This is a genomic window from Plesiocystis pacifica SIR-1 (assembly GCF_000170895.1).
Lineage (GTDB): Bacteria > Myxococcota_A > Polyangia > Nannocystales > Nannocystaceae > Plesiocystis > Plesiocystis pacifica.
Genome location: NZ_ABCS01000029.1, coordinates 1 through 57,671, shown reverse-complemented (window position 1 = coordinate 57,671; position 57,671 = coordinate 1). Strand labels below are relative to the sequence as shown.

Genomic DNA, 57,671 nt, shown 5'->3' with positions numbered 1-57,671 from the left:
AGTCGGGCGCGACGCAGGTCTGGCCGGCGTTGAACAGCTTGCCCGTGAGCAGGCCGCCGAGGCCCGAGCGGATCGGGAAGTTGCGGCCGATGAAGGTCGGCGACTTGCCGCCGAGCTCGAGGGTCACGGGCACGAGGTTCTCGCTCGCGGCCCGCATGACGTGGCGGCCGATGGCCGTCGAGCCCGTGAACAGCAGGTGGTCGAATGGCAGGGAGGAGAAGGCCCGGGCGACGTCGGGGCCGCCGGTGGTCACGGACACCTCGGCGGCGTCGTAGGTCTTGGCGATCAGCTCGGCGATCAGGGCCGAGGTCTCGGGGGTCAGCTCCGAGGGCTTGATCATCGCCCGGTTGCCGGCGGCCAGGGCCCCGGTGAGCGGCCCGGTGGCGAGGTAGATCGGGTAGTTCCAGGGCGAGATGATGCCGATGACCCCGAGGGGCTGGAACTCGATGCGCGCCCGAGACGGCCAGGTCGCCCAGTGCGAGCGGCGACGATCGGGGCGCATCCAGCTTCGCAAGTGGCGGATGGTGTGGCGCACGGCCATCAGCGAGGGCAGCAGCTCGAGGCGCAGGGTCTCGCCGGCGGCTCGGTTGCCAAAGTCCGCGCTCACGGCCTCGACGAAGCGATCTTGGTTGTCGAAGAGCATCGCCGCGAGGGCCTCGAGCTTGGCCCGTCGCTCGCGGTAGCTCGGCGGTCCGTGCTCGAGGAAGGCGGCGCGCTGACGCTCGAGGGTCTGGCGCATTTGATCTTCGGAGAGCGAGGGGCTCGACTCGCGACGCAGAGCTTGGACGGACATGAAACCTCCACCGTTCGTGGCCCGGCCTCGGCCCGATGGACTCGGGATGCGAGCAGGCGAGAACGCCGTTTATGATAGGTCGGACCGGGGCGTTTGACCAGGCTCGGATGCGTCGGGATCCCCCGGGTTGGTGGACAGGGCGGCGAAGGCGGCGAGCAGCCCGGCGCCGGCAGCTGTCGACACCGCAGCACCAATGAACAGGGCCGCCCAGCCCCGCTCGGCGAGGCCCACGGCGAGCATGGGGGCGAACACCCGGGGCAGGTTGATCGCGGCCATGGCTGCGATGAAGGTCGTGGTCGGGAGCCGAGTCCGGGTAGCGAGGCCGAGGGCCAGGGCGTGGAGGGTGACGAGGACGGCAGGTTGGAGCAGGCCCTCGACCACGGCGAGGGCGACGACGGTGCCGGTGTGCAGCCACAGCGGGCGCGCGGCGAGGAAGGCGATCCAGCCCAGGCCGAGAAGCGCCGCCGCGAGCGCGCCGGCTCGTCGAGGACCCAGGCGCGCGCTCAGGGGGCCGGCCCCGGCGGCACCCAGCAGCCCGAGGACGGCACCAAGGGGCACGAGGATCTGCGAGTAGCGGGCGTAGTCCCAGCGCAGCTCGTTGAACAGCAGCTCCGCCGAGACGGCCTGGGTCAGGTTGGGCCCGGTCATGACCAGGGCGAAGGCGGCCAGGCCCGCGGCGAGGGCGAGCACCAAGGCGGCGCTCGGGGAGCTCGAGCGGGCAGGGGCCTCGGGGCGCTCGGGATCCGCCTCGGGATCCGCCTCGGGATCCGCCTCGGGATCCTCCTCGGGGGCGCGGGCGAGGGGCAAGGTCGCGGTCAGCCCCGCGATCGCCAGGCCGACGAGCACGATCATCGGGACGCTGCGGTGCAGGCCCGTGGCCATGCCCGAGGCGACCACGCTGGGCACCAGCAGCAGCGGCCCGAGCAGGCCAAAGCCGAGGGCGTGGCCGAGGCCCATGAGCGCGCCCAGGGTCGCCCGGCTCGCCCGGGCCGGGTCGGCGTCCACGGCGAGGTTGTCGACGAGCACGTCCTGGGTCGCGAGCAGGGCGTTGATGCCCACCCACAGCGGCGCGATGGCGGCGACGGCCGGCGCGTGGCTGCCCCCGGCGCTCGCCTGGGTCCACAGCCCGGCCAGGCGCAGGAACACCAGGGCGACGCCGAGGTTGAGGACCGCCAGCGCGAGGGCGCGGAGGCGAGGGCGCCAGCGCGGCCCCAGGTCGAAGCCGAGGGCGAGGCCAAACTTGAGCACCCAGGGGAGGGCGCCGCTGATCAACACGCCGACCTGCTCCTCCAGGGGCGTCCCGAGCTGGGCGAGGGCGCCGAGCATCAGCACGCCCATGGACGCGACCAGGCCCTGGACGAGGTAGGCCCCGCCGACCACGGTCGCCACGCGCCAGGGGATCGGGCGGGCGGCGGAGGTCTCGGCGGGCGTCGGGGTGGACACGTGCGCCTTGGTTGTATCAGGCCCGCCGGGCCCGGAGGCGCTCGGCCGTCACGCCCAGGCTCGCGCCCAGGCCGGCCAGGCCCGCGGCGAACAGCAGCGCGCGCAGGGGCGTCCACGGCCGCGGGCCTCTTGGCTCGGGATCTGTCGTCATCGATGGCGCGAGCACGAGCTGGATGGCGTCGGCGTCGAGCTCGGGGAGCAGCAGCTGGGCGACCGCTCCGAGCTCTCGGCGGAGCCCGTCCTCGTCCTGGGCACGACCGACGATCAACACCCGCGGCGCGCCGCCGAGCTCGACGTCGGCGTGGGCATCGGCCACGCCCAGGGTCCTCGCCGCGCGCTCGAGCTCGGCCGCGAGGGCCAGCTCCCGCCGGGCTCGCTCCCCATCTCGGGACGGGACCAGGGCGGGGTCGGCAAACAGCGCCCGCTTGTCCGCCGGCCGGTCCTCGAGCGCCGGGCGAGGGTCTTCGGATCCACACCCGAGCGCGACCAGCGAGAGGCCGAGGGCGAGGGGCAGGCGGGGGCGCATCGCCGGAGTGTCGAAGGGCTCGCCGCGGGGCGCAAGAAAGCGGCGATGCGGGGACTTGCGGGGGCCGAACACCGGTGCTAACCGAAGAGCATGACGACGGTCAGCCAGAGCCGGCGGTGGATCTCGTATCGCACCGCGCGTTCGTGCTGAGGCGTCACGCGACCCGCTGAGGTCGCCCCAAACATCCAGTTGGGTTCGGCGCCGCCTCGCGCGGGCGCGTAAAACGACAACTCTTTGGACGGAGCTCGAGCCTCGGCTCGGCTCCGAGTCGCTGTTTTCGCGCTGCCGCGTGGCTTGGGCCGCCGCGTGGCTGCATCGCCGTGCCCATGACATGACCCGTACACACACTCCTCTCCACCGCACCCGCAACATTGGCATCTCCGCGCACGTGGACGCTGGCAAGACCACGCTCAGCGAGCGCGTGCTGTTCTTCACCGGCCGCATCCACCAGATCGGTGAGGTCCACGACCGCCAGGGGCGGGGCGCGACCCTCGACAGCCACGCGGCCGAGAAGGCCCACGGCATCACCATTCGCTCGGCCGCGACGCGCGTCGACTGGCGCGAGCACGCGATCACGATCATCGACACCCCCGGACACGCGGACTTCACCGTCGAGGTGGAGCGCAGCTTGAGGGTCCTCGATGGCGCCGTGTTCGTGTTCTCCGCCGTCGAGGGCGTGCAGGCCCAGTCGATCACCGTGGATCGCCAGATGCGTCGCTACGGCGTGCCCCGCATCGCCTTCATCAACAAGATGGATCGGCGCGGGGCGGACCCCGAGCGGGTCGTCGCGGACATCCGCGCGACCTTGGGGCTCGAGGCCGTCGCGCTGCAGCTGCCCGTGGGTAGCGAGGCCGAGTTCGCCGGCGTCGTGGATCTGGTCGAGCGCCGCGTGCTTCGCTTTGAGGGCGAGCACGGCGAGACCGTCGTGGCGAGCGCCGTACCCGAGGCGCTCGGCGTGGCCGTCGAGCTGGCGCGAGAGCAGCTCGTCGACACCGTCGCGCTCCACGACGAGCAATTGCTCGAGCGCGCCCTCGAGGGCGAGGTCTCGGCGGAGCTCCTGCGGGCGGCGATCCGCCGGGCGACCCTGGCTCACGCCATCGTCCCGGTGCTGCTCGGCTCGGCCTTCCACAACCAGGGCGTGCAGCCGCTGCTCGACGCGGTCGTGGACTATCTGCCGCATCCCGGCGAGGTCCTCGATACGGCCGAGTCGGACGCGGGCGCCACGGTCGAGCTCGAGGCCGAGGACGACCTTCCCATGGTCGGCTTCGTGTTCAAGGTCGACGAGACGCGCTTTGGCAACCTCGCCTACCTGCGCATCTACCAGGGCAGCCTCGCCCGGGGGCAGCGGCTGAGCTCGCGGCGAAGGGGCAAGCGCCAGCGCGTGGGTCGTCTCCTGCGGCTCCACGCCGACGCGCCGACGCCCATCGAGGACGCCGGGGCAGGGGAGATCGTCGGGCTCTTTGGTCTGGCGGTCGAGTCTGGCGACACCCTCGTGGGCGACGACCCGGACACGGGTCGGGCCCTCGCGCTCACCGTGGCGGGCTTCGCCATCCCCGACCCGGTCGTCTCGCGGACCCTGCGTCCGCAGCGATCCGCGGACCTCGAGGCGCTCGGCAAGGCGCTCGCGCGCTACGCCCGAGAGGACCCCTCGCTCCGCGTGGGTCGGGACCCGGAGAGCGGCCTGCCGCTCATCGCCGGGACGGGCGCGCTCCAGCTCGAGCTCTACGCCGAGCGCCTCGGCGACGAGCACGGCCTCGACGTCGAGCTGGGCGCCCCTCGGGTCGCCTACCGCGAGACGATCTCGGAGGAGGTGACCTTCGAGTACGTCCTGCGCAAGCAAAGCGGCGGCGGCAGCGGTCAGTACGCTGGCGTCGCGGGCATCCTCCGGCCCCTGGTCGGGGGCGAGGCCTACCGCTTCCTCGAGCGCGTCCGCGGCGGGGCCATCCCGCGCGAGTACCTGGACAGCTGCGACCGCGGCTTCCAGGCGGCCCTGGGCGAGGGTCCGCTCACCCGAGCGCCCGTCGTGGGTGTGGAGGTCGAGCTCCTCGACGGCAAGACCCACTCGAAGGACTCGAGTGATCTGGCCTTCCGGATCGCGGCGCGAGACGCCCTCGTCGAGGCCATCGCCCGCGCCAAGCCGCAACTCCTCGAGCCCATCATGCGGGTCGAGGTCGACGCTCCGAGCAGCAGCTTCGGGGCGATCTCGGGCAGCCTGACTGCCCGCCGCGGGGCCATCGTCGACTCGCAGATCCAAGGCGAGCGCGTGGCCATCACCGCTCGGGTCCCGCTCGCGGAGATGTTCGACTACGCGACGCGGCTCGGCAGCCTCACCGGGGGTCGGGGCACCCACAGCATGAGCATGGACGGGTACGAACGCGTCCCCGATGCCATCCTCGATCACGTCGTCGCCCGCGCGGCGTCGTGAGACCCGAAGGGGCGAGCGCCAGTTGGCGTTCGTCCCTTTTTTCATGCTCCGCGCAGCGCCTGGCCGAGGCGCTCGAGCAGCCGCGAGTGCCGGCGCGACAGGGTCGCCGCGCTCACGCCCAGCTGCTCGGCGAGCTCGCGCCCGGTCTTGCCGTGGACGTAGAGGCCGACGATGAGCTCGCGGGACTCGGGCTCGAGGGCGGCGATGGCCGCCCGCAGCCGCTCGATCTGCCGGGCCTTGAGCACGCGCTGCTCCGGGTCCGTGTCCTCTGAGGGCGCGACCGCGAGCCCGCCGTGGGTGGCCTCGGCGATCAGGATGGCCAGGCCGGCGCGGTAGACCAGCTCGCGGGCGGCGTGGACCCGCTGCTCGAGGCTCTCGCGCCCGCCGCCGGCTCGCTTGGCCCCGCGGTCCTCGGCGGCCTGGCGCATCAGCAGCTGGGTAGCCTCGAGGCGCTGGATGGCCCGCTGTTTGCGTCGACGGCCAGGGCTGCGCTTGCGCACCGCGTCGATCATCGCGCCGCGGATGCGGTAGTGGGCGAAGGTCGAGAAGCTCGCCCCGGCCGAGGGGTCGAAGCGCATCGCCGCGACGACCAAGGCCTCGTTGCCGACGCTCTCGAGCTCCTCGACGCTCAGGGCGCGGAGCTGGCGGGAGAGCGCCCGGGCCAGGCGCTCGACCAGCTGGGTGTGGGCTTCGACGCGGGCCGCTTGGGCGTCGCTGAGCGGCGGGCTCATGGACGGACGGAGGGGGCTGGATTGGATGGGCGAGGGGAGGTCAGCCGCCCTGGGCGCGGCGGATGTGCTTGCGCAGGGCCCACTTTTGCTCGTCGGTGGCGTCGAAGCGCACGCCCATGTCGCGCTTGGACGCGCGCACGACCGTCCCGTCGACGGGCATGTTGGCCTCGGCGACGGGGAAGCTCAGCAACAGCTGGACCTTGGTGCCGACCCGCTCCCAGGCGGGGCCCTCGAAGCGGCAGCCGCCCACGGAGATGTCCCCGAGGGCGCGGTGGAGGACGACCTCGTCCCCGATCACGTCGGCGAAGGCTGCCAGGCGCAGCCGCGGGTGGACGCGGGCCTCGTTGCTCACCGGCGCAGCATACCCCGTGAGTGGCCAAACGCGCGCGTTCGAGGCGCCAGACTGCGACGGAGTGGCCTGCGAGGGCGGCAGCCGTGCCAGATTGTCAACCAAAGCGCACAGGGCGCGATAGGCAAGTCGCTGAAATTCAAAAAGATTGCGAGAAAATGAGGTGGGCGCTTGCTTGCAAGCTCGGACGGTGGCAGTTCGGCCCCTACGGTTTCCCCGCGAGCCAATCGTCCCGATGTCCTCGACCTTCAAGACCGCTCACCCCACCTCGCGCCTGCGGGCGCGTCTGTTCGCTGGTGCCCTGACCATCGGGGTCCTCGCCTCCATCGCCCCGACGACGGGCTGCAAGCCGCAGTCGACCATCGCCGGCACGGAGATCCCGGACACCGAAGACAACCGCCAGATCATCGCGGTGCTCGAGCGCTACCGGACCTCGCTGGTCAGCCGCGACGCCGCGGCCGTGCTGGCGACGGCGCACCCCACCTACTACGACCAGGCGGGCAGCGACGACCCCAGCGACGACACCACCTACGCGGAGCTCGGCAACCTGCTGCGCCGCCGCCTCGCGCAGCTCGACTCGATCCGCTTCACCATGGACTATGTCGAGATCATGGTGACCGGCGATCGTGCCGTCGCCCGGGTTTGGATCGACGCCAGCTTCCGCTTCAAGCCGATCCTCGACTCCTACGGCGAGCCCCGGCCGTCGGCGCCCTACCAGCGCGTCCAGGATCACTCGGAGTTCGAGCTGGTCCGCGAGGGCGACACCTGGATGATCGTCCGGGGCATTTAACGTGGCCGGGTGACAATTTGGGGCCACCATGGCTCCAGTGAATGAGAATCGCTGCACCGATCGGTGCAGCGATTTTTGTATGCGTACACACAGCGATGAAGAACAGCATTGACCTTGGGCCGAAATCGCATTTGGCGAGGCTCAAAGGACCGTCTGAGTCACGTCTTAGTTCGCACAAAAAGGTTTGTTTTGGTTGCTTTGGGCAGGTCAGGGTGACGCTCTCGGTCAATCCCTCTTGAAAACGCGCAGGTGCCGTGGAATGGGGTTTAATCGCACCTAGACCCGCGGTGGGGTGATCTTGGCGCCATGCTCGATATTGAAAATATGGTGAGCCAGCACAATGAGAATGCATTTGTTTGAGCGGAATTTTTCCGTTGAAACCGTTGACGGAATCATAGGCCTCTCCTACATTGCGCCCACATCAGCTCACCCGAGCTCATCTGTTCAGACTGAGGATATCGAACACCCCCCAGTTCGATTCCGAACACGTTCTAGAGCGCATTACCATGGCCAATCACGTTGCCTTGGCTGGGCGCGCGGGCATAGCCGCGGCCCCCAACTTCGATCCCATGTGCGTCGACATCGACGACGTCGTCGACCGGCTCATGCTGTGGGCCGGCTGCTTCCCCCACTTCAGCGAGGACCACGCGCGTTTTGGCGCCCGCCTGGCGCAGATCATCGTCGAGGGCATCGAGACCATCGCTGGTGAGATGATTGGGGGGCTGGGCTCGCCGGCGCAGCAGCTCATCGAGGACCTGGCCCTCGACATCGCGTGGATCTTCTGGATTGACGACTGCTTCGACCTCTACCCGGAGCTGTCCTCGGACGGGCTCCTCGAGCTCGGGGACTTCCACCTCCAGGGCAGCTGCGACGGCCGAGCCCTCGAGGTCTGGAGCGCGGGCCTGGTCGCCCAGAGCTTCCGCGTCGACGAGCGCCCCGAGGGGGCGTGGCAGCTGTGGCTGCAGTCGGCGGTGCAGATGATCCAGGCCTTCCAGCGCAACAAGCTCTCGTCCCGGGCCGAGGGTCGGCGCTGGACCTACGAGGACTACCTCGCCAACGGCGAGATCAGCTCGGCGGTGCCGCACTTCGTGGCCACGGTCTCGCTGCTCTACAACCTGGACCTGCACGAGCGCATGGACGAGCCCGAGGTCCGCGGGATGATCCGCGATCTGAGCCTGGCGATGCGGCTCGAGAACGACATCGTGTCGGCGGGCAACGAGCTCGAGGACGGTGACAACGCCAACTCGGTGCTGGTCATGCGCCACGACCTGGGCCTGCGCGGCGCCGTGGACTTCGTCGAGCGCGAGCGCGCCAGCCACGAGCGCGCGCTGTGCTCGGCCCTGGACAGCCTCGGGCCCGATCCCCTCGCGCAGATCTGCCGCCTCGTGCTCGAGGGCGCGCACTGGTTCCACGCCACCGAGCGCGAGCGCTACACCCCGCTGCGGCTGGCGTCGTAGACACGCCGAGGGCGAGACCCTCGCAGCTTGCGGCCGGGGTGGGCGACTGCTAGCGCCAATGATCGCCAGATCACTCCGACCGAAGACCTGCGGCCAGGGGGCCTGTGTGCCGCCATGGGCGAACCTGGAACTGAGGCGCTGCGCACGAACTCGAGCCGGACACCGGCCCGAGCACTCCGCGAACGCTGCTGCGCGGCCCTGGGAGGTACGCTTCGCGACGCCGCCGACGCCGCCGGATTTGCGCGCAGGACCTCCCCGCTCGAAGGGGCCGAGCTCGAGCGCTTCGTGCAGGCATTGCTGCATGGTTTTGGCGCGTGCTCGCCCCTCCCGGGCCGCCTACGCGACGCGGGAGCCCCACCCAAACCAGACTCGAGGACGGCTCGAGGGTTGTGACTCCCGAGGCACCCGGTTTATCGTGGTCATCCGAGATGGCTGGGTCGCAAAACTCCATCCACAAGGTCGACTATGTCGCCGGCGTCGTGGTGGCGTTCAGCACCACCGGCGTGATGTCGAAGGACGACTGGGACCAGACCCTCGAACAGCTGCGGACGCGGGAGCCCTTGCGCGGCTACCTCGGGACCAGCGTCGGCACCGTCGAGGTCTCGAGCGCCCAGCGGCGTGCCGCGGTCACGGTCATGACCGAGCGCGACCGCCCCACGGCGATCGTCACCAAGAGCCGCATGGTCATGGGCCTGGCCACGGCAGCCTCGTGGCTCGGGGCCAAGATCAAGGCCTTCAGCTGGGAACAGCGCGATCAGGCCGCTCGCTTTTTGTCCGTGCCCGAGGCCGACATCCCTGCGGTCCTCGCAGCCCTCGACGCCCTCGAGCGCGCGGCCACGGACGAGGAGCAAGCCCGGGCCAAGGCCCGCGCACAGGCCCGCGCCAAAGCCCGGGCTCAGCTCTAGTCAGCAGTCGCCCACCCCGGCCGCGCCGGGACCCATGATCCACGAAAGCGTCGTCTACGGACTCAGCTGGCGTTGAACCCGTGGGCGGCTGTCTTTCTCGGTAGGCGGTCGGGACCACGAACAGGGCAGGGCAGGCGTCCACGGGCGCAGTGTTGAGCACGGGTGCGACGGGCGGGCACGGCCGACAGCTCGGGCCCTGGCGGCGCGGGGTCGGGCGTTGATCCTCGGCGGGCGCCGGGCGGCGGCGGTCGACGAGCTCCAGGCCGAGTTCGGCGGCCTGCGGCACGGGCGTTCATCGCAGATCTGGCCGATCTCGCCGCGCGGGCAGGCTTCGCTCGAGTTGACCGGGGTCGGCTAGCCCTCGCTGACGACGAGGCTGTCGGGGTAGCTCAGGTCCAGGAACATGTCCTCGCCGAAGGCCGTGCGGTCAAAGCTGACCTCGGTGCCGTCGGGCCAGCGGACGAGGAGCTCGAGGTCTTCGCAGGGCAGCTCGCCGAGGCCAAAGTGGAGCACGCGGGTGTCCTCGGAGTTGTACATGCCGCGGCTGGACTTGGCCTCGCGGGTGCGCAGCTGCTCCCCAGACCGGACGGTGACCCGGGTGCCGAAGGCGTCGCGGGACACGGCCTGGCCGTCGCCGTGGACGCGCACGGCCAGCCAGCGGTTGTCCTGGCCCAGATCGTTGCGGAACAGGAAGTTGGGCCGGCCGCCGCCCTGGTCGCGGCCGCCGACGAGCAGGTCGAGGTCGCCGTCGTGGTCGATGTCCGACCAGGCGTGGTTTTGGGCGCCCTTCATGCGCCGCAGCACCTCCTCGGGGTCGTTGATGCCGCTGGTCACGCCGAGGCTCTCGAAGCTCCCGTCGGGCAGCTGGTGCATCAGCCCGAACCAGCCCTTTTGCTGTTCGTCGGTGTAGTTGCCCTCGTACTTGCGCTCTCGGGACAGGGAGATGTCGAGGAGGCCGTCGTTGTCGAAGTCGATCAGGGCCCCGTCGACGTCGCCCTCGTTGAAGGGCAGGCCCCGGGCCAGCCACTGGTTCTCGAAGCCGTAGCTGGCCCCGGCGCCGCCGTTGATCAGCAGCTGGCTGGGGTCGGACCACTTGCGGTTGTAGTCGGAGTCGACGGGGTGCGAGATGGTCGTGAGCAGCACGTCGAGGTCGCCGTCGTTGTCGACGTCGCCGCAGTCGATGCCGAAGCCGTTGCTGCCGCGGTACAGCCCGCTGGGCGGCTCGGGCTCGTCGTCTTGGCCCATGCCCGTGGTCGACAGCCAGTAGTTGCCGGTGCGCAGGTAGGCGAAGCCCCGGGCCTCGCCGAGCTCCTCGAACAGCCCCCCGCCCTGGTTCTCGAACAAGAGGTTGTGGCCGCCGTTGGTGCTCACCGAGTAGGTCGAGACGAAGATGTCGAGGTCGCCGTCCTCGTCGTAGTTGCAGGTCACCGAGCCGTTGCTGGGCCGGGCCTGGTTGCCCTGCAGCGCCGGCGTGACGTCCTCGAAGTGGCCGTCGCCCAGGCCGCGGTAGAGCTGGTCGGTGGTCACCGCCGAGGTCCCGCCCAGGCCGACGAAGAGGTCGACGACGCCGTCGCCGTTGAAGTCGGCGAACACCGCGTTGGCGTGGGCCGTGGGCGTGGACTCGACGCCCGCGTCGGGCAGCGCGGTGAAGTGGCCGGCGCCGTCGTTGAGGTAGATGGCGCTGCGGTGGGGCTCGTAGTTGGGCAGGTCGAGGCCGGCGAACACGTCCTGATCGCCGTCGTTGTCGACGTCGGCGAAGGCGAAGAAGCCGGCCTGCACGTCGCGCAGCCCCGAGGCGTCCGAGAAATCCTCAAAGCTCCCGTCGCCGCGGTTGCGGAACACCAGGTGCTCGAAGGGCACGCCGTTTTGAGGGTTGGGGAACAGGCTGTGGGCGACGATGTCGTCGTAGCCGTCGCCGTCGATGTCGGCGAAGGCCAGGCGGCTGTGGTCGTTGATCACCGTGCCCTCGGCGGGCGGGTCGTAGAAGTTGTCGACCCGGATCCCGCTCGCGTCGGACACGTCGGCGAAGAAGTCGGCGCCCGGGGCCACGGCGGGCCGGGCCTCGCAGGCCATCGGCTCGCCGCCGGCCTCGTCGGAGCTGGCGTCGGGGTTGGGGGCCTCGCTGCCCGTGCCGCCAGGGCACCCCGCGAGCACAAATACGGCTATGGAGGGGAGAACGACGCGAAGCGGGGCGAGCACCCGAGCATCATCGCGTCGCGCCGCGTCGGTTCGCAAGCGCGTTTCAGAGACTGTGAGTGACTCACAGTCTCTGTCTATTTTAGCCGTCGAGGACGAGCCACGCCCTCCCTGCCCCACGCCCTCGACTCAGAGACTGTGAGTGACTCACAGTCTCTGTCTATTTTAGCCGTCGAGGACGAGCCACGCCCTCCCTGCCCCACGCCCTCGACTCAGAGACTGTCACCGAATCCACGCCCCCGCTTGCGGGGGCGACCACGAGCCTTCTCCAAGGCACGAACTCCATTGCCCACCAAGCCAAAGCGGAGGAGCGGAGCGAGGAAGCGCCCCGGTCGCAGGCGTCTGTGGGGGCAAAGCAGCGCTCAGGCCCCGAGGATGAGCTCGGCGGCCGGCGCGACGAGGGTGCGCAGGGCGGTCGCGTGGACCTCGGCGCGCACGCTGGGGGACAGCACGCCAAAGGCGGCGCTCGAGCTCGGGGTCGCGACTTCGGCGAAGCTGCGCTCGGGGGCACGCTGACGCAGGGCGCGGGCGAGCTGGATGCGGGCCCGGCTGCGCAGCTCGGGGTGGCGCTCGCACAGCCACGCGAGGGTCTCCCAGCCCAGGCGGGCGTGGGCGAGCTCGTCGACGGCGACGCGGCCGTGGAAGGCCCGAGCCTCGGCGTCCTCGCAGTGGTCCGCGGCGATCTGGGCCTCGGCCGCGGCGAGGGTCTCGTTGACGCAGGCGTCGCGGATCAGCTCGTCGACGAAGCGCTCGGGGGACACGGCGAGGGGCACCTCGGCCAGGGGCAGGGCGCCGGGCTCGAGGGGGCGGCCGGCGAAGCGCTCGGCCAGGGCGAAGGCCAGGCGGGCGTGCTCGATCTCGTCGAGGGCCGCGGCCTGGACGGCGCGCAGCAGCCAAGGCGGCGCGCCGAGGGCCGTCAGCTGCATGCCCACGCGGGCGAAGGAGGCGACCGAGGCGTGCTCGAGCAGGGCGAGCTCGAGGTAGTGGGTGGTCAGCGTCGAGCGGGCCTCGGCCGGGCTCGGGTCGACCTCGGCGAGGCGCGCGAGCACGGGGGAGCCGCCCGCGTCGATGAGCGGGCGGCCGGGGACGATCGGGCAGTAGGCGCCCTCGCAGGTCCACGGGTTGTCGCCCCAGCCCGCCGCGCAGTACTCGTCCGCGCCGCAGTGGGCGTCGGCGTAGCACTCGTCCATGCCCATGTAGCAGCTGAGCATGGACCAGTCGTCGCAGTCCGAGCGGTTGACGGACACGCCACACATGCCGCTGGGGCAGTCGGCGTTGACCTTGCAGTCGTCGATGTTGTCGGTCGCGCACTGGGGGCCGTCGACGCCGTTGGTGATGCCGATGACGCCCTGGCAGATGCACGCGCCGTACTCTCCGCCGCAGTCGGCGTCGTTGGTGCACGGCTCGTAGCAGCCGCAGTTGTAGTCATTTTGGACGCACAGCCCCGACCCGCACTCGTCGTTGGACGAGCAGCCAAAGTTGTCGTTCGGGTCCACGCAGGGCTCGAAGTCGGCGACGATCGGCGCGCAGTCGAGCTGCTGGCTGCGGATCTTCGCCCCGTTCTCGCACAGCAGCCAGCCGGTGAAGTTGTCCTCGGCGTCGAAGATGGGCAGGGCCTCGTTGCAGCCCTCGGGCGGCGGCCCGGTGTCGGTCGACTCCTCGGTCGTGTCGGTCTCGGTCTCGGTCGACTCTTCGGTGGACTCGGTCGACTCCTCGGTCGTGTCGGTGCTGGACTCGGTGGACTCGGTCGACTCGGTGGACTCGGTCGACTCTTCGGTGGACTCGGTCGACTCTTCTTCGGTGGACTCGGTGCCCTCGCCGGAGCTGGACTCCGTGGTCTCCGTCGCCCCGACCTCATCGTCGGCGCTGGTCCCCGAGTCCCCCGAGTCGGTCTCGCCGACCCCTCCCGGGCCACACGCGGGGGTGGCGGTCAAGCTGGCGAGCAGGGACAGGCGCATCCATTCGAGTCGTCGTTGCATGGCAAGAGCGGCGGCAGGTGGAGTCCGCGTCTTGAGTCTGACACGATGCACCTGCCCGCGAGGGTCTAGACCCCGGCTGGGCTGCTTTTTCCGGGTCCGGGTGATCACGCCCTTGCCCTGGTGTTATCAACCGCCCATGGCCTCCGCCGAACTCGCCGCCATCTTCGCCAGCCTCGACCTCGAACTCCCGGACGTCGGAGCGGGGGAGGGGAGCTTGGCCTGCATCGACCCGTCGACGGGCGCGGCCCTGGCCCACCTGGCGCAGGATGATCTGGCCTCGGCCGAGGCCAAGACCGAGGCGGCGACGCGCTGCTTTGCGCGCCTGCGGCTGCACCCCGGGCCGGCTCGCGGGGCCCTCGTCCGCGAGATGGGCGAGCGGCTGCGCGCCCACGAGCAAGCCCTCGCGCAGCTCGTCTGCGCCGAGGTCGGCAAGGGCATCGAGGAGGCCCGCGGCGAGGTCCAGGAGATGATCGACATCTGCGACTTCGCCACGGGGCTGTCGCGCAGCCTCGGCGGGCGGACCATGCTGTCCGAGCGCCCCGACCATCGGATGTTCGAGCAGTGGCTGCCCCTGGGTCCGGTGCTGTGCATCTCGGCCTTCAACTTCCCCGTGGCGGTGTGGTCGTGGAACGCCGCCATCGCCCTGGTGTGCGGCGACCCGGTGGTGTGGAAGCCGAGCCTGGCCGCGCCGCTGTGCGCCCTCGCGGTCCACGGCCTGCTCCAGCCGGTGCTCGCCGAGGCTGGCTTTGGCGACGCGATGCAGCTGATCATCGGCCCCGACGATCCCGTGGCCCAGGCCCTCGTCGACGATCCGCGCTTTCCCCTGGTCAGCGCCACGGGCTCGTGCGCCATGGGTCGGGCCGTGGCCCCGCGGGTCGCCGCGCGCCTGGGTCGGACCCTGCTCGAGCTCGGGGGCAACAACGCGATCATCGTCGAGGCCAGCGCGGACCTGGACCTGGCGACGCGGGCCATCGCCTTCGGGGCGGCCGGGACCGCGGGCCAGCGCTGCACGACCACGCGCCGGCTGTTCGTCGAGGCCAGCGTGGCCGAGGCGCTCACGGCCAAGCTGACGGCGGCCTACGAGCAGATCGGCCAGCGCGTCGGCGACCCGCGGGACGCCACCAAGCTCGTCGGTCCGCTCATCGACGCCCAGGCCGTGGCCCGCTTCTCGGCGATGCTCGCCGAGATCCGCAACCAAGGCGGCGCGGTCTTGGCCGGCGGCGAGGTCCTCGACGGCCCCGGCCACTACGTCCAGCCCGCCCTCGTGCGCGTGCCCCCAGGCCTCGACCTCGACGCCACCTTTGGCCCCATGGAGGTCGAGACCTTCGCCCCCATCCTCTACCTGCGCAGCTACCCCGACGGCGAGCTCGAGCGCGCCCTGGCCTGGAACAACGGCGTCGAGCAGGGCCTGTCGAGCGCCCTGTTCACCGACAGCGTCCGCGCCGTCGAGCGCTTTTACAGCCCGGCGGGCAGCGACTGCGGCATCGCCAACGTCAACCTCGGGACCTCGGGGGCGGAGATCGGCGGGGCCTTCGGCGGCGAGAAGGCGACCGGGGGCGGGCGCGAGGCGGGCAGCGACGCGTGGAAGGCCTACATGCGCCGCCAGACCTGCACCGTCAACGGCGGGGCGGCGCTGCCCCTGGCTCAAGGGATTCGCTGGGACTGAGCTCTGTTCTGCCCCCACAGGGAGCTGGGGACCGGGGCGCTTCGTCGCTGTCCGCTCCTCCGCTTTGGCTTGGTGGGCAATGGAGTTCGTGCCTGTGAGAGGGCCCGTGGTCGCCCCCGCAAGCGGGGGCGTGGCAGTCATTGAGTCGTGGACGTGGGGCAGGGAGGGCGTGGCGTCGTCCACGACGGCTAAAGCAGACAGAGGGTTGGCCAAACTCGTTTTGGCCGACCCTCTGACGCGGCGCTCCGCGATCAGGGCGGCGCGTGCCAGGCCATCGCGGCCGCGACGTGCTCTGGGAGCTCGTCCGCGCGGGCGTCGAGCAGGCGCTGGCGCACGAACTTGCGAAAGGCCGTGATGCCCGCGTCGGCGCGGACGGGGCGGTCCTGACCGGGCGGGGCGACGTGCCGGGCGAAGGGGAGGTCCTCGTTGAGCTGGGCGTACTTCCCGGCCATCAGCGTGAAGCCCATGGCGGCGAGCTTGCCGACGACCGGGATCGTGATCGGCTGGTACATGCGGAGCATGCGGAAGGTCGTGTCCGCGTCGATCGGGCAGTCGTAGACGGTGACCATGCCGGTCTGGTCGACGTTGATGGCCTGCAAGCTCGGCGCGCGGTACTCGACGAGGAAGCGCCGCGTTCGGCCGCGCTCGCCGGGCAGGGGCTCGGCGTTCGCGCGGTAGTCGAGGCCGTCGGGGCGCAGCTCGACGGCGCTCTCCCCCACGAGGCTGCCGACGCGGACCATCGACACTTGCGAGCCGTGCACGTAGTTGAAGTGGTGGATGTCGAAGTTGTTCTCGAGCGAGTTCGTGAACGACAGCGGCCACTCGAGCTCCGAGTCGTGGCTGGTCCCGGCGTAGCCGACGGTCGCGCGCAGGTAAGGGAGCTCGGTGGCCTCGGCCAGGCCGTCCGCGCCCCAAAACATCCACACGATCCCGTCGCGCTCGCGGACCGGGAAGCGGTCGGTGCACATGCCGGCGGGGATGCGGGCGTCGGGGCCCTCGCAGGGCATGCGGACGCAGGCCCCGGCGTCGTCGAATTCGAAGCCGTGATAGCCGCACACGAGCCGCCCCGCGCGGACGAAGCCGAGGCTCAAGGGCACGCCGCGGTGCGGGCAGCGATCGCGCAGGCACACCAGCTCGCGGCGGGCGTTGCGAAACAGGACCAGGTCGACGCCGCCGCGGCGCAGCGCGACGGGGCGCTGGCGGACACGACGGCTGAACAGGATCGGATACCAGTAGTTCGGCAGCATGATTCTTTTGTTGGTCGACACTTACAATAAAGGGCGATCTTTTGTTAGTCAACACTTACAAAAAAAGCGCCTGTGCCGCCGTTTGTGTTGGAGGGCTATGCTGAGGACCGAGCGCCATGCCCAAGCGAATCGATGACGCCGCGGTCTTCGACGCGGCCATGCACGTCATGCTCGAGCGCGGCTACGCCGGGGCGACCATGAGCACCATCGCCGAGCTGGCTGAGGTCAGCGAGCTGACCTTGTTTCGCAAGTACGGCTCCAAAGCGCAGCTGCTCGCGTCGGCCATCGAGCACGGGCTGTCGCCCATGGCCGAGGCGAGCTTCGAGCCGAGCGGTCAGCTCGTCGAGGACCTGGACAGGGTCGTCCGCGTGTTCGTGGCCGCCAACGCGAGCCGCTCACGCCTGCTCGGTCTCGTGATGGTGGAGAGCCCGCGCCACCCCGAGCTGGTCAGCGTGTTGCGGACGCCAAACCGCATCATCGGGAAGGTCGCCGCCTTGGTGAGCCACTACCAGCGCGCGGGCGAGCTGGGCCTGGGAGAGGCGTTGGACCTGGTCCTCGCGCTCCTCGGACCCCTCGTGGTTCATTCGCAGCTGAGCCACGGCAACCCGGAGCTCGAGCTCGCGCCCCTCGATCTGCGCTGGCACGTCGAGCGCTTCATTCACGGGCACGGGGGGCAGCCATGAGCGCCCGCTCGAGCCTAGCCGTCGCGCTGGCGCTGCTCGTCTTCGGCGCGTGCACGGAGGGGCGCTCGAGCGTCGACGAGCAGGTCCCCGCCCCCGAGCTCGGCCGGTCGCCAGGCTCGCCCGAGCCGCCTCCTCCGCCCCCGCCCAAGCGCGACGACCCGCGCCCGAGCGAGGGCGGGGCGACGCTCGATCGGCCCGCCGATGTCCGCGGGCCGCTGCGCGAGCTCGACTACCGGACCTCGGGTTGCTACGGCCGTTGCCCCGTGCAGCGGCTCGTGCTCCGGCCCAGCGGCGAGTTTTTGTACATCGGGGAGCGCCACACCAAGCGCGCGGGGGTCTACGTGGGTCGGGCGGACGAGGAGCTCACGGCGCGCCTGTTCGCGGCGGCTGGCGAGCCCCCCTTCGACCGCGGGGCCGAGTATGCGAGCGAGTTCAGCGACCAGTCCGCGACGACCATCGGCTCCGTCGACGGCCGCGATCGGGTGGTCGTGTCCGACTACGGCTTCGTGGCCCCGGAGGCGGTAAAGGCCGTGGAGCAGGACTTCGAGGAGCTGATCGCGGCCATCCCCAACGCGAGCCCGAGCGAGCGCCCCAAGGAGATCGACTTCGACCACTTCGTCCAGTCCTCGCCCAGCCCGAGCTGCCGCCGCTACGGCGACGCCATCCGTGAGCGCTGCGTCGCCCTGGGCGAGGGGCGCACGGCGACCCGCGGCTGCGTCTACCACGGGGCCATCGCCGCCGAGCTCGATGACCTCCGCTACACCTTCGACGGCGAGGCCCTCGAGGCCGGCTGCGCCTTTGCCCTCGACAGCGTCGAGGCCGACCGCGCGGGCCTCGACGAGGCAGACCCCCGCGCGGTGAAGCACCTGGACGCGGAGATGAAGGCCAAGTGCGCCGAGTTCCTGGCCATCGTGTTCCGCGAGCAGGGCGACCCGGACTATCCGGACGAGGTCAGCCCCAACCGCGGCGGACTGTGCGAGTCCATCCTCGGGACCTGACTGTGCTAGCCAAACAGCTTCGTCTTCGCGGCTTCGGAGATCGCCAGCACCCCCGGGTGCTTGAGCCGACGCTCGACGGAGATGGCGTAGAAGCGCTCTTGGATCGAGTCGCTGCGTCCGATGACCTGCACCCCATACTGCGAGGTGATCTCGGCCTCGATGGCCGAGGGAGCCGCGAACACCCCCACGCCGGACTGGCCGAAGACCTTGAGCAGGGCGCTGTCGTCGAACTGGCCGACGATCTCGGGGTGGATGTCGAGGTCGTCGAACCATCGATCGAGCTCGCGGCGGACCATGCTGCCCTGCATGGGCAGCAAAAATGGCGCCCGGTCGAGGGACTCGGGGAAGCCGCGCTTGTACTTGCGTGCCAGGGGCGGCGCGCCAAAGAAGGTGACCCCGCACGATCCCAGGGGATGGTTGAAGGCCTTGACCGAGACGTGGGGCCCGATCGGCGCGTCGGAGATCACCAGATCCAGCTCATGGCGTGCAAGGCGCCCCAAGAGCTGGTCGAATTTGTCCTCGTGGCAGACGACGTGCAGCCCGTCACCGAGGTTCAAAGCAGGCTGCAGCAGGCGGTAGGCGACGAGCTTGGGGACCACGTAGGTCACCCCCACGACCAGCCTCAAAGGCCGCCCTTCGAGGCGCTCGTGCAGCACATCCACCATTTCGCGCCCGAGACTGAAAATGTCTTCAGCATAACGAAGGGCGACACTGCCCGTCTGGGTGAGCGCGAGGCGCCGACCGGAGCGATCAAAGAGGCTGACGCCCAGGTTATCCTCCAGCGTGCGCAACTGTGTCGAGATCGTCGGCTGCGAGACGCTCAGCCGCTTGGCGGCGGCGGCGATGCTGCCCTCCTTGGCGACCATCCAAAAGTACAACAAGTGATGGTAGTTGACCCACTGGGACATGATCGGTCTGACCTAAGAGCGAGCGACAAACATCAGCTGAGAGCTAATCGTCATGAAAGACACCCTCGAGCCGATACCGGTATATTGCTCATCAAGCTCCGAATTCAAGACTGAAACGTCATGTTTCATTTTTTCTAAAATTCGCTGAGCAAACTTCTATTTGTTGGATGTTTTTTCGTAGGCTACATCGGCAAGGTCCATGATTGGCTTGGGACAACAGGAAGTCGAGGCGGAGGAAGCTCCCGCCTCGGGTCACCCTTCGGCGGTGTCGGCGAGCCGCGCGCTCGAGCTGCTCGCAAATCGTTGTGGGGTCGCGGTCAGCCCCGAGAACGCCTGGCTAGCGGTGTCTACGGCCTCTACGGCCGAGGGCGCGCAAGGCTGGGCGTGCTCGATGATCCAGGCCGGCCGCGTGGCGGGCCTGTCCTGTGAGCGGGACGATAGCGGGTGCACCGGCGGGGACTCGGGCGACGCGCGCACGCTCCTCGAGCTCGCGGCCCTCGGCAGCCCGGCGCTGTGCTGGGCGGGGCAGCGCTGGCTGGTCCTGCTCGGCGGCAACGCCCGGGGTGTGGAGCTCGCGGTCATCGAGGACGACGGCAGCGAGTGGCGCCGACGCTTGAGCGCCCGCGAGCTCGGCGACTGGCTGAGCCGGCACAAGACCATCGACCTGCACTGGCTGCGGGCGGAGGCGATGTTCCCCCTCGCGGGGGCAGGGCTGGCGGCTCCGGGGACCCTCGAGCGCGTGCTCGGGCCCGGGCGCAAGGCCGTGCGGCGCCTGGTCTCCGTCGCCAAGTTCGAGAGCCGGGACCTGTGGGTCGTGGCCATCTACGCCGTCGCCGTCGGCGTGTCGAGCCTGGTCATCCCCGTCGCGGTCCAGGCCCTGGTCAACTCCGTGGCCCTCGGCGCGGCCTTGCAGCCCCTGGTCGTGCTCAGCCTGCTCTCGGCCGTGGTGCTCGGCTTCGTCGCGGTCTTGCAGGTCTCCCAGTACGTCGTCGTCGAGATGATCCAGCGGCGCCTGTTCGTGCGCGTGGCCGCGGACTTCGTGCGCCGCTTGCCGCGGCTGGATCTGGGCGAGGACTCGCCCAGTCACGGGCCCGAGCTGGCCAACCGCATCTTCGACGCGGTGTCCCTACAAAAGTCCGCGGCCAAGCTGCTGCTCTCGGGCTCGGCCCTGGTCCTGCAGATGCTCTCGGGTCTGCTGCTGCTGGCCTTTTACCACCCGCTGCTGTTGGCCTTCGACTTCGTGCTGGTCCTGTCCGTGGCCGTGGTCATCTTCGTGTTCGGCAAGGGCGCCCTGTCGGCGAGCCTGCGCGAGTCGAAGAGCAAGTACGCCGTCGCCGCCTGGCTCGAGGGCGTGGCCGGGAGCATGACGGCGAGGGCCGGCGGCCTGGGCGACGCCCGGGCCCGGGCCTTCGCCGACGCCCGCGGCGATCAGCTGCTGCGCGCGTGGCTCGACGCCCGCGGGGACCACTTCAACCGCCTGCTGCGTCAGATCGTCGGCGGCGTCGGCCTGCAGGTCCTGGCCAGCGCGACCTTGCTGGGCATCGGCGGCTGGCTGGTGATTCAGCGCCAGCTGACCCTGGGCCAGCTCGTCGCCGCCGAGCTCGTCGTCGCGACCCTCGGCACGGGCCTGGCCAAGCTGGGCAAGCAGCTCGAGACCTTCTACGACGCCGCGACCTCGGCGGAGAAGCTCGGCCAGATCGTCGACCTGCCCGTGGAGCGGCGCGGCGGCGCGGTGGTCGGTCGGGGGGCGGGCCAGGGCTTGCCGATGACCGTGGAGATCACCAAGAACGGCCTCGACGGTGATCCCGTGTTGAGCCTCGCGGCCGGGGAGCGCCGGGTGCTCAAGGGCCGCTCGCGGGCCCACTCGAAGCTGTGCTGGGCGCTCTACGCCATGTGTGAGGAGGGCAGCGGGGCCCTGCGGGTCGAGCTCGACGGGGTCCCGGCCGCGCTCTTGGACCCCGAGCGCACCCGCGAGAGCGTGGCCCTGGTCCTCGATCACGAGCCCGTGCTGCTGCCGACGACCCTGCTCGACAACCTGCGCCTGGGCTGCGACCTCGAGCTGCGCGGGGTGTGGTCGGTGTTGCGCATGCTCGACCTCGACGCGAAGATCGAGGCCATGGGCAAGGGCCTCGAGATGCGCATGAGCCCGAGCGGGGCGCCCTTCGACTACGTCGAGCGCCGCCGCCTGGTGCTCGCCCGCGCGCTGCTGCGCCAGCCCAACCTGCTCATCCTCGACGGGGCCCTCGACGGCCTCGAGCTCGACGCGGGCCATAGCGAGGCCCTGCTCGACCACGTGTTCGCAGCCGACGCGCCGTGGACCCTGCTCGTGGTCAGCGACAACGCCGAGGTCCAAGCTCGCGCCTGAGCCCGACCTGTCCTTCGATTTGCCTCTCGCCCCCTCGAACTACGACACCATGTTGTCCTCCCCGCCCTCCCCACGCATGCGCGCGTCGATGCTCGTCAGCACGACGCCGCGGGTGACCCAGGTGCTCGCGCGGATCATTGGCGTGGCCCTGCTCATCGCCATCGTCGCGGCCTTCTCCCCCTGGCAGCAAAACGTCGCCGGGACCGGGCGCGTCATCGCCTACGCCCCGCTCGAGCGCCAGCAGGCCGTCGAGGCGCCCATCGAGGGCCGCATCGTCCGCTGGCACGTGCAAGAGGGCAGCCGGGTCCGCGCCGGCGACTCGCTGGCCGACATCGCCGACAACGACCCCGACATCCTGGCCCGCTACGAGCGTCAGCTCGACGCGGCGCAGATGGCCAAGACGGCCTCCCAGGGCTCCGTCGACGTGGCCAAGGCGCGCATCACCTCGCTCGAGCTGGCCGCCGACGCCAAGCGCAGCTCCGCCGGGCTGCGCGTCGACGTGGCCCGCGATCGCCTCGTCGCCGCGGAGCGGGCCGTGGACGCGGCCAAGGCCTCCTCGCGCACCGCGGACCTGAACCGCGATCGCAAGGAGGCGCTGTTCGAGGAGGGCCTCGCGTCCAAGCGCGACGTCGAGGTCGCCCAGATGAAGGCCGAGACCGAGGCCGCCGACCTCGACCGCGCCGAGGCCAACCTGCGCGCGGCCAAGCGGGAGATCGAGCGCCTCGGGGTCAACCGCACCGAGGCCGGGGCGAGCGCGACCGCGAGCGTGGAGAAGGCCAAGGCCGATCTGCGCAAGGCCGAGGCCGACCTGGCCAAGGCCGAGACCGAAGTTCAAAAGGTCGAGACCCGCCTGGCCCGGCAGCAGCGCATGACCATCGTCGCGCCCCGGGACGGCACGGTGCTCAAGATCGTCGTCAAGCAGGACGGTCAGATGGTCAAGGCTGGCGATGCCGTGGCCCGCTTCGTGCCCGACATGAGCGCGAGCGCCGTGGAGGTGTGGATGTCCGGGCGCGACGGCCCGCTGATCGCTCCGGGCCGCAAGGTCCGGCTGCAGTTCGAGGGCTGGCCTGCGGTGCAGTTCGTGGGCTGGCCGTCGGCCGCCGTGGGCACCTTCGGCGGCGTGGTCGAGTTCGTCGACGCGACCACCGACGACGCCGGCCGCTTCCGCGTGGTCGTGCGCCCCGACCCCGACGACGATCCCTGGCCCGAGCAGCGCTTCCTGCGTCAGGGCGTGCGGGTCAAGGGCTGGGTGCTGCTCGACCGCGTCCGCCTGGGCTACGAGCTGTGGCGTCAGTTCAACGGCTTCCCGCCCGCGGTCGACCCGGCCTACGACGGCAAGGGCAAAGGCAAGGGCAAGGGCAAGGGCAAGGGCCCGGTCGACGCCAAGGTCGCCAAGGGGGTCAAGTGAGCGCGGCGGCTGTGACGGTCGCCCTCCTGCTCAGCTTCGCCCCGCCCCCGACCTTCGTGGCCCCGCCGGCGCCGGCGAAAGAGGGAGCTGAGGAAGTCCCGGCTGAGGGGAGGGCCGAGGCGGAGGTCGCGGTCGACCGGACGCAGCGCGGCGTCGAGACACCCGCGGCGGCGGCCACCCGGCGGGCGCAGGCGAGCCAGGCCCAGGCCGATGCTCGGACGGCGGACAGCGCGGAAGGCCCGGCCCGGGCTGCACCCCTGGAGCTCGGCGAGGTGCTCGGCTCCGTGGCGGAGCACGACCCGCGCCTCGAGGCCGCCGAGCGCAAGCGAGAGGGCGCCCGCGGCAAGGCCATGGCCGCGCGGGGAGCCTTCGACCCCAAGCTGGCGGCCCGCGGGCTGATCCAGCCCCTGAGCTACTACCAGCACGGCCTGGTCGACGTGAAGGTCACCCAGGCGACCCCGCTGTGGGGCCTCGGCGTGTGGGCAGGGTGGCGCGTGGGCGCCGGCGACTTCGCGGTCTACGACGGCAAGCTGCTCACGGCCTCTGGCGGCGAGCTGCGGGCCGGGGCGAGCCTGCCGCTGTGGCAGGGCGGGCCCACGGACGAGGCCCGGACCGAGCGCCGCGTCGCCGACCTCGAGGTCGCGCGCCAGGACGCCGAGCGCGACGCCAAGTCCCTCGAGCTCCAGCTCAAGGCGACCAAGGCCTACTGGGACTGGGTCGCCGCGGGTCAGCGCCTCGAGGTCGCCGAGCAGCTGCTCGAGATCGCCGAGACCCGCGACGTCGGGCTGCGCCGGCAGATCGATCTGGGCGCCGTCGAGGCCATCGTCGGCGTCGACAACCGCCGGACCATCCTCTCGCGCCGCGGCAAGGTGGTGAAGGAGACGCGCTCGTTCCAAAAGGCGACCCTCAAGCTCTCGCTGTTCCTGCGCGACGGCGAGGGCGAGCCGGTGCTCGCTGGGCGCGAGCGCGTGCCGGTGCTGCCGGCCAGCGTGTGGGCGGGCGATGTCCCCGAGATCGAAGTCCCGCTCTCGCCGACCAGCGACGAGATCGAGCAGGCCATCGCCAACCGCCCGGACATTCAGGCGCTGCTCCAGGTGCGCGAGCAAAAGGTCGCCGAGCTGCGCTGGGCTCGAAACCAGATCGCGCCGCGGGTCGACGTCTCGGCCTGGGTCGCCAAGGACCTCGGCGAGGGGGTCGAGTCCCTGCTCCCCCCCGAGGTCGCCGCGACCATCGAGCTCGAGCTGCCGATCCCCATGCGCAAGGCTCGGGGCAAGGCCCGCACCGCCCGGGCCGAGCTCCAGCGCGTCGAGGCGCAGCTGCGCCTGGCTCGAAACGAGGTCGCCATGGAGATCGGCGACGCCCACTCGGCGCTCGTGGCCGCCCACGCCCAGCTCGAGCTCCGCGCCGAGCAGCACGACCTGGCGCGGCAGCTGTCCGAGGCCGAGCTGCGCCGCTTCGAGCTCGGCGACAGCGACCTGCTGCGGGTCAACCTGCGCGAGCTCGCCGTCGCCGAGGCGGCGGCCCAGGAGGTCTCGGCGTGGGCGGAGCTGCACCAGGCGCGGGCGGCCCTCGACGTGTCGCTAGGCCGCCCGGTAGGCCCCGAAGCCAGCGGCGATTAGGCCCCGCCGGGGCTCGGGGCTTGGGAGCGGGGGGCGTTCAGTCTTCGCCCAGGAGCTGGACGAGGGCTTGGCCGTAGCGTTCGAGGGTCTTGGGCCCGATGCCAGGGACGGCTCGGAGGTCCGTGATGTCGTTGACTGTGGAGGTCGCGAGGGCGTGGAGCTGCTTGTCGTTGAGCACCCGCGAGGGGGCGAGGCCTTGGACCTGGGCCACGGCCGTGCGCCAGCTCTGTAAGCTTCGCAGGCGGGGGTCGCTGGCCTTCGTGCTCGAGGAGCTCTCGGCGGAGGCGCGCGCTTTGGGGGCCGCGCGGGGCTTGGGCGCGGCGCGGGGCTTGGCGCTCGAGGATGTCCGCGAGGATGAACGCCGCTTGCTCGCCTGCTTGGTCCGGCGCTTGCCCTTGCGTCGACGCGGGCCCTTGGCCTTGGTCTTCGCCTTGCTGGGGTAGCGCTCGCCGAAGTCGACGATCACCGGCAAGCTGGCCAGCATCGCCTCGAGCGCGTCCGCTTCGGTGGGGAAGGGGCGCGCGAGGCTGAGCTTGCGGAAGCTGACCCGGCGTCGCTTGCCGCGGGGCACGAAGGTGCGCGACTCGACCTCGACGTAGCCCGCGCGCACGAGGGCCTCGACCACGCCCTCGAAGCTGCCGCGATCGACCTGCGGCATGGCGAGGTCCTCGTAGAGGCGCCCCGCGGCGATGCCCTTGGGCGCCGCGCGGAGGGCCGCCTCGATGGCCTCGGCGCAGCGCTGCTGGATCTCGCTGGCTCGCTCGCGCTGGGCGAGCAGCACCTGCGAGGGCGCGCAGATGTCACACATGCCGCAGGGCCCGGCCTGGTCTTCCCGGTCGCCAAAGTGCTCGATCAGCTCGAGCATGCGGCAGCGGCTCGATCGCAGGTAGTGCTGGGCGCGCTCGAGCTGCTCGTAGCGGTGTTCTCGCTGGGCCTGGTAGGGCGCGCGCCAGTCGTCGCGCGGGCCCTTGCGGGCGCTGTGTTCGTCGTCGAGGGCGGCGGCGCCGTGGATCCACAGCTTGGTCAAGATGATCTGCAGCAGCTCCATCTTGACGCGCGCGCGCCTGCGCAAGGAGACGCGCTGCACGGGCCGGGGCCCGAGCAGGCGAGCGACGGCCTCGAGCTTGGCCAGCGGCGGGTAGTCCCGCTCGAGGAAGAACTCGTGGGTGCGCCGGTCGGCGTAGGCGTGCATCAAGATCGCGCGGCTCGGCTCGCCGTCGCGGCCGGCGCGGCCGATCTCCTGGTAGTAGGCCTCGAGGCTGCCGGGCGCGGCGACGTGCACGACCGTGCGGATGTCGGCCTTGTCGATGCCCATGCCGAAGGCCACGGTCGCCACGATGACCCCGAGCTCGCCTGCGGTGAACGCAGCTTGGACCTTGGCCCGCTGCGAGGCGCTCATGCCCGCGTGGTAGCGGGCGACACCGTAGCGTCCGCGCCCGCGCTCGCCGAGCAGCTGCGCGAGCTCTTCGCAGCTGCTGCGTGTGGGCGCGTAGACGATCGCCGGGCGCCGCTCGTCGGGCTCGAGGAGCTCGGCGCACAGCTGCTGGCGGGCGCCGACCGGGACCTCGACCACCTCGATGGCCAGGTTGGTGCGGCGAAAGCCCTTGATGAAGGTCTTGGCCTGGTCGAGCCCCAGCTGGGCGAGGATGTCGCCCTGGACCCGGGGCGTGGCCGTGGCCGTGAGCGCGGCGATGGGCACCTCTCGGCCGGCGCCGAGGGGGCGCAGGCGGGCCTCGAGCATGCGGTAGTCCGGGCGAAAGTCGTGGCCCCACTGCGAGATGCAGTGGGCCTCGTCGACGGCGATGAGCGCGGGGCGGCGGCGCGCGAGCATCTCCGGGAAGCCCCGCACGCCCAGGCGCTCGGGCGCGACGAACAAGAAGTCGAGCTCGTCGGCGAGGTAGCGGCGGCAGACCTCGCGCGCGGCGGTGCGGGAGAGCCCCGAGTGGATGCGCTCGGCGACGAAGCCCTGCGCGCGCAGCTTGTGGACTTGATCTTCGATCAGGGCGATCAGCGGGCTGATGACCAAGGTCGCGCCGCCGCGCGCGACCCCGGGCAGCTGGTAGCACAGCGACTTGCCAGCCCCGGTCGGCATCACGACCAGCGCGCTGTGGCCCGCGTGGATCGCCGCGCAGATCTCGGCCTGGTGCGGGCGAAAGGCAGGGAAGCCGAAGCGCTCCGCGAGCAGCTGCGGGAGTTGATCGGGCGCCAGGACCTCGCGGGGGCTCGGAGCTGGGGGGCCATGGCTCGTGGCGCTCAGCTGGAGCTGGGTCTGGCGCGCGGGGCCGGGCTGCCCGGGATGGGCGCGGCGATCGCTGGGCTCGTGTTGGGCTCGCGCAGGGCCGGGTCGTGGCGAGCGCGGCGGCGCTCGCCCCTGGGCCTGGACCGCGGCGCAGACCTCACTGACGTAGCGCTCGATGGTCTGCATGAAGGCCTCGAGCTCGCCAGCCTCGCCGCGCATCTGGTGCAGCGAGAGCTCCCAGTTGCCGGTCATCTCGGGGCTCTTGACCTGGGGATGGACCGCGTCGATCAGCCGCTCGCCCTTGGGGCTCGCGCGCAGGGCCTTGCTGCCCTCGCGCTCGACGTAGCCGCGGCGCAAGAGCAGCTCGATGGTCGCCGCGCGCGTCGCCGGGGTGCCCAGGCCGCTGCCGCGCATGGCCTCGCCGAGCTGTTCGTCGTCGAGCTGCCGCCCGGCGTGCTCCATGGCCCCGAGCAGGGTCGCTTCGCTGTGCGGGCGCGGAGGCTGGGTCTGCTTGGACAGCGCGCGGACATCGAGGACGCGCACCGCTTGGTCCTTGGCCAGGCCGCCGGGCAGCTTGGGCTCGGTCTTGGCCTTGGGCCGGACGCGCAGGTCGAGCACCTTCCAGCCCTCCTGCTCCACGGAGCTGCCCGTGCTCAGGTAGCGGTCGACGATCGCCTCGACCCCGGCCTCGGGCCGCGCGGTGACGATGTGGGTCTCGACCTTGGTCCGCGCCTCGATGTGCGGCTCGTGGTAGGCGGCGAGCAGGCGGCGACACACGAGGTCGTAGATCTTGGCCTCGTCGCTGCCGGCGCGCAGGGAAGGGCGCTCGGCCGTGGGCAGGATCGCGTGGTGATCGCTGACCTTGGCGTCGTTGACGTAGCGCGATCCGAGCGGGCGCTCGCCGCTGCGCTCGGCCACGAGATTGGTCTCGGCCCCGGAGTAGCTCGGCGCGATCGCGGCGACGATCGACCCCAGCGTCCCGGCGGTCTCGCGGTCGATGTGGCGGCTGTCCGTGCGTGGATAGGACAGGGCCTTGTGCCGCTCGTAGAGGGTCTGGGCGATGTCCAGGGTGCGCTTGGCCGAGAAGCCGAACAGGCGGTTCGCGTGGCGCTGGAGCTCGGTCAGGTCGTAGAGCAGCGGGGGCGGGAAGCTGCGCTTGGTCCGGCTGACCGAGGCGACGTGGGCCTCGCCGCGCTTGGCTCGGGCGATGACCTCCTCGGCCTCGTCGGGCTCCGCGGGCAGGCGGGCGAGGGTGTTCGCGGCCGCCTTGGCGTCGCGCCTGGGCTTGGCCGCGCGCTGGGCCTGGGTCTCGGAGTCGGGCGGCGCCGGTCGGTGATAGACCCCCTCGTACTCGCCCACGCTGGCCCCAAAGCGGGCGTGCACCTCTCGGTAGAGCTCGGGGACGAACTCGCGGATGGCCCGCTCGCGCTCGACGAGCATGGCCAGGGTCGGCGTCTGCACGCGACCGACGCTGAGCGAGTCGTCGTGGCGCAGGCTGTAGGCGCGCGAGAGGTTCATGCCCACGAGCCAGTCGGCGCGGCTGCGCGCACGAGCGGCGTTGGCCAGGCCCTCGAGCTGCGCGGGGCTGCGCAGGCGCCGAAAGCCCGCGCGGATCGCTTCGTGGGTCAGGGCCGAGATCCACAGCCGCCGCCAGGGCTTGGTGCAGCCGACCTGCTCGTAGATGTAGCGGAAGATCAGCTCGCCCTCGCGCCCCGCGTCCGTGGCCGAGACGAGCTCCTTCACGCCGCGGGCGTTCATCAAGCGCGCGAGCACGGCGAGCTGGTCCGCGCCGTGCTCGAGGGCGCGCAGGGGCCAGCTGCGCGGGAGCATGGGCAGGGTCGCGAGGTCCCAGTATTTCCAGGCCGCGTCGATGTCGCCCGGTTCGGCGAGGCCCACGAGGTGGCCGACGGCCCAGGTCACGCGGTAGCCCTCGCCCTCGAGGTAGCCCTTGCGGCGCTGCGTCGCGCCGAGCGCAGCGGCGATGTCCCGCGCGACGGAGGGCTTTTCGGCGACGACGACGACGGTCACGAGCGCGCATCTTAGGGGGCGCAGCGGCCCTTGGCGAGCCGGGCGGGGAGCAAGGGCGGGACGGGTTCGCAGGGTTCGCGGCGGGGGTGTCGGGAGCAGGCAAAGGCTGCGGCCAGGCTCGGCCTTTCGCGCTGCGGCTGAGGACACATCCTGAAGGGACATGAGCGTGTCCTCGACCTCTCGATGGCTGGTCCTCGCGCTGAGCGTGGCGTCTTTGACGGCTTGTGGTCCCGAAGGGGACGAGGGCGCGGACGAGGGCGGCTGCTGCCCTCCGGCGGTCAGCGTCGTCGTCCTCGACGGGTCGACGGGAGAGCCCGCGGCCCAGGGCCTCGTGGTCTGCGAAGGCTACGGCGCGTGCACGACGGGGGCGACGGGGATGCAGGCGTGCGGCTTTGGGGTGAACTCGGGCCTCTACAGCCTCGAGGTGTCGGCGCCGGGCTTCGACGCGCAGACCCTCGAGGTTGAGGTCGACGACTACGGCGCCTTCGATGAGTTCGGCTGCTACTGCGCCTACGCGCCCCGGGTGATCACCGTCTCGCTCGTGCCGAGCGACTGAAGCGAGGGCTCAGAGACTGTGGATGCATCCACAGTCTCTGTCCATTTTAGCCGTCGTGGACGACGCCACGCCCTCCCTGCCCCACGTCCACGACTCAGGGACTGTGAGTAAATCACAGTCCCTGTCTATTTTTGCCGTCGTGGACGACGCCACGCCCTCCCTGCCCCACGTCCACGACTCAGCTTGGCGGTACGAATTGGTGGCTGAGGCTGCCCTCGCGGCCGCATCGGTCGCGGACGCTGACCTCGAGGCGCCAGCGATCGCTCGACGAGACGCCAAACCAGTCCGACCACCACACGAACAGGATGTCGGTGACCTCGACGGCGCCGTTGGCCTCGACCCCGGGGCTGACGACGGTGCGCGAGCGGACCTGCTCGAAGGCCGCGTCCTCGGCCTCGCAGTCGTCGTAGCACTCGAGCAGGTCGACGCGGACCTCGACGCCGGGGTAGTCGAGGGCCGGGTCGAGCACGCGGACCCCGAGCCAGGTGTGCCAGCCGCCCTGGTTTCCGGTGATGGTCGTCGGGGTCTCGCCGGGGGCGAGGGGCGTGAAGCTGCCCTCGGCGTTGCCGAGCTCGAAGCTCAGCTCGCCCTCGAGGGTGCAGGCCGGATCGGGCTGGAGGGGCTCGCCGCTCTCGCACAGCAACAGGTCGTCCTCGCAGGGCGGGCCGCTCGCGTCGCCGTCGTCGCCGCCGTCGTCACCTCCGCACGCGAGCAGGCTCAGCGCGAGGGTGGATGCGAACAGAGGCAGGCGGGGGGCGGATCGGCGTCGCATGGGGACACCCTGGGTGTGCCGAGCTGAGCGCGAGTCGATCACCTGGCACGCGGACGCGCAAACGAAAGAGCCCCCGCACACGGCGAGGGCTCTGCGTCGGCGAGGCCGACGACGCGGACGACCTGGGCCTACTTGGCCGGCGGCAGGCTGGCGAGGATGGCCTCGAACTGCGGCTGGTTGGGGATCATCTGCAGCGCGGCGGTGCAGATCTGGCGGGCCTCGGCGAACATGTTCGCGTCGCGCATGCAGGTCGCCAGGCTGATGACCGGCTCGACGTCGCGGGGGTTGAGGGCGACGACGGCGCGCAGGTGCTCGACGGCCTCGCGCGGGCGGCCCTGCTTGCGCAAGATCGCGGCGATGAGCTGGCGGATCTGGCCGTCGTTGGGGCGCAGGCGCACGGCGTTCATCAGGTGGCTCAGGGCCGCGGCGTCACCCTCGGACTCGCGCACGGCGAGGGCGAGCATGAGGTGCGGCTGCCAGTAGCGGGCGTCCTTGGCGATGACCTCGCGCAGGAACACGGCGGCCTCGTTTTGCTTGCCGGGGTCGCCGCTGTTGACGTTGTCGATGGCGACCTCGTAGCGCTCCTCGAACTCGTCGATCTCGAGGGCGAGCATGGTCCGGCGCGCGAAGGCGTCGTCGTCGAGGCTGCGGCGGGGCAGGGCGAGGAGCTTCTCGAGCCAGGGGCGGGCCTCCTCGGGGTTCTCGCCCTCGACGTAGAAGGTGGTCAGCGAGGTCAGCACGGCCGCGTTGGTGGCGTGCTTCTCGCCCGCGCCGAGCAGCAGCTCGGTGGCCTTGTCGTCCTCTTCCTCCATGGCCAGATCGAGGAGCATCTCGATGGCGCTCTTGGCCACGTGGTTGAGGCCGACGGCGGTCGCGAGCAGGGTCATGGCCTCCTCGCGGTCTTCCTTTTGCTCGTCGGTGTCATCGTCGGAGCGGTCCCACAGCACGTTGGCCAGGTCGCCGTAGGCGCTGGGGATCTTGCCCTCCTCGACGGCGCGGCGCAGGAAGGGCTCGGCGGCGTCGAAGTCGTCCTTCTCGATGAGCAGGCTGCCGAGCAGCGCGAGCACGGGCGGCCCGTCGTTGCCCTGCTCGGCGGCGTGCTGGGCGACCTTGAGGGCGTTCTCGGTGTCGCCGCCGCCGCGCAGGGTCTGGATGAAGTTGACCGCGATCTGGATGTTGGTGGGCTCGAGGTTGAAGGCCTGGTTGAAGCCGTTGATGGCCGTGGGCAGGTCGCCCATGCGGCGCGCGACGGCGGCCAGGTGGTGCCAGGCCTCGGCGTCGTCCTTGCGGCGCTGGGCGGCGATCGACAGGGCCTGGAGGCACAGCGGGGTCGCGGTGCGGTCAGGCTGGATGCCGATGATGAGGTCGACCATCGCGTGGAGGGCCTCCATCGCGGGGTCCATCGCCGGGTCGCGGTTGATCGCGTCCATCAGCGGGTTGATGAGCTGGTCGGTGGTCGCGGGCACGGTGCGGCCCTGGAGCGCCGAGAGGTTGCCCAGGCCCACGAGGAAGCTGAGCATGGCCTGGGGGTTTTGGGTCTTGAAGGCGGTCTGCCAGCTGTCGTGCTCGACGGTCTGACCCGTGGCCTCGCCGACGGTCTTGAGGGCCTCGAGGAACTTCTCGCCGACGGTCTCGGCCTTGCTCTCGAAGGTCCAGGTGCCGACGGTCTCGAGGCGCCCGGGGACGGTGCGGGACTCGGTCTTGGCCTCTTCGCCCTCTTCGCCTTCGACCTCGACCTCGACGGTCGTCTCGTCGCCCTCGCCGCGGTGGACGGTGGACAGCCGGACCTCGAGGGTCAGCTGCTCCTCGGACACCGAGAAGTTCGCGGCGATCAGCCGGGTGGCGTTGGGGAAGCGCGCGGCGCCCTCGAGGGCCCGGGCGTCGACCCAGGGGTCCTTGTAGACGAGCAGCGCGGGGACCTTGCGCCCTTGCTGCTCGGCGATGGCCGTGAACACCGGCGCGGCGGCCTTGAGCCCGGTGCGCGCGAGCTCCTGGGCGAGCCAGCGCTGGACGCCCATGGACAGGGGCGCGCCCTTGCCTTCGTTGATGCACGCGAGGGGGAGGACCACCAGGTCAATCTCCGAAGCGGCCTTTTGCATCGCTGCGATCTGTTGTTGTTGGGCCAGCGCCGCAGCGTCCGCGCCCTCCTCGATCACGAGCTCGTCGTTGTTCTCCTGGTCCTCGGCCATTGGCGCGCCACCTTGCCCGATGGCGCCCATTGGCGCAAGGCGGCCAGGGGACCAATCCCGGTCATTCGGCCCCCCGCTGGGGGTCAGGGACGGGGGCGCGCGTGGTAGCGTGGCGCCGTGTCTGGGGAAGGGGCTCGCGGACAGGCCGCTCGGCCTGAGGGGGCCCCATCTGCCGGCGCGCCTCGGCGGCCTGGGAGGGTACTGGGGGATCTCACGCCGGCCCGGGGAGGCGCCGTGATTTCGGCGCTCGTGGCCGCGCTCCCGGCCTGCGGCACGCCCACCGTCGACGCCCGCGCGGTGTGGATGGACGGCCTCGGCGAGGACGGTCAGCGGCGCCTGCACGTCTACGACCGCGGGGAGCTGCGCGAGCTCGACATCCTCGGCGAGGAGGACCCCATCGATCGCGTCACCCTCGGTCCGCAGGGGCGCGGCGTGTTGATCCGCGCGGGTGCCCAAAACGCGGGGTGGATCGATCTGCGCGATGGCCGTCGATTGCCCCTGGAGCTCCCGTCCCCGAGCCTCGAGGCCGTGGCCTCGGTGGCCTTCACCGCCCGCGGCACGGCCTTGAGCTGGACCCGCCTGGGCACCGCGGTGTCCGACCACCTCGCCGTCCTGCCCCTGGGCGCGGGCGTGGACGTGGGGAGCTCGGGCGGCCGCGTCCAGCCCGAGCGGATCCCGGGTAGCTTCGACTGGGTGCTCAGCGCCGTCGGGGCGCCGGTGGTGGTCGCGGCCGAGCTCGGGCCGGCCAGCGCCTCGCTGCACTTCGTCCGCTACCCCGAGTCTGGCACCGACCCGCGGGTTCGCCGCGTCGCGCAGGTCGAGGATCGCATGGGCCCGAGCGGGAGCCTGCCCGACGACCCGGGGCTGACCACCCGCTGCCTGGCCCGCGAGGCGTGCGGGACCTTGGCGTCGGTGTCGGCCTCGGGGGAGAGCGTGCTCGCGCGCTCCAGCGCCGACGGCGGGAGCTGGCAGCGCTTCGATCTGCGCGAGGGCTCGATCGGTGGCGCCGACGGAGGGCTCAGCTCGGGCCCGCTGGCGCTGCCGCCCAAGCTCGCGTCCGAGCACGCCGCGGGGACCTTGCAGCTGTTGCTCAACGTCGACGGCGAGACCAGCGTGTGGCTGGGCGCGGGGGCGCTCCACCTGTGGGACGAGCGCGCCCCTGGGGACGAGGGCCTTCGGAGCGTCACCATGGTCGACCCGCCCGAGTACGCCTGGGCGCCCTTCGCCGACGGCACCGGGGTCGTGTTCATGTCGGGAGCCGGGGCGGTGGTCCGCGTCGACGCCCTCGCCGGGATCCTCGAGACCCTCAACGAAGAGGACACCGACTGCTTCTTTGCAGGCGAGGCCGCGTTCTCTCCGAGCGGGAGCTGGGTGGCCTGGTCGTGCGTGATTCCCCCGGGTCCGGGGGAGCAGCCGGGCACGGAGCTGGAACCGATTACGCAGCTCGTCCGGGTGTCGCGGCTCCGCGGGCTCGAGCGCTTTCCGGGGGTTCCGATGGTCGTCCTCGCCATCGACGAACAGGGCGCGATCTTGACCCACAGCGTCCTGTCCGTGCTCTCCGACGGCGTCGACGAGGTGAATTCCGTGGATGTGCCCCGAAACTTGTTCGCCCTCAGTGGCGATGGCGTGCTCGGACGCATCGATGATCTAGAGCCCACTCCGGTGCCCATTTTGACAGGGGACAGCACCTTCGGACGTTATGTGCAGGCGCGCTCGCGGATCTTCGGCGGGCCTGGCTGAGCTTGCCGGACCGCCAGCCCGTCGAGAGGCGGGGGCGAGGCGCTGGGGCGTCGAGATGCGAGGAGCGAGTCACACGCGAGCGGCAGCGCGCGGTCGGGCTGCGGCCCCCGCTCGCGAGGGACGGGACTACAATGTTGGTGCTGGCCGGCGATCCGGTCGCGAACCTCGCCCATGATCGAATCGATCGAGTCGACGTCGTACCCCCGATGCCGCCCATGCGCGAGACCGTGGATGCACGATCGGTGGGGGTCCAGATGAAGCTCGGGGCCAAAGAGCTTACTGAACATGGGCGCTTGCTCCGGGCGACGCCGAGTGCGGTCGTGCGTGAGCTCGACGAGGAGCGAGACGGGCGCGCGGTGGTGGTCAGGCGCGTCGAGACCAGCGAGACCCTCGCGCCGTGGCTGTGTCGTCAGCTGCAGCTGCGCGCGGCCGTGGCCGTGGAGGGCGTGGGCGAGACCCTGAGCGTCGCGCACGAGGGCGGGCGCGTCGAGATCGTGCGCCCGCGCTTGCCCGGGCGCTCGTTCGCCGACGCCCGAGACGAGCGCGGGGCTCCGGCCGAGGCCAAGGCGGCGAGCGTGGCGGCGGTGGACGTCGCGGGGGCGGTCGCGTCCTTCATTCAACTCGCCGACATCCTCGAGCGCCTGCACGCCGAGGGCCTGGTCCACGGCGAGCTGTGCCCGCGCGCGGTGTGGGTCCACGAGCACGGCGGGGTGTCGCTCGTCGACTCGGGCTGCTCTGGCCTCCTCGACGGCGAGCCGCGAGAGCTCGAGCACCCCGAGCTGTTGCGCGAGCACCTGGCCTACCGCGCGCCCGAGCAGATCGGCCGACGCTTTCGACCCCGAGAGCCGCGCAGCGATCTCTACGCCCTCGGCGTCATGGCCTACGAGCGCTTCTCGGGCCGCTTGCCCTTCTCGGGGGCGAGCGCGGGCGAGCTGCTCCGCGCCCACCTGCAGCTCGAGCCCCGTCCGCTGGGCGAGCTGTGCCCCTTGCTCCCGCGCGCGCTGACCCGCCTGGTCATGAAGCTGTTGGCCAAGCTGCCCGAGCACCGGCCGCGCTCGGCGGGGGAGGTGGCGGCGACGCTGCGCAAGGTCGCCGCGCAGCTCGAGGGCGGGGGGAGCCTCGACGCCGCGGAGTCCGAGCCTACGTTGGCGCTGCCGCCGAGGGGCCTGCTCATGCCCCACGCGCTGTTCGGCCGGGACGAGTACATCGGCGCCCTCGAGTCCGAGCTGACCGTGGCCCTCGATCGTCGGGAGACGCGCCTGGTCACCCTGCGCGGCCCGGCCGGCGTGGGCAAGACCTCGCTGCTCGCCGCCTTCGAGCGCCGGGTCATCGCGCGCTGGGGCTTCCTCGGCATCGGTCGCTTCGAGGCGCGCAGCTACCTGCGGCCCTACGCGGGCCTGGCCGACGCGCTCAGCGAGCTGGTGATCAGCGTGGCCATGCTCCGGGAGCAGCGGCGCGAGGAGTGGCGCGAGCGCCTGCGGACGCGGCTCGGCCCCCTGGTCCGCGAGCTCGCCGAGCTGGTCCCCGCGCTCGGCGAGTTCCTCGAGCTGCCAGAGGTGACCGCCGCGCCCGCCATGCCCGAGGGGCCCGAGGGGCCGGAGAGCGGCGACACGCTCTACGAAGAGCCCGCGCACGCGGCCCATCGCCTGGCCCTGGCGGTGACGCGCCTGCTCGCTTGCTTTGGCGAGCGCGGCCCCCTGGTGCTCATGCTCGAGCAGCTCGAGAACGCCGACCGCGGGACCGTCGAGCTGCTCGCCGAGCTCATCGAGCGCGGCGTGGGGACCTCGATGCTGGTGGTCGTGAGCGTGGGCCCGGGCCGCGCCGTCGCGCACCTCGAGGGCAAGGTCCCCGAGCGGCGGCGCCGAGAGATCGGGCTGACGGGCTTCGAGCGCGGCCAGCTGCAGGCGATGGTCAGCGGGGCCCTCGAGCGCGAGGGCGAGGCGCTCGGGGAGCTCTTGGAGTTCATCGAGCGCCACGGCGTGTCCGATCCGCTGAGCGTGGGGGAGGCCCTGGGCCTGCTCGCCGAGCGGGGCGCGCTGCGCTGGGAGGAGGGGGCCTGGCGGTGGACCAGCGCGAGCCTGGCCGGGGCCGATCTGCCCGTCGGCCTCGAGGCGATCACCCGCTGCTTCATCGCCCGGGCGTCGACGGCCGAGCGCGAGGTCCTCGAGCTCGCGTCTTGCCTCGGCTTCCGCTTTTGCCTCGATCAGCTCACGGCCATCAGCGAGCACCCCGTGGCCGAGCTCGTCGAGCTCGTCGACGGCCTCGAGCGCAAGGGCGTGCTGTTGGCCATGCCCAGGGGCTACCGCTTCGCCAACGGGCGCTTGCACACCGTGACCTTCGCCCGCGTCGGAGCGGAGCGCGGCCGCAGCGTCCGGCGGGCGCTGGGCGAGCACCTGTTCGCGCGCGTGCTCGCGGGCGCGAGGGCGGACGGGGCCGGGGAGGCGATGGCCGGAGCGCTGCGCCGGGCCCCCGCGCACCAGCTCTTCTCCCTGGCCAGCGTGCTCGCCGAGGGCAACCTCGAGGGCGGCGTCGACCTCGACGCCTTCGACCAGGACTGGCGCCAGCGCCTGGGCACGGTCCACGCCATCGCCGGTCGGCGGGCCATGGCCCTGGCCAACTGGGGCTGCGCCCTCGAGCACACCGAGCTCGCCCGGGCCCTGCTCGAGCCGGAGCTCGCCGCCGCACAGGCCGGCCAGGGGCGCCACGCGCTGCTGTTCTCGCTCTACCTCGACCACGCCGAGCTGCTCGGGCTGCGCGCCCAGATCGAGCGGGCCGCGGCCGAGTTCGAGGCGCTCACGCGCTGGCAGCTCGAGCCCGTCGAGTTCGCCTCCGCCGTCGCGCGCTTCATCGACTTCCTCGACACGATCGAGCGCACCAAAGACGCCGTGAAGATCGGCGTCGACGCCCTCCACCGCCTCGAGGTCGAGGTCCCGATGACGGGCTCGCGGGCGCGGATGATCTGGTGGGTCACGCGGGCCTGGCGGGCGACCCAGCGCCACGGCATCGATCGCCTCGCCGAGCTGCCGCGAGCCTCCCGCAGCCCCGAGGTCGGCGCGATGATCGTGCTCGCCTCGCTCAAGCGCGTGGTCTACGGGAGCGATCTCGAGCTGTTCGTGTTGCTCAGCGCCGTGCACGTGTTCCTGGGCATGCGCGCGGGCCTGCACCCGACCATGCCCATCGCCCTGGCCCAGCTGGGCGTGGCGATCTCGGCGGGCGCCGGCGACCCGGCCGAGGCCGGGGAGCTGTGCGATCGCGCCATCGAGCTGGCCGTCAGCGCGGGCGTCCCCGCGATCACGGCCCAGGCCCGGGCGATCGCCGTGCTCTTGGTCTGGCCTGCGTGTCGACCGTGGCGCTGGTGCGCCCAGCGGATCGTCCCGGCCAAGCGAGCCCTCGAGGAGAGCGGCGACATGCGCACGGCCGTGTTCGCGGCCGCGACGGGGTCCATGGCGCTGTTCGAGGCCGGCCTGCCCCTCGCCGAGCTGGCCTCGGTGAGCGCGAGCTGGGCGAGCCAGGCGGCGGAGTACGGGGGAGGGGAGAGCGTCGAGATCACGCGCACGGTCACGGGCCTGGCCGAGGCGCTGATCGGGGGCATCGACGACGCGCCCGCGGCCTCGCACGTGCTGTCCGGCAGCTTCTCCATCGAGGCCTTCACCCGCGACAGCACCAAGCTCGGCGTCTACTCCATCACCGCCCTGCGCAGCATCGGCATGTGGCTGCTGGGGCGGCGGGACGAGGCCGTGAGCCTGTGCGAGGCCATCGCCGACGACTACGAGGAGGTGATGTACGGCGCGTGGGAGACCCCGCGGACCGCGACCATCGTCGCCGTGTGTGCCGGCCACCGCTGCGCGACGGCCGACGCCAGCGAGCGCCGAGCCCTGCGCAAGCGCATGCGTCGATGCGAGGCCGCGGTCCGCCGCTGGTCCCAGGGCGCGCGCGAGAACTTCGAGGCCATGGCCGTGCTGATCGCCGCCGAGCGAGAGCTCGCCGCCGGTCGCAAGGAGCAGGCCCTCGCCCGCTACGAGGAGGCCGGCGAGCTCGCCCACGAGTTCGAGCTGGCCTACGTCGAGCTCCTCGCCCGGGAGCGGCTGGTGAGCCTCGCCGACAGCCTCCGCCGGGGCGCGACGACCCAGGGCGCCCTGGTGCTCGCGCTGCACACCGCCACCCAGTGGGGGGCCGAGGCCGTGGCCACGCGCCTGCGCCGGGTCTACGGCGCGCGCTTGATGGCCTTCGGCCCCGCCCGCCCGGTGACCAAGTCCGGGCCGATGTCGATCGCTACCTCCTCGATGACCTCCGTCGAGGCCAACGCCATCGCCCTCGCCGGCTTCGACCTCGACCTGATGCTGGCCACCTCCCAGATCATCGCCCAGGCCCTGCGCTTCGAGGACATCGTCGACAGCTTGCTGAGCGTCGCGCTGTCGAGCACCGGCGCCGAGCGGGCCGTGATGCTGGCCGAGCGCAACGGGCAGCTGTGCTTCGTCGCCGAGAGCCGGGTGCGGACGCGCAGCCAGGTCTTCGACGAGCCCGTGCCCGTCGACGAGGCCCGCGGGCGGCTGCCGACCTCCGCCGCCGAGGAGGTGTTCCGCAGCTACGAGCCGCTGTTCATCGAGGACCTGCACCACGACCCGCGCTTCGCCAGCGACCCCTACGTGCTCGAGTCCGGCGTCTCGATGTTGATGGCCGTGCCCATGTTCCAGCACAGCGACATCCACGGCGTGCTCATGGTCGAGGCCCGCGAGCGCGACGAGAGCTTCGACGAGAGCGGCCTCGACATCCTCCGCGTGTTCGCGGGCCAGGCCGCGAGCGCGGCCGACAACGCCCGGCTCTACGAGGCCCTGCAGCGCAGCGAGGCCAACTGGCGCACCCTGGTCGACGGCGTGCCCGACATGATCTCCCTGCTCGACCGCGCCGGTCGGGTCGAGTTCATCAACCACCTCGAGCCCTACGGCACCGACCCGCAGAGCCTGATCGGAGTGGACTCGCGGCAGCTGATGCAGACCACCGAAGGCCCGACCTGGAGCGAGGTCCTCGCCGAGGTCGTGGCCACGGGCGAGCGCCGGGAGATCGAGATCAGCTTCGGAGCCGGGGCGACCAAGCGCCACTACAACGTCCGCCTCGCGCCCATCGAGGGGGCCGACGGCGGCGTCGACAAGCTCATCTCCATCGCCACGGACATCACCGAGCGCAAGCAGGCCGCGTCCCAGCGCGAGGAGCTCGAGACCCAGCTGCGCCAGCAGCAGCGCCTCGAGTCCCTGGGCACCCTGGCCAGCGGCGTCGCCCACGAGATCAACAACCCCGTGCAGGGGATCATGAACTACTCGGAGCTCATCGCCGGCAACACCCAGGATGAGGAGCTCGTGCTCGAGTTCGCCAGCGAGATCACCCTCGAGTCCCAGCGCGTCGCGACCATCGTCCGCGACCTGCTGGCCTTTTCGCGCCAGGAGCGAGAGCAGCTCCAGCTCGAGGCCGGGCACGTGTCGGCGCTGATCGAGTCGACCCTCTCGCTGATCCGCACGGTCCTGCGCAAGGACCACATCCGCCTCGAGGTCGACATCCCCGAGGGCTTGCCGAAGGTCCGCTGCCGCGTGCAGCAGATCCAGCAGGTGCTCATGAACCTGGTGACCAACGCCCGGGACGCGCTCAACGATCGCTACGAGAGCTTCTCGGACTTCAAGCAGATCGAGATCCGCGCGCGCAGCTTCGAGCGCCACGCCCAGAGCTGGCTGCGGATCAGCGTGCAGGACCGCGGCAAGGGCATCCCGGACGACGTGCAGGCGCGGATCTTCGATCCCTTCTTCACGACGAAGGGGCGCGATCAGGGCACGGGGCTGGGCCTGGCGGTGAGCCATGGGATCGCCCTCGAGCACGGCGGGGAGCTGAGCTTCGAGACCGAGCTCGGGATCGGGACGGTGTTCCACCTCGACCTGCCGACCGTGGTCGATTGACCGTCAGCGGCTCTCGCCGAGCGCGTCTCAGTCCCGCAGCGCCCGAGCCAGGCAGCGCACCAGCGCCTCGAGGCTATCCACCCGCAGCCGCGACAGCTCCGCCCCGAGCTCCACCTGCGCCCCGGCCTCCCACGCCCGCAGGTACGCCGTCGGAAAGGGCGTGAGCGCGTCGAGGGCCTCGTCGCCGAAGGCCTCCAATTGCCGAGGATCCCCGATCACCCGGTGGCTCCGCGCGAGCAAGTGCGCCGGCCGAGGCCCGCGCTCGCTGGTGTCCGGAACGAGCTCGAAGGCCGCTTCGCTGCGACCCGGAAGCCCAACGGTCAGCTCCACCCGCACATCCGCCGGGCTCCGCCGAGGCACCCGCGCGCGCAGCTCGAAGGGCGTATCGCCGAGATGATCACGGACCAAGATCGTGCTCCCGGCGTCGTCCTCGGCCGCGATCGGAGCCGCCGCAGCCAGGCGCTCGCTCAACCCCTCCAGCGTCCCGCGCAGGTCCGCCTCGTTGGGCGCAAAGCCAGCCCCCTCGGCCTCCCGATCCTCCTCATCATCGATCTCCTCGAGCTTCACCCACTCCGGGACCTTCGGGCTCCCGCCCCAACCATTCCAGGCCCCCAGCTCCCGGTGGGGCGCGCCCGGCAGCAGCGTCTCGATGAACAGCAAGGCCCCCGCGCCAACCATCAACGCCAGGTGCGGGCTCGACAGCCCCAGCCCGGCGATCAACATCAACCCCAAGCTCAGCCCCCGGCTGCGATCCTCCGTCGAGACCAGCGCCGTGTAGACCGTCACGAACATGAAGAACAGCCCCAGCATCAAGGCCGCGGACCGCAGGTCGTCGGTGTAGGGCGGGTAGGGCACCTGGAAGCCAAACAGCGACTGCAACAGCCCCCCGAGCCCGTCCTCGAGCTCGCCAAAGCCGTGCTCGTAGAAGTAGTAGAACAGCATGCTGCCGAACAGGCAGATGATGCCGACCACCGCGGTCACCCAGCGGTCCAGCCGCGGGCGCAGCAGCCCCAGGGTCAACACCGAGGCGACGACCATCGTCGCCCCCAGCCAGGGCACCGCCGCGGGAGCCACCAGCGCGCCCGACAGCCCGTGCACGCCAGCGGTCGCCAGCCGCACCACCATGGGGGCGAGCAGAATCAGCGCGATCGGCCGCCGCTCCGCCGGCCCCAGCCGGGTCCAGAACAGCCCCACAGCCAGGGGCCACGCGGCGATCAACAGCCCCGCTCCGAGCTCCGTGATCCACGGTTGTCCGCCCAGGCTCAGCGCTTGCGCCAGCCCGGCCTCGCTCCCCGGAGGCGGCGGCTGCAGCAGCGTCGACAGGTGGCCGACCAAGAGCAAGGCCGCTCCAGGTACGGCCAAGGCCGCCGGCCCCATGCGCTGCCACGCCGGCCCGAGCTGCTCGTCCCGAGCCCAACGCAGCGGCACCATCACCGCCAGCGCGAAGGCCAGGATGGCCGCGAGGTGGTGGAGGATGAACTCGCCGTGGAAGGCCAGGCCGAGCACCGTCGCGTGCTTGCGCAGCCCGAAGAACATCCCCAGCGGCCAGACTGTCCCCAGCGTCAACGCGATCGCAGGGCGCTCGCGGACCAGGTAGATCGCGAACACCCCCGCGGTGACCAGCGCGGCCGCCAGCAGGTAGATGGCGCTCGACTCGCTCGAGGCGGCCTCGAAGTCGTCGGCCCGGGCCATGCCCAGGGCGACGCTCGCCAGCACCTGCAGCAGCCCTGCCACGAGGGCGACGGCGGCGAGGCCCCAGGGTCCCCGCTCGTCTTCCCCCGCCTCGCGGGGGCCTTGCTCGTTTCCGGGCTCGCCCTTCACCTGGTTTCGTGCGCTGGGGTCTCCGGCGCGGATGACGAGTGTAGGCCCGCACCCGGCGAGAATCCACGTTGCGCGAGCTTTCAAGGCACCCGCCCATCGCGGTTGGGCCGGGAGCGGGCCAGCCTGGCCGGATGCTCAGCGCCCGCCCAGCCGACTTTTTTGGACCCGGACCGACATGTGACTACATGTAGGATATGAACCGCCGGAGCTTCCTGATGGGCCTCGCCGCTGCTTCGACCGCCGCCTCGTCCGCGCTGCTCGCGCCGTCCCGCGTGCTGGCCGCGCCCAAGCCCATCCTCGACAAGCGCTTTCGCCTGGTCATCGACCCGGGCCACGGCGGCGAGAACGAGGGCTGCCACGGCCACGACCACGGCGTGGTCGAGAAGGAGCTGACCCTGGCGATGGCCCAGCAGCTGGCCTCCCGCGTCCACGAGCTCCTGCCCCGGGCCGAGATCCTCCTGACCCGGGAGGCCGACGAGACCCTGCACCTGTCCCAGCGCGTCGCCTTCGCCAACGCGGCCGAGGCCGACCTGTTCCTGAGCCTGCACTGCAACGCCTCGCCGCTGAGCAATCAGACCGGCTACGAGACCTTCATCCTCGACCTCGAGGCCTCCAACGAGGAGACCGCGCTGACGGCCCAGCGCGAGAACGACGAGGGCTTCGCCCGCCCCGCCAACACCTCGAGCGAGGGCGACGTGTCGACCATGCTGCGCGAGCTGAGCATGACGGCCGACCGCAGCCGCGCGGCCCACTTCGCCCGCGCCATCCAGGCCCAGCAGCGCAAGCTGTTCCCCGACCGCCCCGACCGCGGCGTGCGGCAGGGCCCCTTCGACGTGCTCCTGGGCGCGCGCATGCCCGCCGTGCTCCACGAGGTCGGCTTCCTCGACCACCCCGGCGAGGGCCCGATGCTGCGCAGCGCGTCCGGCCAGGCCAAGCTCGTCGAGGCCATCGCTCAGGCGACCGCGAGCTACTACGGCGACATCGTCCGCCGCGCTTGAAGCCTCCGCTGCTTGGCTGACACAACGAGGCGCCCTCATGGGGCGCTTCATTCGTAGGGGCCGTTGCCCGACCCGTGATCGATGCTAGGGTTCGCGTCGCCGACCATCCGGCGAGAAGGCAGCGCACGTTGTAGCTCTCCCGCTCCCATAGTCCCCGCATCCGCGCCGCGTAGCGAACGGTGAGGATCGTGGAGAACCTTTGTCAGGAGCTCGAATCCGAGCCCGGACGGCCGCATTGGCGCCGTCTACGGGCCGCGGATCGTCAATCATTGGAGAGAGTCACGATGGCCGCAAAAGCCCATCACAAAAAGTACCCGCGCACCCGTCACCTGCCCTGGTCGCCCGGGGCGTCGCGCGACGACCTGATCGCCAGCAGCCTCGACGCCTTCGCCGAGCAGCGGGTGATCGTCACCGAGAAGATGGACGGCGAGAACACCACGCTGTACCGCGATCACATCCACGCGCGATCCCTCGACAGCCGCCACCACCCGTCGCGCGATTGGGTCAAGGCCCTGCACGGCGGCGTCGCCCACCACATCCCCGAGGCCTGGCGGGTGTGCGGGGAGAACCTCTACGCCCGGCACTCGATCGCGTACGCCGGGCTGCCGAGCTACTTCATGATGTTCTCGATCTGGGACGAGCGCGACCGCTGCCTGGACTGGGACAGCACCGTCGAGTGGGCCGCGCTGCTCGGGCTCGAGCTCGTCCCGGTGCTCTACGACGGGGTCTTCGATCCCGCGTGGTTCGACGGGTTCGAGCAAGACCTCGAGCGCGCCGAGGGTTACGTCGTGCGCCTCGCGTCGAGCTTTTTGCGCGCGGACTTCGGCGTCAGCGTGGCCAAGTGGGTGCGCCCCGGCCACGTCCAGACCGACCAGCACTGGATGCACGCGGAGGTCGTCGCCAACGGACTGGCGGGCGGGTCATGAACGCCCTGCTGAGCGCGATCGAGGCCGGCGCGACGCCGTCGATCGGCGAGTTCGTGGACGCGCTCGGCCCGGCGATCCCGGCGCTGAAGGACTTCGCGGACACGCCCCAAGACCCGGGCTGGCACGCCGAGGGCGACGTGTTCATCCACACCGGCATGGTCCTCGACGCGCTCTACGAGCTGCTCGAGAACCGGGCGGCGCACATCACCGGTGCGCGGCGGAGCGCGCTGATCCTCGGCGCTGCGCTGCACGACGTCGCCAAGCCGTTCACGACCCGGCGCATGGACATCCAGGGGGTCGAGCGCGTCGCGGCGCCGCGCCACGAGATGATCGGTCGCTCCTACCTCGTCCCGCGCCTGATGGGCCTGGACTTGCCGTGGTCGATCGTCGAGCCCGTGCTCGACCTCGTCGGCTACCACGTCACGCCGAAGTTCCTCGTCGTCAAGAACCGCGACCGCGGCTCCTATCAGCGCCTGGCTCGCTCGGCCGATCCGGAGCTGCTGTACTGGCTCGAGCTCGCCGACATGCTCGGGCGGACCTGCGCCGACCAGGAGCGACAGGTCGAGCACATCGAGATGTTTGGCCTGTTCGCCCGGGAGTACCGGGCCTGGCGGCGCTTTGGCGACGACGCGCCGAGCTGGCGCGAGCTGTTTGCCACCGAGCTGCGCGAGTGCTCGGCGCAGACCCGGGACGTCAGCTACGGGTCCTACCTCCGCGATCTCGAGTCGGGGCGCGTCCATCATCCCCAAGCGGGCTTGGCCCGCAGCTATCGCTACCGCGGCGAGGGCTTCCCCGAGCTCGTGGTGCCCGTGGGCCCGAGCGGCTCGGGCAAGTCGACGTGGATCGAGCGGCACCTGGGCGACCACGCCCTCGTGAGCCTCGATGCGATCCGCGCCGAGCTCGGCAGCCGCGCGGACCAGTCGCAAAACGGCAAGGTCCGGCAGATCGCCAAGGACCGGCTCAAGGTCGGGCTCCGGGCCAAGGCCAAGCTGGTCTGGGACGCGACCAACCTGCGCCGGGACTTCCGCGACGCGGTCACCAACCTCGCCCGCGACTACGGGGCGCTGGTGACCATGGTCCTGTTCCCGCGCTCGGAGGCCGAGTACGCGTCGCGCAACCGCAGCCGGGAGCACGCCGTCCCGGCCAATGTCCTGCGTCGCCAGCTCGAGGGCATGCAGTGGCCCGAGCTTCCCGAGGCCCACCGCTGGCTCGTCGTCGGCCCGAACGGGGAGATCCTGGCCTACTACGGCGGCCTCGACGAGGCCTTGCCCTACGGGCTGGAGGCGACGCCGCAGACCCTTCGAGAGGAGATGGCGTGGACTCCATGACGCCGCTCTTGCCTGTCTATCCGCGGACCCTTCACCTCGGGGATTCGGGCGGCCGTGCTTCGCGGCACAGCTGCGCCTTCGAGGAGGTGGCCGGCCAGGACTTCGTCGTCGAGGAGAAGATCGACGGCAGCCACTGCGGCCTGTTGTTCGACGACCAGGCCGAGCTGCGCGTGTTCACGCGCAACACGATCCTCGAGTCGCCTCCGGTGCGCCACGACTTTCGCCTGCTCGATCGCCTGGCCCACGAACAGATGGACGGGCTCTGGGAGGTCCTCGGGACCCGCTACGTGCTCTACGGCGAGTGGGCCGAGTTCACCCACACCATCGCCTACGACGCTCTGCCGGCGTACTTCCTCGAGGACGACGTCTACGACCGGGAGGCGAAGGGCTACTTGTCGACGGAGCGGCGGCGCGAGCTCGTCTCCGCGCTCCCGCCGGCCTTTTCGACCTCCGTCCCCGTGCTCTACGCCGGCTGCGTTGCGACCATGGACGAGCTCCACGCCCTGGTCGGGCCCTCGGCCTTCGCGTCCAGCGGGGAGCGCATGGAGGGCCTCTACATCAAGCGAGAGGACGAGGGCGCGGTCCTGCGTCGCTTCAAGTGGGTGCGCCCCGAGTTCCTCGCGCGCATCGCCGCCGCGGGCGAGCACTGGCGCGACCAGGCGCCGAGGCGCAACGCGCTGGCGGACGACCCGGGCTACTCGCCCACGCTGACGTAGGTGTAAATCTCGCCGTCGTACTCGTCGGCCTCGCGCTGCCCGCGGACCACGTGGACCTTGGGCAGGGCCTTGGCGATGGCCTCGCAGCGCTCGTCGGACAGGAAGTTGTCCGAGATGTCGAGGCGCTCGAGGTGGGCGAAGGCCTTGGCCTTCTTGGTGAACACCTCGCTCTGGGCGTCGACCATGGTGCCCATGGACAGGTCGAGGCTGGTCAGCTGCTTGATGATCTTGCTGCCGGCGATGGCCTTGGCGATGTCGCCCTGGAACTCGGAGTTGCACAGGCCCAGGTGGCGCAGCTTGGGCAGCTTGGTGTTCTTCCACAGCGCGGTGAGGTCGGAGACGCTCGCGTTGCCGCCGTAGTTGTCGGCGCCGAAGTAGACCGTCATGCTGGTGATGTTGGGCAGCTCGGCCTTGGCGATGGCCCGGGCGCTCGACCACGACAGGCCGCCGGTCTCCACGGTCAGGGTCTCGAGGGCCTCGTGGACCAGCTGGGTGAACTGGATGTCGTTGCCGCGGACGTAGAGGCTGCTCAGGCGCGGGGCGATGGGCAGCACGTCGCTGATCTTGCCGACGATGGTCGAGGAGATGTCCCAGTAGCCCGAGCCGTCCCCGACGTGGAGCCGGGTCAGGGCCTCGAGCTTGCCCGAGCGGCAGATCGCCTGGACGTTCTTGTCCATGCGCCCGAACCAGTCCTGGTTGTCGTAGGTCGTGCCGATGCTCAGGTTGCGCAGGAAGCGGGTCGCCGGCGCCTTGACCAGCGCGCGCAGGATCTTGTCGGGGGTCGGCCCGGCGTATTCGTGGTCGCTGCCGCAGCCGACCGAGGCCCCGATGACGTAGCCGTACTGCCACTCGAGGCTGGCGGTGTCGCCGATCTTCTTGTGTTTGAGGATCTTGGCCGCGCCGCCGAGCCACTCTTTTTGGTGAGCCTCGGTGATCTCGGCGATGCGCGCGTCGAGGGCGGCCTTGTCCTTGCCCTTGGCGCTCCGGCTTTGCTGCTCCAGGGAGATCAACTCGCCGTGGGGGTCGCCCTCTTGCTGCAGCCAGTCGGCGTAGACCTGCCAGGCCTCCTCGTTGCCCGGGTCGTCGAAGATCGCGGCCTCGAGGGCCGGGTTGCGTCCCTCTTCAGCGGTCGCGTCGGCCTTGCCGACCTCGACCTCGACGTAGCCCTTTTTGACCTTGCTGTTGAGCTTCTTGGTCCCCGCGGCCTCGGCCGCGGCCTCGGAGGCGCAGCCGGTGGTCTTCATCTGACCGTCGGTCCCGACCTTGCCGTAGCGGACGGTGAAGCTGGTGCCCTCCACGGAGAGCTCCCAGAACTTGTGGGACTTGGCGTCCTTGTATTCGAGGCGACGGACCTTGGCCATGGCCGCGATCTAGCCACGAGCGGGGCGAGAGGTCGAGCTTTTCCGACGCCCGGCGCCAGGGTCGAGGCCAGGCCCGACGGAAGACCCATCCTCGGGCCCTCTCAATCGTCGATCAGGTGGGCTTCGAGCAGGGGCGGGACGGCGCGCTCGAGGATCTCGACCAGGGCCGGGTCCATGAAGCGGTACTCGTCGGGGATGTCGAGGACGTAGACCGGCAGGTAGGCGCACAGCCGCGGAAAGCCCGAGCGGATGCGCTGGGCGTGCTTGTCTTCCATGACGAAGACCACGTCGGCGCGCTCGAGGTCGCGGGCGCCGAGGGTCCGGCGGGCCTTGGCCGAGGTCCCGGCCGAGCGCGAGACGATGCCGGGGTGGCGGGCGAAGACCTTCTCGGCCGTGGGGCTGCGCCACTGGTTGCGGCTGCATACGAACAGGACTTCGAGGCGCTCGGACATGGCGGGGGCAAAGCAGCGCTCAGGCGCGCAGCTCGATGACGCCGACCTCGTCCGCGTCGGCCCGGGCGAGCTCGCCGACGATGGCCGCCGGGTGCCCGCTCGAGCGCAGGGCCTCGACGAGGCGCTCGGCGCCGTCGGGGGGCATGGCGACGAGCAGGCCGCCGCTGGTCTGGGCGTCGGCGGCGATGTGGGTCAGGGCGAAGGCGCGGTTGTTGGTGCTGGCGTGGGCGCGGCGCAGCCGGCCCTCGACGTGGCTGAGGTTGGCCTTGCTGCCGCCGGGGTAGATGCCCGCGCCGAGGTGCTCGAGGGCGCCGGGCAGCAGGGGCAGGCGCTCGAGCTCGAGCTCGGCGCGCAGCCGGCTGCCCTCGAGGATGTTGCTGAGGTGGCCGAGCAGGCCGAAGCCGGTGACGTCGGTGCACGCCGTCGCGCCCAGGCGTCGGGCGGCGTGGGCGGCCTCGCCGTTGAGCCGGGTCATGGAGCGCACGGCGGCGTCGACCTGCGCGGGCGTGGCCACGCCCTTTTTGATGGCGGACGCGACGATGCCCGTGCCCAGGGCCTTGGTCAGGACCAGCTGCTGCCCGGGCATGGCGCGGGTATTGGCCAGGGAGCGGCGCGCGTCGGGCTCGAGCATGCCGGTCACGGCGAGGCCGAACTTGAGATCGCCGTTGCGCACCGTGTGCCCGCCGACCACGGCCACGCCCGCCTCGGCGCAGGCCTGGCTGGAGCCGCGCATGATGTCGCGGAGCACGGTCAGGGGCAGGCGATCATCGGGGAAGAACACCAGGTTGAGGGCCCACAGCGGGCGCCCGCCCATGGCGTAGACGTCGGACAGGGCGTTGGCGGCCGCGATCCGCCCGAAGGTCTCGGGGTCGTCGACCAGCGCGCGATTGGGTCACGGGTCAGGACCAGCTGGGGCCCGTCCTCGTCCAGCCCCGCCCGGGCCCGGGAGGGCGGACGACGGCCGCGTCGTGGGACAGCTCCCGCCCCGACGACCACGTTGGCGCTCCCCGCTGCGGGGGGGAGCATCCCGTCCAGGACCTCGACCAGGTCACCGAGCCGCAGCTTGGCGGCTCACCCTCCGCCGTCGGCGAAGGCGGTCAGGCGCAGATCCTCGTCACGCGGGGTGTCGGGCATTGCGCGAGCCTACCCCCAAGGCCCTGCACCTGGCGAGGACGACGGCGCGATCAGTCGGGCGGGTCCGGGAGGGGGAAGAGGAGAAGCGAGAGTAGACTCTGGCGATGGAGTCTCCCTACGCCCTCCTCGGTGGCCGCGACGCCGTGCTTTCCCTCGCCGAGGCCTTCTACGACGCGATGGAGCGCGACGAGCCCGAGCTCGCCCGGCTCCACGAACTCGACGCAGACCCCGAGCGCGACGGGCTGCGGATCAGCCGACGCACCCGCGATCGCTTTGGCCTGTTCCTCGTCGGCTGGCTCGGCGGTCCGCAGGAGTACATCGAGCGCTTCGGCCACCCGCGCTTGCGCATGCGCCACGCCCACGTGCCCGTGGACTCGGCCATGCGCGACGCGTGGCTGCGCTGCATGGCCACGGCGATGGACGCCCGGAGCGTGGGCGGGCCGGTGCGCGGCTTCCTCGACCATCGCTTCGCCGAGGTCGCGGACTTCCTCCGCAACAAGGCCGACGCGTAGACGAAGGGTACGGAGTACCCGCGCGGGCGGTACCAGTCTCATTGCCGTCGTGTTCGTGCCTGCTCGGCCGACCCCGAGCACCGGACGGTGGTTTCAGTTTTGCCGATCCCAAGGTCGAGAGTTTGACCGCAGCCCCAAAAAACAAGGGTTTGCTCGGCGTGGTGGGTCATCCGGCAAAAAGGGTGGATAACGCCTTGCAAAGGTGTAAAAACAAACATCAACTCCATCGAGTCGAAGTTGGCAATCATGATGCGTACGCAAACGGCTTTTCTCCTAGCCCTCCCCCTCGTTTTCTCCCTCGCCTGCAAGGCTGATGTCGACCCTGGTGACGAAGGCGCCGATGAGGTCGCCGAGGATGAGGAAGAGGAAGGGGAGACTGACGCCCCAATGGATGAAGCGGGTGACGACACCTTCATCCCCGAAGAGGACTTCTCGAGCGCGTCGAGCTGCGATCCCTTCGCCCAGGATTGCATGGATGGCGAGAAGTGCGTCGCCTACGCGAGCAGCGGCGGCACCTGGGACGCGAACAAGTGCGTGCCGGTCATGGGCGACGCCGTCGCTGGCGACGAGTGCACCTACTTCGGCGCCGTCGAGGGCACCGACACCTGCGACGAGGAGACGGTGTGCTGGAACGCCCTCGAGGTCGACGGCCAGCTGATCGGCACCTGCTTCCCCTTTTGCACCGGCTCCGCCGACAACCCGACCTGCGAGGACGACTACATCTGCCGCATCGTCAACATGGGCGCCATCAACGTGTGCCTGCCGCCCTGCGACCCGCTGCTGCAAGAGTGCGACGAGGGCCTGGGCTGCTACTGGTCCGGGGGCTCGGGCACCTTCCAGTGCATCATCGTCGCGGGCGAGGGCATCCCGACCGGCGATCCTTGCGGCTTCAACAACGACTGCGCCCCGGGCAACTTCTGCGCGGCGGCGGAGGCGACCCCGAACTGCCAGGGCACGGCCTGCTGCGCGAACTTCTGCGACCTGACCGAGGACCCGGCGCCCTGCGCCGACATGACCGAGTGCGTGTCCTTCTTCGAGGAGAACAGCGCGCCTCCCGGATTCGAGGATCTGGGCGTCTGCGTCATCCCGGCCTGATTCCAAGGTACGCTCCCTGAACACGCGAGAGGCGTGGATGCTCTACGGCGTCTGCGCCTCTCGGTTGTTTGGGCCGGGCCGCAGCTCCGGGTAGATTGACCGGACGTGATCCCTCGTACGCGAGACGCTCTGAACAAGGTCCTGCAGCGGACCTTCCCCCACTCCGAGGACATCGACCCGGAGACCCTCGACGCCTTCATCGACGAGCTCATGCGCCAGCGGACCGAGTCCCCCGAGGTCTGGGCGGGCGACAACGCGGTCGACGAGCACGGCCACCACAAGGTCCTGTGGCTGAGCGCGACCCATGCCCGACGGACCCCGGTGACCTCGGTGTTCACGGCCTCGACGGCCTGCGTGTGGGTGACCCTGCCGGAGTCCGAGGCCGGGCCGATCCACACCGCGCTCGGGGACGTGCTGCCCCAGGATCACCTGCTGCACACCCTCGAGCAGACCCGCGAGCGCTTCGGCGCGCGGGTGGGCCGGCCCTTCGCCCGCGTCGATCTGCTGACGCCGCCGCGCCGGGGCTTTCGCTTCGCGCCGATGTCCCTGTACTTCGGCTACGCCGGGGTCGACGACGACGAGCCGATGTTCGTGATCTTCGAGGCCGGCGACGCCTTCGGCCGGCCGGGGGCGCTGTACCTCGCGGTCACGCCCGAGGCCGTGATCGAGGAGCGGGCCGGCTACAAGCCCACGCCGATGAGCTCGCCCGAGGACTGGTACGTCGGCAGCATCCGGCTGACCGAGGACCGCCGCGAGCCGGCGATCTTGACCATGACGGCCGCGGACGAGCGCGACGCCGAGCCGCACTTTCGCCTCTACGCCGAGTACACCCCGGCGCCGCAGATCCCCACCCACGGCGCCATCGCCTCGCTGGTCCAGGCCGCGCTGCGGGTGTGCGCGGTGCAGCAGGGCATGGGCGAGGACCAGAACATCGTCGAGGAGCTCCTCGCCGAGACGGGCCTGGGCCTGCTCGAGTGGGTCGATCGCCCGGACAACCACGCGTCCTCGCCCGAGGACCTGGTCGAGCGAGCGTTCGAGCCCAGCCACGACTTCGACGGCTTCCTCGCCGAGCTCTCGGCCGAGGACTACGCGGTGTTCACCGCGTCCATCGCCATGCTGCTCGCCGAGGTCGCCCGGGCCGACGGCAGCTTCGACCGGCGCGAGCGCGTCGAGCTGGACTGGCGCATGAACTTCCAGCTGCCCTCGGCCCTCGGCGACGCGTTCCGCTTCTCGAGCGCCGCCCAGGCCGAGTACCGGACCCTGGTCCACGGCGAGCCCAGCCCCGACGGCCGCCCCTTCGACGAGCGCCTGCGGGAGCTGGCGGCGATCGTCGCTCGGCTCCCGCCGCCCCTGTGCGCGCGCTACCACGACTTCGTCGTGGACGCTTGCCACCACGTCGCCGAGGCCTCGGGGGGCGTGCTGTGGTTCGGCAAGAAGGTCGGCGTCCGCGAGCAGGCCGTGCTGACGCGCATCGAGGCCGCGCTCGAGCTGAGTCGCAGCGCTACTCGCCCACGCTGACGTAGCGGGCCGGCTCGACCCCGGGGTGGACGTAGACCTGGCGCTGCTCGCCGGTCAGCACCGTGGGCGAGGCCAGGGCCTGCGCGTCGCTGTCGTCGAGGTAGTTGTCGCGCAGATCCAGGCGCTCGAGGTGCGCGAAGCGGTCGCGCTGCGCCCGGAGCACGGCGGCCCCTGGAGCGTGCAGCGTGCCCATGCTCAGGTCCAGCACGCGCAAGCGCGGGAGCAGCTTCGAGCGGGCCAGGGCCGCGGCGAGCTCGTCGCTGATCTCGGCGTTGCGCAGGCGCAGGACCTCGAGCGCTGGGAAGCGCTCACCGCCAAACAGCGCGTCGAAGTCGTGGAGCTGGGCTTCGGCGCCGTAGCCCGCGTCGCCGAGCCACAGCTCGAGCTCGCGCAGGCGGGGGAGCTCGGCGTCGAGGACGGAGCGCAGCGCGGACAGGTTCAGGCCGCCGCTCTCGATGGTCAGGCGCTCGAGGGTGGGGTGGGCGAGGCGGCCGAGCTCGATCTGACCGCCGCGGACCCGGAGGCTGCGCAGGCGCGGGCAGCAGCCCGGGAGCGCGCCGATGTCCCCGACCTCGGTCCACGAAATCTCCGTCTCTTCCGGGTAGGCGAAGGCGCCGACGACGAGCTCTTCGAGGGCGAGCAGCGGCGCGCGCTCGCGCAGCAGGGGCACGAGGTGCTCGTAGTGGTTGACGTCGTCGAGCTCGGCGAGGCCGAGCTGGAGCCCACGCAGGAAGCGGGCCGCGGGGCTGTCGAGGAGCGCGGCGAGCAGGGGGCGCAGGTCCGGCTCGCGGTCCCAGCCCACGCCGACCCAGGCCCGGTGGATGAAGCCGCGGCGCAGCTCGAGGCGAAAGCAGTTGTGCCCGCCGCGGGCGAGGTGGCGGCACAGGGCCTCGCCGAACCATGCCGGGCGCGCGCGGATGGTCTGCTCGGTGTCCTGGCCGGGCTCGGCGCTGCGGTCGGGGGGGCCGGGGTCGTCCATGCAGCGGTTGATGTGGGCGCCGAGGGGGTCGCCCTGGGCCAGGAGCCAGTCGGCGTAGACCCGCCAGGTGGCGTCCTCGTCGGCGTCGATGATCGCGGCCTCGAGCGCGGGGTCGCGGGCTGCCGGGGCGGGCTCGAGGGCGATCGCGGGGGGGATGGGGATGGGCGCGGGCGGGGCGATGAACGAGCCCTCGGCCCAGTCCTCGGGGGCGATGGTGGCCTCGCGCAAGATGGCCTCGAGGGGGTGCGGGTCGGGGTCGGGCTCGTGGCGGGCGACCACGGTGTAGCCCTGGTCGAGCTGGCGCTGGACGAGGGCTTCGAAGCGATCGAGGGCGGCCTGCTCCGTGCCGAAGCGCTCGACGCTCGGGCGGCCGAACACGGTGTCGTCGACGATGCGCAAGGTCGCGAGCTCCCGCTCGATCTGCCACTTGCGCGTGCGCAGGAAGCCGCGCCGTTCGAGTCGCATGAGGTGCATCGGCGGTCGTCAGCGGGGCAGCGCGGCCAGGGTGCGCTCGACTCGGAGCGCGTCGGCTTCGCGCCCGGCCCCGGCGTAGCGGGCCTTGGCGTGGTCGAGGAGGGCGCGGACCCGGGCGCGGTCGAGGGGGGCCGCGCCCGGCAGGTCGGCCCGGAGCAGGTAGGCGCGGGCCAGGAGCTCGCGGGCCTGGACCGCCGGGAGGGTGTCGTAGGCCTTGGCCTCGAACACCTCGACGGCGCTGGCGAGGGCCTCGACGGCGGCGGCGGGATCCTGGGCCGCGAGCGAGGCGCGGCCCAGGCTCGCCGCGACGCGGGCGTGGGCGACGCTGTCTTCGCCGTGAGCCGCGGCCATCCGGGTGAGCGCGGTCTGGAGCTGGGTCCGGGCGAGCTCGGTCTGTCCGCGGGCGCACGCGAGCTCGCCGCGCTGGGCGAACACGCGGCCCTGGAGGTCGTCGTTGCGAAACTCGGGCTGGGCGGACAGGCGGGCGAACACGGCCTCGGCCTCGGCGAGGTCCCGGGCGGCGCGCTCGACCCCGGCGGCGTCGATCTCCGGCCCTAGCGGTAGCGCGCGGGCAGAGCCTCCCGAGCCCGAGCGCCGAGCCCCAGGCGTCAGCGCGCCGGCCTCGGCCAGATCGAGGGCGGCCAGGCGCAGCAGCCCGTCGACGACCCGCGGGGAGTCCTCGCCCATGCTGACCCGGTGGACCGCGTCGGACTCCTCGAGCAGGGCCCGGACCTTGGCGTGCGCGCCCACCTCGAGCTCGACGTCGGCCGCGAGCACGAGGGCCATGGCGAGGAAGGCGTGGTCCTGGAAGCTCGCGCGGGCGATGTCCAAGGCGCGCTCGAGGGGCGGCCTCGCCTGCTCGTGACGACCGAGGGCGAAGCGGACGTTGGCCAGGCTGTTGAGGGTGTTGAACAGGTCGGGGTGGTCGGGCTCGAGGTCGCGCTCGCGGGCGCTCAGCACGGTCTGGAGGGCGCCCTCGGCCTCCTCGTAGCGGTCCATGGCGAACAGGGTCACGGCCACGGCGTCGCGGGCATCGATGACCGCGGGGTGGTCCTCGCTGCCGTGCTCGTCGAGGTAGAGGGCCTCGGCCCGGCGCAGGTCGGCGAGGGCCTCTCGGGTGTGGCCGAGGCCGCGGCGGACCAGGGCGAGGTTGTAGAGGCGATCAGCGAGCTGGGTGCGGTGCGAGCTGGAGTCCTCGGGCAGGTTCTCGATGGCCAGCTCGTACCAGCGCTGGGCCGGCTCGAGCTCCTCGCGGGCGTGGAACAGCACGCCCTTTTGGCCCTGGGCGACGGACAGCAGCTCGGGGTCGCCGGTCGCGTGGGCGAGGGCGATGGCCTGGTCCGCGTAGCCGTGGCCGACGGCGTTCTCGCCCTGGAGGTAGCCGACGAGGAAGGCCTGGCTGGCGAGGGCCTGGCTGGCCCGGTGCAGGTCGCGGTGGCGCAGGGCCCCGAGCTGGGCGCGCTCGAGCCGTTCGCGGGCGCCGTCGTAGTCGCCCAGGCGGATCAGCACGTCGCCCTCGAAGTGGTCGAGCTCGGCGGCCACCGGCGGGTACTCGGGGGGCAGGGCGGCCCGGGCCTCGACGGCGAGGGCCTTGGCCTCGTCGTTGTGTCCGGCCAGGCGCATGGCTCGGCCGCGGTCGATGGCCCGGCGGACCGTGTCGACGCGCTCGCGGACCGGGCCGGCGGCGGGCGGCGGGGCCACGGAGCTCAGGGCGTCGAGGTCGGCGCAGGCCTCGATGTCCGAGAGGCCTCCGGCCGCGCTCAGGGCCCGCTCGACGAGGGCGGCGTCGGGCTCGGCGAGGAGCTCGGCGATGCCCCCGAGCTCCTGCTTGCGGCGATCGAGGCAGGCCATGCGCAGGTCGAGGAGCTGCTCGGACTGCTCTTTGCGTACGCGGGTCGCCTCGCAGGCGTCGCGGTGCATGGCGATCCAGTCCTCGGCGTAGGCGTCGAGGCGGGCGGCCACGCGCGGGGCCGTGGTCGCGGCGTAGGGCAGGTCGACCCCGGCGATGGCGGCCTCGAGCTCGGCCCGGGTCGCCTCGCTCCACACCGCCTCCATCTGCGCGCGGCCGCCCGTGCAGACTGCGGGGGCCTGGTCCGTCGGCTCGCCGCGTTGGCTGCCGATGGTGAACGCGCCGACGCCCACGGCGACGAGGGCGGCGACGCTCGCCAGCGCGCTGACTAGGGTCCGTCGACGCCGCCGCGGATCGGCGCCGAGGGCCTCGAGCAGCGCGTCCATGGTGGGCCAGCGCGCCTCGGGCTTGGACGCGAGGCCGCGCAGCAAGGCGGCGCGCAGGGAGGTCGGCACGGTGCTGTTGGGCGGGGCCGGGGCGACCTGGTCCTGGGCCATGTTGAAGTAGATGGACGCCAGCGACTCGCCGCGGAAGGGACGCTCGCCGTAGAGGGCCTCGTAGACCGCCACGCAAAACGCGAACTGATCGCTCAGCGGCGTCGCTGAGCCCCCGCCGTAGAGCTCTGGCGCCATGTAGGCGGGGGTCCCCAGCAGCGAGCCCGTGCGCGTGAGCTGGGCGTCGAAGGTGCTGCTGGCCTCGAGCTGCTGGAAGTCCGGGGGGGGCTCGGGGTCGAGGCGGGGCGCGTCGTCGGCCGAGCTCTCGTCGGCGCCGCGCTCTCGGGCCGCGCGGGCCAGGCCAAAGTCGAGCACGATGACCCGGCCGTCCTCGCGGCGCATCACGTTGGTCGGCTTGAAGTCGCGGTGGATCAGCCCCGCGGCGTGGGCGGCCGCGAGCCCGCGCCCGGCCGCGCGAAAGATGGCGACGGCCTCGGCCCAGTCGCGGCTGGGCAGGTCGAGCGCGTCGAGGGTCTGGCCCGACACGAACTCCATGGCCACGAACACCCGCCCGTCGGCCTCGCTGCCGACGTCGTGGACCGCGACGACGTTGGGGTGCGAGAGGCGGGCGAGGGCCTGGGCCTCGCGCAGCAGCCGGGCCTGGACGAGGGCCCCGGACTTCTTTTGCGGGCGGATGACCTTGATCGCCACGCGCCGGTCGAGCTCGGGGTCGTAGGCGGCATAGACCACGCCCATGGCCCCGGCGCCCAGGGTCCCGAGCACGCTGTAGCGCCCCAGCTTCTCTCCGGCGCGCAGGGTCGCCGCGTCGCCGTTGGGCTCGTCGTCGCCCTCGCCGACGAGGGTCGCGTCCACGTCCTCTTCGCTCGCCTCGGAGAAGGCGGAACGGAGGGCCGCACCGTCGAGGGGCGGCCCGGCGATCGTCGCGTCGTCGGAGGGAGTCATCGAGGTCCGCGTACCGGACCGATGTTACCCCGTCTCAGCTAAGATCGGACGCGGTCGTAGGTCAGGAAGGTGAAGGCGTGAGCGTGGCGCTCGTCGGTGGGGTGCTCGATCCGCTCGACCTCGCGCCACTGAGTGGCGTCGAAGCTCGGAAAGGTCGCGTCGCCCTCGATGTGGGCGTGCACCCGGGTCAGGTACATGCGGTCCGCGAGCCCGCTCTCGATCGCCTCGGCGTACAGGCGCGTGCCGCCGATCACAAAGGCTTCGTCTTCGCCTGCGGCCCGGGCGAGCTCGATACCCTCGGCCAGGGAGCGGACGATCGTGCCCCCGGGCGCGTCGTAGTCGACCCGGCTGGTCACGATCACGTTGACGCGCTTGGGCAGGGGCTCGGGCCGCGACTCCCAGGTCCGCCGACCCATGATCACGTGGTGCCCCTTGGTGGTCCGCTTGAAGAAGCGAAAGTCGTCGGGGAGGTGCCAGGGCAGGTCGTTGTCCCGGCCGATGACGTCGTTGTCGGAGGCGGCGCTGATCAGGGAGATGCGCATGGTTGGGCAGACTACCGGCAAAGGGGCGGGGAGCGAAGGGGCTCGCAGGCGTGAGCTGCCCCGCGGTTGGGGTTTTGAACAAGCTGTGAAAAAAAATCGAGATGGCCCGCGGGGGGTCGCGTCTTGGGGGTGACATGCTCATCAAGAACAGCAAGCACATCCTCCTGGCCCTGTGTCTCCCCATGACCTTGCTCGCGACCTCGGCGTGCGTGGTGATCGAAGACGACGACGACGTCGGCGACGAGGCCGGCGACACCGGGGGCGGCGGCGAAGAGACGACCGGTGGCGGGGGGACGACCGGCGGCGGGGAGACGACCGGCGGCGAGACCACTGGCGGGGGCGAGACGACCGGCGGCGGCGAGACCACTGGCGGCAGCGAGGGCGACCTCGGCGAGGCCTGCATGTTCGCCGACGAGTGCAACGAGATGATCTGCCTGGTCTCCGACGGCGACGATTGGGGCTTTTGCTCGAAGCCCTGCACGGACTGGACGGACTGCCCCGACTTTTGGGACTGCGTCGACGTCGGCAACGCGGCCTTCGACGCCTGCGTTCCGGGCTAGAGTCCCGTCGCTGAACTTCCCAACGGAAGTCCAGCGCGGGGCTCCAGCCCTCTGG

Annotated in this window: 41 protein-coding genes (1 of these 41 running past the window's edge); 21 read left to right on the top strand and 20 right to left on the bottom strand. The window is 71.5% G+C overall.

The annotated features are described in order from the left end of the window. The 3 genes from PPSIR1_RS16780 to PPSIR1_RS16770 all read right to left on the bottom strand — a co-directional run. Positions 1 to 793, bottom strand: partial view of a coniferyl aldehyde dehydrogenase gene (locus tag PPSIR1_RS16780; protein ID WP_045116171.1) — the 5' portion only. It extends 668 nt beyond the left edge of the window; only the first 793 of its 1,461 coding nucleotides appear in the window; it begins with the start codon at positions 791 to 793; the stop codon falls past the left edge of the window. 69 nt (positions 794 to 862) lie between these two features. Then, positions 863 to 2,236 carry a hypothetical protein gene (locus PPSIR1_RS16775; RefSeq protein WP_006972292.1) on the bottom strand — a complete coding sequence of 458 codons (1,374 nt, stop codon included), beginning with the start codon at positions 2,234 to 2,236 and terminating at the stop codon, positions 863 to 865. Between the two features lie 16 nt (positions 2,237 to 2,252). Continuing rightward, positions 2,253 to 2,762: a hypothetical protein gene (locus PPSIR1_RS16770; protein ID WP_006972291.1), complete on the bottom strand. Its 510-nt coding sequence runs from the start codon at positions 2,760 to 2,762 to the stop codon at positions 2,253 to 2,255. A 331-nt stretch (positions 2,763 to 3,093) separates the two neighbouring features. Here PPSIR1_RS16770 and fusA point away from each other — a divergent pair, with 331 nt between their 5' ends. Further along, entirely contained in the window at positions 3,094 to 5,187 is a 2,094-nt protein-coding gene (gene fusA / locus PPSIR1_RS16765) for an elongation factor G (RefSeq protein ID WP_045116170.1), read from the top strand. A 41-nt stretch (positions 5,188 to 5,228) separates the two neighbouring features. Here the strand turns inward: fusA and PPSIR1_RS16760 are convergent, their stop codons facing one another. Further along, on the bottom strand, positions 5,229 to 5,918 hold the full coding sequence (locus PPSIR1_RS16760) for a sigma-70 family RNA polymerase sigma factor (RefSeq protein ID WP_006972288.1): 690 nt from the start codon (positions 5,916 to 5,918) through the stop codon (positions 5,229 to 5,231). A 40-nt stretch (positions 5,919 to 5,958) separates the two neighbouring features. Continuing rightward, positions 5,959 to 6,270: a PilZ domain-containing protein gene (locus PPSIR1_RS47935; RefSeq protein ID WP_006972287.1), complete on the bottom strand. Its 312-nt coding sequence runs from the start codon at positions 6,268 to 6,270 to the stop codon at positions 5,959 to 5,961. A gap of 232 nt (positions 6,271 to 6,502) precedes the next feature. Here PPSIR1_RS47935 and PPSIR1_RS42970 point away from each other — a divergent pair, with 232 nt between their 5' ends. The 3 genes from PPSIR1_RS42970 (at position 6,503) to PPSIR1_RS16740 (ending at position 9,419) form a co-directional block, all read left to right on the top strand. Continuing rightward, positions 6,503 to 7,057, top strand: coding sequence for a Cif family virulence factor (locus tag PPSIR1_RS42970; protein ID WP_006972286.1), 555 nt, complete (start codon positions 6,503 to 6,505; stop codon positions 7,055 to 7,057). Between the two features lie 506 nt (positions 7,058 to 7,563). Then, positions 7,564 to 8,514, top strand: coding sequence for a terpene synthase family protein (locus tag PPSIR1_RS16745; RefSeq protein WP_157595638.1), 951 nt, complete (start codon positions 7,564 to 7,566; stop codon positions 8,512 to 8,514). Between the two features lie 428 nt (positions 8,515 to 8,942). Further along, positions 8,943 to 9,419 carry a hypothetical protein gene (locus tag PPSIR1_RS16740; RefSeq protein WP_006972284.1) on the top strand — a complete coding sequence of 159 codons (477 nt, stop codon included), beginning with the start codon at positions 8,943 to 8,945 and terminating at the stop codon, positions 9,417 to 9,419. 354 nt (positions 9,420 to 9,773) lie between these two features. On the opposite strand, the gene PPSIR1_RS16735 is transcribed toward PPSIR1_RS16740, so the two are convergent. After that, positions 9,774 to 11,573, bottom strand: a complete 1,800-nt coding sequence (locus PPSIR1_RS16735; protein WP_006972282.1) for a CRTAC1 family protein — start codon at positions 11,571 to 11,573, stop codon at positions 9,774 to 9,776. A gap of 404 nt (positions 11,574 to 11,977) precedes the next feature. After that, the gene (locus tag PPSIR1_RS42965) at positions 11,978 to 13,594 is read right to left on the bottom strand and encodes a ferritin-like domain-containing protein (RefSeq protein ID WP_157595637.1); all 1,617 of its coding nucleotides are present in this window, start codon (positions 13,592 to 13,594) and stop codon (positions 11,978 to 11,980) included. A gap of 136 nt (positions 13,595 to 13,730) precedes the next feature. On the opposite strand from PPSIR1_RS42965, the gene PPSIR1_RS16725 reads away from it, so the two are divergent. After that, positions 13,731 to 15,260: an aldehyde dehydrogenase family protein gene (locus PPSIR1_RS16725; protein ID WP_006972280.1), complete on the top strand. Its 1,530-nt coding sequence runs from the start codon at positions 13,731 to 13,733 to the stop codon at positions 15,258 to 15,260. A 251-nt stretch (positions 15,261 to 15,511) separates the two neighbouring features. Here PPSIR1_RS16725 and PPSIR1_RS42960 read toward each other — a convergent pair whose 3' ends face one another. Beyond that, positions 15,512 to 16,507, bottom strand: a complete 996-nt coding sequence (locus PPSIR1_RS42960; RefSeq protein ID WP_006972279.1) for an aromatic ring-hydroxylating dioxygenase subunit alpha — start codon at positions 16,505 to 16,507, stop codon at positions 15,512 to 15,514. Positions 16,508 to 16,623: 116 nt separating this feature from the next. Between PPSIR1_RS42960 and PPSIR1_RS16715 the strand changes: the two genes are divergently transcribed. Together PPSIR1_RS16715 and PPSIR1_RS16710 are read left to right on the top strand one after the other, a co-directional pair. Further along, positions 16,624 to 17,190: a TetR/AcrR family transcriptional regulator gene (locus tag PPSIR1_RS16715; protein ID WP_006972278.1), complete on the top strand. Its 567-nt coding sequence runs from the start codon at positions 16,624 to 16,626 to the stop codon at positions 17,188 to 17,190. After that, a complete protein-coding gene (locus tag PPSIR1_RS16710) occupies positions 17,187 to 18,188 on the top strand; it encodes a DUF6438 domain-containing protein (RefSeq protein WP_006972277.1) in 1,002 nt (333 codons plus the stop codon). Before PPSIR1_RS16715 ends, PPSIR1_RS16710 begins: the two co-directional genes overlap by 4 nt. A gap of 5 nt (positions 18,189 to 18,193) precedes the next feature. Here PPSIR1_RS16710 and nhaR read toward each other — a convergent pair whose 3' ends face one another. Next, positions 18,194 to 19,096, bottom strand: coding sequence for a transcriptional activator NhaR (nhaR, locus tag PPSIR1_RS16705; protein ID WP_006972276.1), 903 nt, complete (start codon positions 19,094 to 19,096; stop codon positions 18,194 to 18,196). A 265-nt stretch (positions 19,097 to 19,361) separates the two neighbouring features. Here nhaR and PPSIR1_RS16700 point away from each other — a divergent pair, with 265 nt between their 5' ends. The 3 genes from PPSIR1_RS16700 to PPSIR1_RS16690 are packed head-to-tail and all read left to right on the top strand — an operon-like array spanning position 19,362 to position 24,488. Further along, entirely contained in the window at positions 19,362 to 21,461 is a 2,100-nt protein-coding gene (locus PPSIR1_RS16700; protein WP_198154527.1) for an ATP-binding cassette domain-containing protein, read from the top strand. A gap of 49 nt (positions 21,462 to 21,510) precedes the next feature. Beyond that, the gene (locus PPSIR1_RS16695) at positions 21,511 to 22,869 is read left to right on the top strand and encodes an HlyD family secretion protein (protein WP_157595635.1); all 1,359 of its coding nucleotides are present in this window, start codon (positions 21,511 to 21,513) and stop codon (positions 22,867 to 22,869) included. Then, positions 22,866 to 24,488 (top strand): TolC family protein, encoded by a 1,623-nt coding sequence (locus tag PPSIR1_RS16690; protein WP_045116169.1) that lies wholly within the window; start codon positions 22,866 to 22,868, stop codon positions 24,486 to 24,488. Before PPSIR1_RS16695 ends, PPSIR1_RS16690 begins: the two co-directional genes overlap by 4 nt. A 37-nt stretch (positions 24,489 to 24,525) precedes the next feature. Here PPSIR1_RS16690 and PPSIR1_RS16685 read toward each other — a convergent pair whose 3' ends face one another. Continuing rightward, complete coding sequence (locus tag PPSIR1_RS16685) at positions 24,526 to 28,755, bottom strand: DNA topoisomerase 3 (protein WP_006972271.1); 4,230 nt, start codon at positions 28,753 to 28,755, stop codon at positions 24,526 to 24,528. Between the two features lie 160 nt (positions 28,756 to 28,915). Here PPSIR1_RS16685 and PPSIR1_RS16680 point away from each other — a divergent pair, with 160 nt between their 5' ends. Further along, a complete protein-coding gene (locus tag PPSIR1_RS16680; RefSeq protein ID WP_006972270.1) occupies positions 28,916 to 29,311 on the top strand; it encodes a hypothetical protein in 396 nt (131 codons plus the stop codon). Positions 29,312 to 29,489: 178 nt separating this feature from the next. Here the strand turns inward: PPSIR1_RS16680 and PPSIR1_RS42955 are convergent, their stop codons facing one another. After that, entirely contained in the window at positions 29,490 to 30,083 is a 594-nt protein-coding gene (locus tag PPSIR1_RS42955; RefSeq protein ID WP_006972269.1) for a hypothetical protein, read from the bottom strand. A gap of 128 nt (positions 30,084 to 30,211) precedes the next feature. Continuing rightward, on the bottom strand, positions 30,212 to 32,272 hold the full coding sequence (locus PPSIR1_RS16665) for a tetratricopeptide repeat protein (protein WP_006972268.1): 2,061 nt from the start codon (positions 32,270 to 32,272) through the stop codon (positions 30,212 to 30,214). Positions 32,273 to 32,506: 234 nt separating this feature from the next. On the opposite strand from PPSIR1_RS16665, the gene PPSIR1_RS16660 reads away from it, so the two are divergent. Both PPSIR1_RS16660 and PPSIR1_RS16655 read left to right on the top strand, forming a co-directional pair. Continuing rightward, positions 32,507 to 34,012: a hypothetical protein gene (locus PPSIR1_RS16660; protein WP_006972267.1), complete on the top strand. Its 1,506-nt coding sequence runs from the start codon at positions 32,507 to 32,509 to the stop codon at positions 34,010 to 34,012. A gap of 320 nt (positions 34,013 to 34,332) precedes the next feature. Further along, entirely contained in the window at positions 34,333 to 39,954 is a 5,622-nt protein-coding gene (locus PPSIR1_RS16655) for an ATP-binding protein (protein ID WP_006972266.1), read from the top strand. Between the two features lie 27 nt (positions 39,955 to 39,981). On the opposite strand, the gene PPSIR1_RS16650 is transcribed toward PPSIR1_RS16655, so the two are convergent. Then, the gene (locus tag PPSIR1_RS16650) at positions 39,982 to 41,775 is read right to left on the bottom strand and encodes a hypothetical protein (RefSeq protein ID WP_006972265.1); all 1,794 of its coding nucleotides are present in this window, start codon (positions 41,773 to 41,775) and stop codon (positions 39,982 to 39,984) included. Positions 41,776 to 41,969: 194 nt separating this feature from the next. Between PPSIR1_RS16650 and PPSIR1_RS16645 the strand changes: the two genes are divergently transcribed. The 4 genes from PPSIR1_RS16645 (at position 41,970) to PPSIR1_RS16630 (ending at position 45,743) form a co-directional block, all read left to right on the top strand. Next, positions 41,970 to 42,773 carry an N-acetylmuramoyl-L-alanine amidase family protein gene (locus tag PPSIR1_RS16645; RefSeq protein ID WP_086001402.1) on the top strand — a complete coding sequence of 268 codons (804 nt, stop codon included), beginning with the start codon at positions 41,970 to 41,972 and terminating at the stop codon, positions 42,771 to 42,773. Positions 42,774 to 43,057: 284 nt separating this feature from the next. Next, entirely contained in the window at positions 43,058 to 43,699 is a 642-nt protein-coding gene (locus tag PPSIR1_RS16640; RefSeq protein ID WP_006972262.1) for an RNA ligase family protein, read from the top strand. Beyond that, positions 43,696 to 45,027 carry an AAA family ATPase gene (locus PPSIR1_RS16635; RefSeq protein ID WP_006972261.1) on the top strand — a complete coding sequence of 444 codons (1,332 nt, stop codon included), beginning with the start codon at positions 43,696 to 43,698 and terminating at the stop codon, positions 45,025 to 45,027. Before PPSIR1_RS16640 ends, PPSIR1_RS16635 begins: the two co-directional genes overlap by 4 nt. Continuing rightward, positions 45,024 to 45,743 (top strand): RNA ligase family protein, encoded by a 720-nt coding sequence (locus tag PPSIR1_RS16630; RefSeq protein ID WP_045116177.1) that lies wholly within the window; start codon positions 45,024 to 45,026, stop codon positions 45,741 to 45,743. Before PPSIR1_RS16635 ends, PPSIR1_RS16630 begins: the two co-directional genes overlap by 4 nt. Here PPSIR1_RS16630 and PPSIR1_RS16625 read toward each other — a convergent pair. The 3 genes from PPSIR1_RS16625 to selD all read right to left on the bottom strand — a co-directional run bounded on the left by PPSIR1_RS16625 (position 45,722) and on the right by selD (position 48,436). Beyond that, the gene (locus PPSIR1_RS16625; RefSeq protein ID WP_006972259.1) at positions 45,722 to 47,104 is read right to left on the bottom strand and encodes a WGR domain-containing protein; all 1,383 of its coding nucleotides are present in this window, start codon (positions 47,102 to 47,104) and stop codon (positions 45,722 to 45,724) included. The genes PPSIR1_RS16630 and PPSIR1_RS16625 overlap by 22 nt on opposite strands. 101 nt (positions 47,105 to 47,205) lie before the next feature. Beyond that, positions 47,206 to 47,556 carry a low molecular weight protein tyrosine phosphatase family protein gene (locus PPSIR1_RS16620; RefSeq protein ID WP_006972258.1) on the bottom strand — a complete coding sequence of 117 codons (351 nt, stop codon included), beginning with the start codon at positions 47,554 to 47,556 and terminating at the stop codon, positions 47,206 to 47,208. A gap of 19 nt (positions 47,557 to 47,575) precedes the next feature. Further along, positions 47,576 to 48,436 (bottom strand): selenide, water dikinase SelD, encoded by an 861-nt coding sequence (gene selD / locus PPSIR1_RS16615; RefSeq protein ID WP_086001400.1) that lies wholly within the window; start codon positions 48,434 to 48,436, stop codon positions 47,576 to 47,578. 358 nt (positions 48,437 to 48,794) lie between these two features. On the opposite strand from selD, the gene PPSIR1_RS16610 reads away from it, so the two are divergent. After that, positions 48,795 to 49,202 (top strand): globin domain-containing protein, encoded by a 408-nt coding sequence (locus tag PPSIR1_RS16610; RefSeq protein WP_006972255.1) that lies wholly within the window; start codon positions 48,795 to 48,797, stop codon positions 49,200 to 49,202. A gap of 38 nt (positions 49,203 to 49,240) precedes the next feature. Here the strand turns inward: PPSIR1_RS16610 and PPSIR1_RS47930 are convergent, their stop codons facing one another. Continuing rightward, positions 49,241 to 49,450, bottom strand: a complete 210-nt coding sequence (locus PPSIR1_RS47930; RefSeq protein WP_157595634.1) for a hypothetical protein — start codon at positions 49,448 to 49,450, stop codon at positions 49,241 to 49,243. A 139-nt stretch (positions 49,451 to 49,589) separates the two neighbouring features. On the opposite strand from PPSIR1_RS47930, the gene PPSIR1_RS16605 reads away from it, so the two are divergent. Continuing rightward, positions 49,590 to 50,297 (top strand): hypothetical protein, encoded by a 708-nt coding sequence (locus tag PPSIR1_RS16605; RefSeq protein WP_006972254.1) that lies wholly within the window; start codon positions 49,590 to 49,592, stop codon positions 50,295 to 50,297. Between the two features lie 105 nt (positions 50,298 to 50,402). After that, on the top strand, positions 50,403 to 51,815 hold the full coding sequence (locus tag PPSIR1_RS16600) for a DUF1365 family protein (RefSeq protein WP_006972253.1): 1,413 nt from the start codon (positions 50,403 to 50,405) through the stop codon (positions 51,813 to 51,815). Here PPSIR1_RS16600 and PPSIR1_RS42950 read toward each other — a convergent pair. From PPSIR1_RS42950 to PPSIR1_RS16585, 3 genes are read right to left on the bottom strand one after another with little or no spacing between them, the layout of a single operon-like run. After that, positions 51,799 to 53,259 carry a molybdenum metabolism regulator gene (locus PPSIR1_RS42950; protein ID WP_157595633.1) on the bottom strand — a complete coding sequence of 487 codons (1,461 nt, stop codon included), beginning with the start codon at positions 53,257 to 53,259 and terminating at the stop codon, positions 51,799 to 51,801. The genes PPSIR1_RS16600 and PPSIR1_RS42950 overlap by 17 nt on opposite strands. A gap of 18 nt (positions 53,260 to 53,277) precedes the next feature. Further along, on the bottom strand, positions 53,278 to 56,514 hold the full coding sequence (locus PPSIR1_RS16590) for a serine/threonine-protein kinase (protein WP_006972251.1): 3,237 nt from the start codon (positions 56,512 to 56,514) through the stop codon (positions 53,278 to 53,280). 38 nt (positions 56,515 to 56,552) lie between these two features. Next, on the bottom strand, positions 56,553 to 57,056 hold the full coding sequence (locus tag PPSIR1_RS16585) for a dihydrofolate reductase (protein ID WP_006972250.1): 504 nt from the start codon (positions 57,054 to 57,056) through the stop codon (positions 56,553 to 56,555). A 134-nt stretch (positions 57,057 to 57,190) separates the two neighbouring features. Between PPSIR1_RS16585 and PPSIR1_RS16580 the strand changes: the two genes are divergently transcribed. Further along, entirely contained in the window at positions 57,191 to 57,616 is a 426-nt protein-coding gene (locus PPSIR1_RS16580) for a hypothetical protein (protein ID WP_006972249.1), read from the top strand. Positions 57,617 to 57,671 lie beyond the last annotated feature (55 nt).

Bases quoted from the DNA above. Each gene is read 5' to 3' on its own strand.
- PPSIR1_RS16635 (WP_006972261.1), top strand. From the start codon at position 43,696: ATGAACGCCCTGCTGAGCGCGATCGAGGCCGGCGCGACGCCGTCGATC.
- PPSIR1_RS16715 (WP_006972278.1), top strand. From the start codon at position 16,624: ATGCCCAAGCGAATCGATGACGCCGCGGTCTTCGACGCGGCCATGCAC.
- PPSIR1_RS16695 (WP_157595635.1), top strand. From the start codon at position 21,511: ATGTTGTCCTCCCCGCCCTCCCCACGCATGCGCGCGTCGATGCTCGTC.
- PPSIR1_RS42960 (WP_006972279.1), bottom strand. From the start codon at position 16,507: ATGCTGCCGAACTACTGGTATCCGATCCTGTTCAGCCGTCGTGTCCGC.
- PPSIR1_RS16585 (WP_006972250.1), bottom strand. From the start codon at position 57,056: ATGCGCATCTCCCTGATCAGCGCCGCCTCCGACAACGACGTCATCGGC.
- PPSIR1_RS16770 (WP_006972291.1), bottom strand. From the start codon at position 2,762: ATGCGCCCCCGCCTGCCCCTCGCCCTCGGCCTCTCGCTGGTCGCGCTC.
- nhaR (WP_006972276.1), bottom strand. From the start codon at position 19,096: ATGTCCCAGTGGGTCAACTACCATCACTTGTTGTACTTTTGGATGGTC.
- PPSIR1_RS16665 (WP_006972268.1), bottom strand. From the start codon at position 32,272: ATGGCCGAGGACCAGGAGAACAACGACGAGCTCGTGATCGAGGAGGGC.
- PPSIR1_RS42955 (WP_006972269.1), bottom strand. From the start codon at position 30,083: ATGCGACGCCGATCCGCCCCCCGCCTGCCTCTGTTCGCATCCACCCTC.
- PPSIR1_RS16605 (WP_006972254.1), top strand. From the start codon at position 49,590: ATGGATGAAGCGGGTGACGACACCTTCATCCCCGAAGAGGACTTCTCG.
- PPSIR1_RS16610 (WP_006972255.1), top strand. From the start codon at position 48,795: ATGGAGTCTCCCTACGCCCTCCTCGGTGGCCGCGACGCCGTGCTTTCC.
- PPSIR1_RS16625 (WP_006972259.1), bottom strand. From the start codon at position 47,104: ATGGCCAAGGTCCGTCGCCTCGAATACAAGGACGCCAAGTCCCACAAG.
- PPSIR1_RS16640 (WP_006972262.1), top strand. From the start codon at position 43,058: ATGGCCGCAAAAGCCCATCACAAAAAGTACCCGCGCACCCGTCACCTG.
- PPSIR1_RS42965 (WP_157595637.1), bottom strand. From the start codon at position 13,594: ATGCAACGACGACTCGAATGGATGCGCCTGTCCCTGCTCGCCAGCTTG.
- PPSIR1_RS16620 (WP_006972258.1), bottom strand. From the start codon at position 47,556: ATGTCCGAGCGCCTCGAAGTCCTGTTCGTATGCAGCCGCAACCAGTGG.
- PPSIR1_RS16680 (WP_006972270.1), top strand. From the start codon at position 28,916: ATGAGCGTGTCCTCGACCTCTCGATGGCTGGTCCTCGCGCTGAGCGTG.
- PPSIR1_RS16630 (WP_045116177.1), top strand. From the start codon at position 45,024: ATGACGCCGCTCTTGCCTGTCTATCCGCGGACCCTTCACCTCGGGGAT.
- PPSIR1_RS16745 (WP_157595638.1), top strand. From the start codon at position 7,564: ATGGCCAATCACGTTGCCTTGGCTGGGCGCGCGGGCATAGCCGCGGCC.
- PPSIR1_RS42950 (WP_157595633.1), bottom strand. From the start codon at position 53,259: ATGCGACTCGAACGGCGCGGCTTCCTGCGCACGCGCAAGTGGCAGATC.
- PPSIR1_RS16580 (WP_006972249.1), top strand. From the start codon at position 57,191: ATGCTCATCAAGAACAGCAAGCACATCCTCCTGGCCCTGTGTCTCCCC.
- PPSIR1_RS16590 (WP_006972251.1), bottom strand. From the start codon at position 56,514: ATGACTCCCTCCGACGACGCGACGATCGCCGGGCCGCCCCTCGACGGT.
- PPSIR1_RS16725 (WP_006972280.1), top strand. From the start codon at position 13,731: ATGGCCTCCGCCGAACTCGCCGCCATCTTCGCCAGCCTCGACCTCGAA.
- PPSIR1_RS47930 (WP_157595634.1), bottom strand. From the start codon at position 49,450: ATGATTGCCAACTTCGACTCGATGGAGTTGATGTTTGTTTTTACACCT.
- PPSIR1_RS16710 (WP_006972277.1), top strand. From the start codon at position 17,187: ATGAGCGCCCGCTCGAGCCTAGCCGTCGCGCTGGCGCTGCTCGTCTTC.
- PPSIR1_RS16740 (WP_006972284.1), top strand. From the start codon at position 8,943: ATGGCTGGGTCGCAAAACTCCATCCACAAGGTCGACTATGTCGCCGGC.
- PPSIR1_RS16645 (WP_086001402.1), top strand. From the start codon at position 41,970: ATGAACCGCCGGAGCTTCCTGATGGGCCTCGCCGCTGCTTCGACCGCC.
- PPSIR1_RS16760 (WP_006972288.1), bottom strand. From the start codon at position 5,918: ATGAGCCCGCCGCTCAGCGACGCCCAAGCGGCCCGCGTCGAAGCCCAC.
- fusA (WP_045116170.1), top strand. From the start codon at position 3,094: ATGACCCGTACACACACTCCTCTCCACCGCACCCGCAACATTGGCATC.
- PPSIR1_RS42970 (WP_006972286.1), top strand. From the start codon at position 6,503: ATGTCCTCGACCTTCAAGACCGCTCACCCCACCTCGCGCCTGCGGGCG.